We start from the raw sequence: 57,671 nt of genomic DNA, 5'->3' as shown, positions 1-57,671 counted from the left end.
AGATAAAATCGCTAAAGGTAAAGTACAGAAACATTTAGCCAATGTCCAGCGAAAACTTGAAATGGAACCTGAAGATGAAATTATCAGTTATTCTTCTATCCAAGCGAATAAGCAACAACAAGTATGGGATATAATTGCAAAATATATATAGAATGTTGAGAAAACGGTTAAAGCCTATAAATTATGACAACTATTTGAATGTAGATTAGAATATTTCTAATTTACGTGTGCAATATGCTTAACTCAAATGATAATTGTGTTATAATTTAGTTATTGTAATATGTATGGAGGGCGTTATAAATGCATTTAATTGCGATAAGCATTAATCATCGTACAGCAGATGTAGCACTAAGAGAACAAGTTGCTTTTAAAGATGATGCCATACGTTCAGCCAATGTTGATTTATTCGAAACTAAATCTATTTTAGAAAATGTAATATTATCAACTTGTAATCGCACAGAAGTATATGCTGTTGTTGATCAAATTCATACAGGTCGCTATTATATTCAACGTTTTTTAGCGAGAAATTTTGGGTTTGATGTTGAAGAGATTAAAGAAATGACTGAAGTAACTGTGGGGGACGCAGCAGTAAGACATTTATTGCAAGTTACTTCAGGCTTAGATTCTGTAGTGTTAGGAGAAACTCAAATTCTTGGACAAATTAGAGATGCATTCTTTATTGCTCAAGAAGAAGATACAACTGGTACTATATTTAATCATCTGTTTAAACAAGCGATTACTTTTGCGAAAAAAGCGCATAATGAAACGGATATTGCAGATAATGCAGTTAGTGTTTCATATGCAGCAGTTGAACTTAGTAAAAAAGTATTTGGCAAAATTAATAATAAAAGTGCTTTGATTATTGGTGCAGGGGATATGAGCGAGCTATCACTCTTGAATTTGATAGGTTCAGACGTAACTGATGTAACCATTGTTAATAGGACTGTGAGTAAAGCACAGAAATTAGCAACTGCACACAATGTTAAATATGAATCTATAGAGGCACTACCACAACTTTTGGCACATGCGGATATTGTGATTAGTTCAACGAGTTCAGATGAATATATCATTACAAATAGCATGATGGCTACGATTCAATCACAACGGAAAAATGATTCTCTCGTGTTGATAGATATTGCGGTTCCAAGAGATATTGAACCAGGCATAGATACGATTCAAGATGTTTTTAATTATGATGTTGACGATTTGAAAGGTTTAGTAGACGCGAACCTAAAACAACGTCAAAATGCTGCTGATGAAATTTTACAAAGAATTCCAGCAGAAATTGATGCACATAATGAATGGGTTAATATGTTAGGTGTTGTTCCTGTTATTCGCGCGCTTAGAGAAAAAGCGATGGATATTCAAGAAGATACAATGAGTAGTATTGATCGAAAACTCCCTGGATTAACAGAAAGAGAACGTAAAGTGATATCAAAACACACTAAAAGTATCATAAATCAAATGTTAAAAGATCCTATTAAGCAAGCAAAAGAGTTGAGTAGTGACAAAAAAAGTAACGAAAAATTAGAGCTATTTCAAAACATTTTTGACATTGAAGCTGAACAAGCCTATAAACCAAAAGAGAAAAAACGCAATGTAACAACAACAAGTCAAATTTTTAGTTTTGAATAAGTAAATGCAAATGGTGATGATATGCAAGAATTTTCGTTCATTAGATTAAATGAACTTATATTATTAATTTATTTATTTAGCATTGCTTGTTATTTTTATGATTTTTTGAAAAAGCATCATAGAGTTAAAATGATTGGTTTTGTTTCATTGGGGATTGTTTGGATGTTACAAACAATCTCTTTATCTTTATATGTAAATGTAACGAAACAAATTCCATTAGGTAATATATTTGATGTGTTTTTTGCTGTAGCATGGCTTATTATTTCTATTTCCATAGTAATCAATGTGATAAAACAAATAAACTTATCTATATTTTTATTTAATATGATTGGTTTTTTATTTATTGCAATCAATACGTTCCAACCTATGCATTATCAAAGCACTGGTGAAAAACTCAATATTATCAATGAATTGCTTATTGTGCATATAAGTTTGGCGGTAATTAGTTACGCATTATTTACCTTTGCGTTTGTAAATTGTATCTTATATTTAATACAATACAATAATTTGAAGCAAAAACGGTTTGACCAGAAATATTTTAGAATAGGTAGTGTAGCTACGCTTGAACAAGTGGTATTTTACAGTAGTTTAATTGGTTTCATATTCATCATATTAAGTATTGTATTAGGTGCACAATGGGGGTTTAATACATTAGGGGTAAATATCATTGTAGACCCTAAAGTTATTATGTCTTCAATCATAACATTACTATATGGAATTTATTTAATTTTTAGAGTTAAAAAAATGCTAACAAAGCACAAATTAATTTATTTTAATATCATATTGTTTTGTCTTAGTATGATTAATTTATTTTTCGCTTCACATATATCTGATTTTCATCAATGGACAGGTATTTATTGAAGTGTGATTTAGTTGAATGAATAGACTTGTTTCTAGGAGGTTGCGCATGATGCGTAAATTAGTAGTAGGTTCACGAAGAAGTAAGTTAGCTTTAACACAAAGTAGACAATTTATTGATAAATTAAAAATGGTAGATCCAAGTTTAGAAGTGGAAATAAAAGAAATCGTAACGAAAGGCGATCGAATTTTAGATAAACAATTATCTAAAGTGGGCGGAAAAGGTCTATTTGTTAAAGAAATTCAAAATGCCCTATTTAATGGAGAAATTGATATGGCAATTCATTCTTTAAAAGATGTTCCAAGCGTAATTCCAGATGGATTGACTTTAGGATGCATACCTGACAGAGAAAATCCATACGATGCATATATTGCTAAAAATCATGTTCCGCTAGAATCATTGCCAAATCAAAGTATTGTTGGTACCAGTTCGCTAAGACGTGGTGCACAAATACTTGCAAAATATCCACATTTACAAATAAAATGGATTCGCGGTAACATTGACACACGATTGAGTAAATTAAATAATGAAGATTATGATGCCATATTATTAGCTGCAGCAGGGCTAAAACGTATGGGTTGGTCAGATGATATCGTAACATCATATTTAGATGAGCATACTTTGATCCCTGCAATCGGTCAAGGTGCATTGGGTATAGAATGTCGTTCTGATGACAAGGAGCTGCTAGAGCTTCTTGCTAAAGTCCACAATGAGGATGTTGCAGAATGTGTAACTGCCGAACGTACATTTTTAGAACGCATGAATGGAAGTTGCCAAGTGCCTATAGGGGGCTATGCTAGTAAAAATAGTGATGGTACAATAGAATTTACAGGACTAATTATGTCACCTGATGGTAAAGAACGTTACGAACATACCGAGCGCGGGAAGGATCCTGTTGAATTAGGTGAAAAAGTAACAGAAGTCTTAAATACACAAGGTGCGTACGAAATAATAAAAGCACTAAACGAAGAACAATAATCGTTCGAGGTGAAAATAATGAGACCAGTTATAGTTATGACACAAACTTCTAAATTTAAACAAGATGATAAGCATATTTTACACAAGCCGTTTATAGATGTAGAATCTTTATCATTTGATATAAATTTATTAGATGTCGACTATGACTGGCTTATTTTTTCGTCTAAGAACGCAGTGAAGTATTTTCAACCATTTCTATCGCAAGTGAACGTAAAAAATTTTGCTGCAATAGGCGCTAAAACTGCAGAATATTGTAAATCATTGGGATTAGATGTATTATTTTATCCTTCAGATTATTCACAAGAAGGTTTTCTTAAATGTTTTCAAACTGCAAAAAACAGTAAAATATTGATTCCTTCAAGTGCTTATGCACGTCCTTTATTGCAGAGAAGTTTATATCAACAAGGGTATCAAGTTTGTAAAATTGATTTATACCGTCCAGTACCACATACTAAAAATATAGCAGATGTTAAACGTATGATGCGAAATAATGAGCTAGATGTCATTACTTTTGCGAGTTCATCTGCAGTAAAATATTTTTTTGAGCAAAGTGAAACACCGCGATTTAATCATTATTATGTCATAGGTCAACAAACCTTAGACACGGTCAAACAATATGGTTATGATGCAACAACATCAAATATTCAAACGTTAGATTCATTAATAAATAAAGTTGAAGAAAGTTGGGAAAATGATGCAATTTGATAGACATAGAAGATTACGTAGTAGTAAATCTATGAGAGAAATGGTTCGTGAAACACATATACACAAAGAAGATTTAATTTATCCTATTTTTGTGGTAGAACGAGACAATGTTAAAGAAGAAATTAAGTCAATGCCAGGTGTGTATCAACTTAGTTTAAATCTGCTTGATGAAGAAATTAAAGAAGCATATGATTTAGGTATCAGAGGCATCATGTTCTTTGGTGTACCTAATGAAAAAGATGCCATCGGTACAGGCGCTTTTGATCATAATGGTATTGTTCAAGAAGCAACAAGAAAAGCCAAAGCAATGTACAGTGATTTACTCGTTGTTGCAGACACTTGTTTATGTGAGTATACTGACCATGGTCATTGTGGTGTTATTGATGAAAAAACAAATGATGTAGACAATGATAAATCTTTACCATTACTAGTGAAAACTGCTATTTCACAAGTAGAAGCGGGTGCTGATATCATTGCACCAAGTAATATGATGGATGGTTTTGTTGCAGAAATTAGAGCAGGTTTAGATGATGCTGGTTATTATAATATACCAATCATGAGTTACGGTATAAAATATGCTTCTAGCTTTTTCGGTCCATTCCGTGATGCTGCTGAGTCTGCACCTCAATTTGGCGATAGAAAAACGTATCAAATGGATCCAGCAAATAGAAGAGAAGCATTGAGAGAGCTAGACAGTGATTTACATGAAGGTGCAGATATGATGATAGTTAAACCGGCATTAAGCTTTTTAGACATTATTAGAGATGTGCGAAATACGACTAATGTACCAGTAATTGCATACAATGTAAGTGGTGAATATAGCATGACAAAAGCTGCTGCACTTAATGGTTGGATTGATGAAAAACAAGTTGTGATGGAACAGATGATTTCAATGAAACGTGCAGGCGCAGACATGATTATCACATATTTCTCTAAAGATATTTGTAGATATATTGATGAACAATAAGGAGGCAATTTTAAATGGGATATAATAATTCTATAGAAGCAATGAAGACAGCTGAAAACCTAATGCCAGGGGGCGTAAATAGTCCAGTTAGAGCATTTAAATCTGTAGATACACCTGCGATATTTATGGATCATGGAGAAGGTTCAAAAATATACGATATTGATGGCAATGAATATATTGATTATGTTCTAAGTTGGGGACCATTAATCTTAGGTCATAAAAATAAACAAGTTAATGAAAAATTACATGAAGCTGTTGATAATGGAACAAGTTTTGGTGCTTCTACATTAATTGAAAACAAGTTAGCAGAATTAGTTATTGATCGTGTACCTTCCATTGAAAAACTACGTATGGTATCTTCAGGAACAGAAGCAACATTAGATGCATTACGTTTAGCAAGAGGTTATACTGGTAGAAATAAAATAGTGAAATTCACTGGATGTTATCATGGTCATAGCGATTCGCTTTTAATCAAAGCTGGATCTGGCGTTGCAACTTTAGGATTACCAGATTCTCCTGGCGTACCCGAAGGTATTGCTAAAAATACAATATCAGTGCCATATAATGACTTGGCATCATTAAAAGTAGCTTTCGAAGAGTTTGGTGATGACATTGCTGGCGTTATCGTTGAACCAGTAGCAGGCAATATGGGTGTTGTACCACCAGTTGATGGATTCTTACAAGGTTTAAGAGATATCACAAATGAATATGGCTCATTATTAATATTTGATGAAGTTATGACTGGCTTTAGAGTAGGTTATCATTGTGCACAAGGTTACTTTGATGTGATGCCAGATTTAACTTGTCTCGGTAAGGTTATAGGTGGTGGATTACCTGCAGCAGCATTTGGCGGTAAAAAAGAAATCATGGACCATATAGCACCATCAGGTAATATATATCAAGCAGGAACATTATCAGGAAATCCACTAGCTATGACAAGCGGTTATGAAACTTTGAAACAATTAACACCAGAGTCATATGATTATTTCAATAGACTGGGAGATATATTAGAAAGTGGATTAAAAGATATTTTTAAAAAACATAATGTACCCATAACTGTAAATCGTGCAGGTTCTATGATAGGGTATTTCCTGAATGAAGGACCGGTAACTAATTTTGAAGAAGCAAACCAAAGTGATTTAGAAATGTTTAGTCAAATGTATAGAGAAATGGCTAAAGAAGGCGTATTTTTACCACCTTCTCAATTCGAGGGGACTTTCCTTTCTACTGCCCATACAGAAGCGGACATAGAAAAAACATTAGCAGCATTTGATACTGCTTTAAGTCGTATTGTTTAATGTTAGTCATTTAAAAATTTAATGTTGGTATTTACTACTTAGCCAAATTAAACAGTATTTTAAAAGCTTCATTAACAAATATTTAATTGTACTTACTTTTTAGAGTTCTTTTTACCTTAATGGGGCGAGGATTCGAAATCAAATTAAGCATTTTGATTTCTAACTCGCTCCATTGTTTTAGTTAGACATGTATATATAACGATACTAAGGAAAGTTGTGAGCATATGAATAAGCATTTTAAAAATAATATAATCGTATTAATATTAGCGCTTATTTTTAGTTTGGCACTAAATGCTGCCCATGTTTTGCTACCATTTATGTTTGGTCCAATTATTGCTAGTATCGTTTGTATACGCTATTTACATTTAGATATAAAGTGGCCGTTTTGGTTGAGCCAAATCGGGTTAGTGCTTTTAGGTGTTCAAATTGGCTCTACGTTTACTAAAAATGTCATATTTGACATTAAAGATGATTGGCTCACAATTGTTTTAATAACAATTATGTTACTTATTTTAGCACTAATCATTGCTTATTTTTTCAAAAAAATTGCCAATGTAAATACTGAAACGGCAATTTTAAGTGTAATTCCTGGCGCTTTAAGTCAAATGTTAATAATGGCAGAAGAAAATAAAAAAGCGAATATCATGGTTGTTAGTTTAACTCAAACATCAAGAATCATTTTCGTAGTTATATTAGTGCCATTTATTTCGTATTTTTTTCAAAGCCCTGGAAATCATTCAACGTCTGGACAATCTACAGAAGTTTTGACACGGGCTTTAACAATTCCCAATATGGCTTTACTCATTATCGCAATAGTCGCTATTTATTTTGTTATGTCAAAAATAAATTTTCCAACCAAGCAATTACTTGCGCCTATCCTCGTACTGATATGTTGGAACTTAGTTACAGGCGTGACTTTCACATTAGATAATTACATCATTGCTGCAGCACAAATCATATATATGATTCGAATAGGGATACAAATAGCAAAATTACTTGACCAAATGAAAGGAAGAATTGCAATAGCAATAGCATTTCAGAATATTTTATTGATATTATTAGCATTTGTCATGGTCTTGTTTATAGCAACGGTATCTCATCATCAAGTAAATGAACTATTCCTTGGTGCTGCGCCTGGGGGTATGAGTCAAATCGTATTAGTTGCTATTGAAACTGGCGCAGATGTTGCGATGATATCTAGTTATCATATCTTTAGAATTTTCTTTATATTATTTTTAATTGCACCGATGTTAAATTATTTTCTTAAATTTAGAGAAAGTCAACGTGAAAGCAATAAAAATGATTAGAGAAATATAACTTTGTAAATCTTTTATTTTTTTACAATAATTTAATATTTAATATATTGAACAACACATTTCTGTTTGATATTATAGAAGAGAAGTACCTCCAGTACTTCATCCTTTTGACCACTCTTCGGAGTGGTTTTTATAAATTTAAATTTTCATGATTTTATGCATATCATTTATATATTTATGACATCGATTCACTTTTGAAAGATTCCTAGTTGTTTAATCTAAAAACATGAACAAAAGCTCATGCCAGACTAACGACAAAGTCTCTAATGTGCTCCTCCATGTAGACATTTAAAAATAAAAACTATGAGGGAGCATGTCACTTTTTATACCAAAACTAGTTTGATGTTAATGAAAACCCTCACCGTTGTATATATTAGGATTATAAGGACATGATTGTAAGTGAGCGTTATATAGTCCTGCTGCCTCTAAAAATGAGAAGACAGTTACCGGACCTAAAAAACTAAATCCATATTGTTTTAATTTTTTAGAAAGTTCAGTTGCACGTTGATCGACTGTAATCCGTTCACTTGATTGAATATAACCTAAATCGAGTGGTTTATGATCGACATAAGACCATAAAAATTTACTGAAACTGCCGTAATCTTGCTCAATTTTGAAATAACCTTTAGCTTGATTGACAATAGCCTCTAATTTTTTTCTGTTATGAACAATATTAGGAAATGCCATTAACTTATCAATATCTTCTGAAGTCATTTTTACAATTTTAGCTGGATTGAAATTATAAAATGCTTGTTCATACGCTTCTTTTTTCTTTAAAATGGTTAACCAAGATAGACCAGCATGTTGGGATTCTAACGCCATTAATTTAAACAATTTCAAACTATCATATATAGGAGGATGTCCCCAACTTTCATTATGATAATTAATATATACAGGATCTGTAGTGCCGAACGCACATTCATTCATAAATTTCACTCCATTTTATTGACTTATTTTCATATCCATTATACTATAATCAAGTAAAGAAATATTGTCTAATGGGAAGAGTAAATAAGCTGAAATTTAACAGAGAGTACATGGTCGCTGAAAATGTACAGTTTAACTTATTGAAGGTAGCCCTCATTGAACTTTAGCTGAAATTTGTCAAAACAAAGATAATAAAGTAGGTTAAAGCGTGTTTGAGCGTTAATCATAATTTTAAGTGCTTGAAATTATTATGTTAATTTCTTGAATTTAGGTGGTACCACGGTAAACCCGTCCTATTTTATAGGATGGGTTTTTATTTATTTAAGGAGGATTTTAAACATGGAAATGAACCCCAAATATAATCCAAACGAAGTTGAAGCTGGGCGTTATGATCAATGGGTCAGTAATGGCTATTTTAAAGCAGCAGAAGATCATTCAAAAGAAACATATACAATTGTTATCCCACCCCCAAACGTAACAGGTAAATTACATTTAGGTCATGCCTGGGATACAACATTACAAGACATTATAACAAGAATGAAACGTATGCAAGGGTATGACACACTATATTTACCAGGTATGGATCATGCTGGCATCGCGACACAAGCTAAAGTAGAAGCGAAACTCAAAGAAGAAGGTTTATCTCGCCATGACTTAGGTAGAGAAAAATTCCTCGAAAAAGCCTGGGACTGGAAAGAAGAGTATGCTGATTTTATCAGACAACAATGGGCAAAATTAGGTTTAGGTTTAGATTATAGTAGAGAACGCTTTACGTTAGATGAAGGACTTAGTAAAGCGGTAAAAAAAGTATTCGTCGATATGTATAATAAAGGACTCATCTATCGAGGTGAATACATTATCAACTGGGACCCAGTTGCACGTACTGCTTTATCTGATATAGAAGTCATTCATGAAGATGTTCAAGGCAAGTTCTATCATTTCAAATATCCTTACGCAGATGGCAATGGGTATATAGAAATAGCAACTACGCGCCCTGAGACAATGTTAGGTGACACTGCAATCGTGGTGAATCCGAATGATGACCGTTATAAAGATGTGATAGGTAAAACTGTAATCTTGCCTATAATTGGAAGAGAATTACCAATTCTAGCAGATGAATATGTGGATATCGATTTTGGTAGTGGTGCGATGAAAGTTACGCCATCACATGATCCAAATGACTTTGAAATTGGTAACCGTCATGATCTAGAGCGCATTACTGTTATGGATGAGTCTGGTCATATGAATGCACATGCTGGTAAATATCAAGGTATGGATAGATTTGAATGTCGTGAAGCATTAGTAAAAGATTTACAAGAACAGGATTTAGTGATTAAAATTGAAGAACATGAACACTCTGTTGGACATTCTGAACGTTCTGGTGCGGTCGTTGAACCTTATCTATCCACACAATGGTTTGTTAAAATGAAACCATTAGCAGAACAAGCGTTAAATAACCAAAAAACGGATAATAGAATTGATTTTGTACCTCAAAGATTTGAAAAAACATTTAATCGTTGGATGGAAGAAATTAGAGATTGGACGATTTCACGACAATTATGGTGGGGGCATCAAATACCTGCATGGTATCATAATGAAACAGGAGAAATTTACGTCGGTGAAACACCTCCACAAAATTCAGAAGAATGGACGCAAGATGAGGATGTATTAGACACTTGGTTCTCAAGTGCGCTTTGGCCATTTTCAACATTAGGTTGGCCTGATACTGAAAACGAAGATTTTCAACGTTATTATCCAACTAATGTACTTGTAACCGGTTATGATATTATTTTCTTTTGGGTTGCCAGAATGATATTCCAAGGACTTGAGTTTACAGGACAACGACCATTTAATGATGTGTTATTACATGGATTAGTACGTGCTGAAGATGGCCGTAAAATGAGTAAATCTTTAGGCAATGGTGTTGATCCTATGGACGTAATCGATGAGTACGGCGCAGATAGTTTAAGATATTTCTTAGCAACTGGGTCATCTCCTGGTCATGATTTACGTTATTCTACGGAAAAAGTTGAATCAATTTGGAATTTTATTAATAAAATTTGGAATGCTGCTAGATTTAGTCTGATGAATATTGGTGACAATTTCAAAGTTGAAGATGTTGACTTAACTCGTAATTTATCATTAGCAGATAAATGGATTTTAACACGCTTAAATGAAACAATAGATACAGTCACTGATTTAAGTGAACGTTATGAATTTGGAGAAGTTGGCAGAGCTTTATATAACTTTATTTGGGATGAATTCTGCGATTGGTATATAGAAATGAGTAAAATACCTATGAACGGAGAAGATGAAGATCAAAAACAAGTTACACGTTCTGTATTAACATATGTATTAGATAATACGATGAGAATGTTGCACCCATTTATGCCATTTGTAACAGAACAAATCTGGCAAAATTTACCACACGAAGGTGAAACGATTGTCAATGCAGCTTGGCCAAAATCCAATAATGAGTTAGTATTTGATGAAAGTAAAGAAACGATGCAACAACTTGTTGAAATAATTAAATCCGTAAGACAATCACGCTTAGAAGTAGATACGCCATTATCTAAAGCAATTCCAATTTTTATTCAAGCAAAAAATGAAAATATAAAAGAGACTTTATTAAATAATTCAAATTATATTGATAGATTTTGTCATCCAAGTGAGTTGATTATTAAAACTACAATAGATATCCCTGAAAAAGCAATGACATCTATTACTTCTGCTGGTGAAGTCGTATTACCATTAGAAGGCTTGATTGACATGGATAAAGAAATTACGCGCTTAGAAAATGAACTCAAAAAATGGGAAAAAGAGTTAGACCGTGTTAATAAGAAACTAGCAAATGAAAACTTTGTTAATAAAGCACCTGAAAAAATTATTAATGAAGAACGTGAGAAAAAGCAAACATATCAAGAAAAATATGATGGTGTACAAGAACGCATTAATCAATTAAAAGCATAGGAGTCCTTAACATGAATTACCTAGACAGCTTATATTGGATACATGAACGAACTAAATTTGGCATTAAACCAGGTGTTAAACGCATGGAGTGGATGCTAGATAAATTAAACAATCCACAATTTAATATCAATGGTATTCATGTCGGTGGTACAAATGGTAAAGGATCAACAGTTGCCTATTTAAGGTCAGCGCTTGTTGACAATGGATATGAAATTGGGACCTTTACATCTCCTTTTATAGAAACGTTTAATGAACGTATAAGTTTAAATGGTGTACCAATTAGCGATGATGCCATTGTAGAATTAGTTCAAAAGGTAAAACCAGTAAGTGAAGCATTAGAAGCAGAAACAGAACTTGGAACAGCAACAGAATTTGAAATTATTACAACGATGATGTTTCTATATTTTGGAGAAATTCATCCGGTTGACTTTGTAATAGTAGAAGCAGGCTTGGGTATAAAAAATGATTCTACCAATGTATTTAAACCAATACTTAGCATTTTAACGAGTATTGGTTTAGATCATGTTGATATTTTAGGCGACACATATGTAGATATTGCCAAAGATAAAGGTGCAATTGTTAAACCTGAAACACCTGTTATATATGCTGTGAAGAATGAAGATGCACTTAAAGTCATTCGTGATTTTGTAGAACAACAAAATGCAGAAGGTATCGAGTTAGATAGAGATATCAGTGTGATTTCACAAGGTGAGGAATTTACATATCGCTATAAGAATTATGAACTAGAAACGCTTATTTTGGATATGTTTGGTGAACATCAAAAAGAGAATGCAGCATTGGCAATTACAGCATTAATCGAATTAAATGAATCAGGATTAGTGGAATTAGATTTTAACAAGATGATCAATGGGATTGAAGCGGTGCATTGGACAGGAAGAATTGAAAAGGTTAAAGATGATCCATTGATGATTATAGATGGTGCGCATAATTTAGAAAGTATAGAAGCACTCATAAAGACATTAAAAGATTATTATAAAATAGACAATGTGGACGTTTTGTATGCAGCTATTAATGGCAAACCTATCCACGCAATGGTTGATCAATTAAAAACAATTGCTTCTACAATGTATATTACCGATTTTGATTTTCCAAAAGCATGTACAAAAGAAGAAATTTATGATGAAATACGATTCGAGCAAAAAGAAACTGTAGATGATTTTGTTCAATTTATTGAAAACTATGAAGGACAAGGATTAGTCATTACAGGTAGTTTGTATTTCATTAGTGAAGTTAAAGCGAAAGTGAATTTCTAAATATTTTTATTTGAATATCATAAAGCTAGTTACTATTTTACAACTTAACCAAAGGTATTTATTGTTTTTGTTAAATAGTTAACTAGCTTTTTCTACAAATATTTACTATTCTTTAAAAAATGATGTTTTTGTTAAAAAGCTAGGCTCTTGCAGGTATAATAAGCAAGAGGAGGCGATTCATTGCTGTTATTGTTTGTTGTATGTCCTGTATTATTTAGTTTTCTTTACCAGTTATGTTTTGTAGAAACTTTTAAATTAAAGTATTTGGTAAGTAGATCTAAATGTGATTTCTGTAATAAGCAATTGAGGTACAGAGATATCATACCAATATTCAGTTATATTAGACTTTTTGGAAAGGCGTCGTTCTGTAAACAAACGCTTAGTAGATGTTATATCTTAGGTGAAATATTGTCAGTAGTACCAGCACTTTATACACTATTTCATCCAAGTGTACAAGCGTTAAGTACTTTCATATGTTTATATTTATTTCTGCTTGTTTTTGCTCTCTTTGATATACAAACACTTTCTATCCCATTACATATATTTTTAATATTTGCTTTTGTTAGTGCAATAATTTTTGAGGGTCATCTTAATTATTTTGTCATTGTTACATTCTTTCTACACATATTTTATTTCTTGTTCAAACATGCTATTGGATATGGCGATATATTAATTTGTTCACTTTTATCTTACTTAATACCTTATTCCATCTTTATTAACATACTTTTTCTTACTTTCTTACTAGGCAGTGTAATTTCAACGATATTAGTGCTTCAAACAAAAAAACGAAAAATTAAAATACCACTTATCCCATTTATATATCTTGCTTTTTGTATAGAGACAGTTTTATTACATTTAAGAATTTTCGAAGTAGGATTTAGATATTTATGATTAATTCAGGCAACTATAGCGATTAAAAATGCTTAAAAGAGGGTAAAATATAAAAATAATGATTTAAAATCAATTTAAGGTTGATTTGTAACAAAACTCACCTAATATTGAAAGGAAGTTATAAATTGAGTTTAAATAAAAAGTTTCTATTAAATGATGGTACCACATTACCTCATATAGCATTAGGTACAGTTAATATTCAAGGTGGTAAAGGTGTTAAAGAATTAGAAAATGCATTAAATCTAGGTTATAGCGTCATTGATACTTCTACTAACTACAATAATGAAGGGATGGTAGGTGAAGCTATTCGTCGTTCTAGTATTCCTAGAGAAGAAATTTATGTTAGTGCCAAATTACCAGGTTCGGCTCATGAATATGATAAGGCAATTAACTTGATACAAGAATCTCTTTATAGAACAGGTTTAGATTATTTTGATAAATATCTAGTTCATTGGCCTAATCCTAAACAAGGTAAATATGTAGAAGCTTGGCAAGCATTAGTTGATGCTCAAAAATATGGATTAATAAAATCAATAGGTGTATCTAATTTTATGCCTGATCATTTAGATGACATCATTGAGGCAACAGGAGTTACTCCGGTAACTAACCAAATAGAAATTCACCCATACTTTAATAATAGTGAATTAATTGAAGAAAATGATAAGCGTGGTATTTTATCAGAAGCGTGGAGTCCATTGGGTCGTGAGATTAATGATGTGCTAATGAATGATACAATTAAAGAAATTGCTGAAAAATATCATCGTTCTACAGCACAAGTCATTATTAATTGGGTAAACCAAAAACATGTTTTTCCTGTAGTTAAAGCATCACAATATAACCATCAACGTGATAACTTTAAATATCTAGACTTTGAACTATCAGATCAAGATATTGCTAAAATTGATGCATTAGACAAAGGTGAAAATGGTCGTGTTGAAGGACAAAATCCTTATGAATACGAAGAGTTTGTATAATAGAATTTAAAGTTACATTTAAGTACTAAAATCTTTAGAAGCTTAGTATTTTAAAAATCTGTGTTTGCTAACTCCTAAAAGCGGGCAATAGAATTGATTAATTTTAGTCGATTTTATTCTCGCTTTTTAATATATTTAAATAACATAAGTATAAATCTGCTAACAGTATAGCATATGCTATTTTAATATTTAAAAATATGATAATATCAAGAAAAGGGAGGGAACTCATAAAATGGCAGAAAAGAAATTCCCAAAAGATGCAATGCGCGTTTTAAAAGAGACAAGCCGTACGTTTTATATTCCAATTACTTTTTTAGAAAAAGAACTAAAACATTCTGTAGCTTGTGCATATTTAGTTATGCGTGCAATTGATGAAATTGAAGATCATGAAGAAATTAGTAATGATTTAAAGTATCATTTGTTAATGAAAATTAGCGATTTACTTAAAACACCTTTTGATTCAGAAAAATATTTAGAAATCATAAATCCAGTCAAAGATAAATTACCAGAGGTTACAGTAAGATTGGAAGATTGGTTGGATGCTTGCCCTGAACACACACGGTCAATCGTTAGAGAATCTTCTAGTGAAATGGCGTATGGTATGGCAAAATGGGCAAAAGCTAATTGGAGAATTAAATCTCGCGATGATTTAGATGATTATACATATTATGTGGCTGGGCTTGTAGGTGTAATGCTATCTAAACTCTGGGATGTTTGTGCAAACGTTAAAACAGATAGAGATTTAGCGATAGGCTACGGTAGAGGACTCCAGGCTGTCAACATCCTTCGTAACGAGGAAGAAGATCTTGAAGAACGTGACGTAAGCTTTGTTCCAGATGGTTGGACTCGCGCAGATTTATTTGCATATGCTGAAGAAAATTTAGCAAAAGCCGATGAATACATGAAGGCTATAAATAAAAGAACGATATTGTTGTTCTGTCGTTTACCATTAGCGTTCGCACATAAAACATTAAAAGCAATGAAAAATGGACGTGAAAAAATGACACGTGAAGAAGTTGAAAAAACAGTAGAAGAAGTTAAAAAAGAAGAGTAGTTTGATTAAAAGCATAGTTATTTTAATATGTAAGATTTACATGTTGAAATTTACTATGCTTTTTAATTATATATAAAATGTATGATTTTATTTGTCGAATTTTAACGCACTATTATGAGATATCTTTGAACAGACATTAATTTAAGGATGGATTCAGTTATGAATAGAACGACACTATTAAGTTTATTAAATTTTGTATTTTTAATAATATTTGCTTTAGCATTTTTAACTAATATATTTGGGAAACTCACAATATATTTCATCATCATACTTCCTTTAATCATACTTGGATTAGGCATTTTCATTTTAATAGATAGTTTTAGAAAATATCAGCATGATAGTAATTATTTTGATAATCATAAATTTTAATGATGCAACTGTTTCATATTGAATTAAAAATTTTTAGCTAGAAATTAACAATTATTAGATTAATGAGAAAAAAGTCTACATGAGATATTATTCGTAGTAGAATAAATACATCTCACTTTTGAAATCTTCTAAAGAATCTTATTCCAATGACATTACAAATGATTAAGTTTACCAATATTGTAATACATCTAGATTATTTCATAGGAGTTGTTATTTATTGAAAATAAATGAACTTGCAGATCATCAAAAACCAAGAGAACGTATGTTGAGTCAGGGTGCTAGGTATTTATCACATGCTGAATTATTAGCTATTCTAATTAATACAGGTAGAAAAGGTAGTTCAAGTTTAGACATAGCTAATGAATTACTAAAATCAGTAGATAATTTAAAAGAGTTAAAAGCATTATCCATTAACGATTTAAACAAAGTAAAAGGTGTGGGACTGTATAAAGCACTTATATTGAAAGCAGCATTTGAATTAGGAGAGCGCATACATTCTGGAAGCGTCGATGATAAAATTCAAATCACTAGCCCTAAAGATGTGGCGGACTTTATGATGGGTCAGATGGAACACTTAAAACAAGAAAAATTTATTGTACTTTTCTTAAATTCCAAAAATATCGTTATAAAAAAGAAAACAATATTTATAGGTACGTTAAATGCTTCAATCGTACATCCAAGAGAAATATTTAGTGAAGCGATTAAATGTGCCAGTAATGCGATTATCGTTTTACATAACCATCCATCTGGTGATACAACACCTTCAAATGAAGATATTAAAACCACCGAAAGACTTAGAGAATGTGGACAACTTTTAGGTATTGATTTATTAGACCATGTCATTATAGGAGACCATGAATATTTAAGTATGGTAGAAGAAGGATATTTTGATTAAACTGTGTTAGTTTAAATGGAGTTAATATTGCTGATGATATTGAATGGCTCTGTCATTATATACTAAATAGTTATTTTATATCCGAGACATCAAATTAGCTGGTTAAGCAGTAGGCAATATACTTTTAGTTGCGCTATTATTACCTGTGATTTATTAAATGCAAATGATTAAAATGATTATAATGCATTTATATAGTACTATTTTGATTTTGACGGTTGGCGGTATAGTTTCATCAACGCGTCTTAATTTTTGAAAGATTAGGATTATTCATTTTTAGTACGGTCGTCGTTAGATTAATTTGGGCGTTATTATTGTGTGCTTGTTATTAATGTAAGCGTGTAATTGCGAAAACAGTCATATGAATTAAAAAAAAGGCGCTTATTGGACATCAATGTCTATAAGCGCTAAAATTTTAATTTATAAAACCGAAAAATTGATTATAATTTTCCATTAACCAAAGAATGCCTTGGTATCCTAGGTAAATACATAATACAATTATGCCAACATAGATTAAAAATCTTAAAATAGATAAACCTATTCTAAATAATAAGATAACTAAGAGTGCAAGCAGGATTATAGATAAAATACTCATTGTCTATTCACTCCTTTTAATATAGTTTAATATTAATGCATGAAACATACATCGGTCTATAGTTAAAATATAAATACACCTATAGTCTGATGATAAACTTTATTAAACATACTATAATTTTGATGAGTAAAATAGGAGGATGGTTCATGCGTTTCATATTTAGCATTATAAAGAATATTATAGCTATTATTGCCATTATAGTAATTGTATTTTTCGCACTCAAATACGCGCCTTTTTTAAAAGACCAAGATTGGAATCCAATGCACAATGATGAATCATCCTTAAATAATAGCGCAAATAAAGGGCATCTAACAGGTGGACAAAGATATTCAGTGGAAGATAATGATATTTTAAATAACGTTCCACTTAGTCAAACGAAGAATATGTTTAATTGGATTGATAAACGAGAGTTTATGTCAGTAACTGGTATTGAAAGAATGGGATATAACGACTCTTATTTGGCTGGGCAACGTGGCGATGAATTTATTATATATAAATTTGGTTCTGAATCTATGAGAGTTTATAAAACTGAAATAGAGATGAATCAAGACCTTAATCAATTAGGTGAACATATAGAATTAAAGCCAGCATCAAATTATGAGTAATGGATTTGAATTCTTTTAATAAATAAGTTAGCCTTATATAAGTAATAAGAAAAGGTTGGTGTTTATAATGAGTGAAAAATCTAATGAAAAAAAAGCAGACGAACAAGCAAAAGCACAAAATTTATTTGCACGTTGGCGTAAAGAAGAAACGCTTTATAAAGAAGATGAAAAAGAATCTAGTAAGTCTAACGACTCTAAAACATCATCAGATGAAGAAAAAAATTAGATTTATTTTATCAAGTACTAAAAGTTAATCGAATGTGTATGTAAGAGCAGTTTACACTGCTTCTAAGCATTTCTTAGATTTTAAAAAATAAATAGGATAAATAAGCAGGACGAGTTTTAAAGTCGATTTGGATATGATTGATTTTGACTCGTTCTTTTTTTATGCGGTTGGATATTTATTGAAATGAATAATGGGTTACCTTGACGTTATTTTTAGTTGCCTATTATAAAAATTAATTGATGTGTTAAAATCAATACTAAATAATACACTATTCTATATAATTACTGCTATAATACAAGTTATCACAATGTTTGAATATAAAATATAATAAACTTATCTTCATATTTAAATCCGTAAATAAATTTTGTTCTATATTCTTTATGTTCGTGCTTTATTTCGTTTTAGTAGTAATATAAAATGATAAGAAGAAGATAAAATAGTTGGTTAATAGAGGTGTTTAGGTTGTCAAAGTTTTTTAGAAACAACAAATTGATTGTTATATTATGTGCAATCATTGTGTTTATAGCCTTGATTGGTGTGTCATTACGCTCACAATCACAATCACATGTTGAACAATATGTGGGAGATACGGTTGCTTTTGGCCAAAAAGCTGTGAGTTATCCAGTCCACTTTGTTACTGGATCTATCAATAGTATTTTTTCTAATGGCGACTCCAAAAAGCAATCAAGTGAAATAAAACAGTTAGAAGCAGAAAATCAAAGGTTAAAATCAGAAAATAAAAAGTATAAAAAAGAATTAGATATTGAAGATATATCTAAATTTGATCCAATTTCAAGCACAGTTCTTTCAAGAAATCCTGATCAGTGGATGAATACATTAGTGATTAATCAGGGTGCAAAAGATGGCATCAAAAATAATATGGCAGTAATGACTTCTGATGGATTAGTTGGACGTATCTCTAAAGTGAATCAATTCTCTTCACAAGTAGATTTAATATCAACAAATACAAGGGCGAATCGCTTATCTGTCAATATTCAACATGATGACAAAAATGTGTTTGGTCTCATAGACCATTATGATGCTAAAACTGAAGAGCTAGTAATATCTGATATAAACAATAAAGACAGTATTAAAAAAGGAGATAAAGTAGTTACAAGTGGATTAGCTGATCAGCTTCCAACAGGGTTATACATAGGTGAAGTAGCAAAAGTTGAAAATGATGAGTATGGCTTATCTAAAGAAGTTAGAGTGAAAACTGGTACTGATTTAGCTGATTTAAGCCATGTTTATGTTGCTAAAAGAGACCCTAATACGGTGCCTGATACTGAAAGTGGTGATAATTAATGCGTACGTTTTACTACTTTCTTATTGGTATCATTCTTTTTTATATTGATACTGCAATTGCACTAGTGATACCTATGCAAATTTCTGGAAATGAAATCATCTTCGTGCCTCATTTAACGATAATGTACATCTTAATCATGAGTGTCTATAGAGGTTTTGGTGTAGCAATGGTTTTCTCAATTGTCTTAGGATTAATTACCGATTTATATTATGGAAGTTTTTACGGACTATATTTATTTGGTTATATTTTATTAGTTGTCATCATGGATTTTTTCTTCAAAGTATTTTATCGAGATCATTCGATGCTATTTACAATCGTATTGTTGAGTACACTCGTGTTAGAAATTTATGTAGCAATTATATATAGTGCTTTAGGATTAGTTCAATTTAATTTATTTGAATTTGTGATTTTTAGAATGTTACCGACGTTTATACTTAACTTTATTTTATTAATTATTTTGTATCCGCTAATAACAAAATTTCTCAAAAAAATCCAATTGAAGATTGACAGTAAAAGATTGTAATGCTAAAATGCAGTAGTTGAGTAGTTTCTAGCTACATACAACCGCTCAAATTCAGGTTCAAGTACAGTGATGTCACCTGATTTTGGCGTGACTTAAATTATAGGAGGTGCAAAGTATGTTTGCTATTATTGAAACAGGTGGAAAACAAGTAAAAGTTGAAGAAGGACAAGAAATTTTCGTTGAAAGATTAGACGTAAATGAAGGTGATTCTTTCACTTTTGATAAAGTATTATTTGTAGGTGGAGATTCAGTTAAAGTTGGTGCGCCAACAGTTGAAGGTGCAACAGTTACTGCTACTGTAAACAAACAAGGTCGCGGTAAAAAAATTACTGTATTCACTTATAGACGTCGTAAAGACTCTAAACGTAAAAAAGGTCATCGTCAACCATACACTAAATTAACAATCGACAAAATCAACGCATAATTATGATTAAAGTAGATGTTACATTAAATGATTCGGGCCAAGTAACAGACGTTGTCATGGATGGTCATGCCGAACATGGTGAGTATGGTTATGACATTGTATGTGCAGGAGCATCTGCAGTTATTTTCGGTAGTGTTAATGCTATAATGGGATTAACAACCGAGAAACCCGACATTGACTATAGTGATGACGGTGGATACTTCCATGTTAGAAGTGTCGATACACATAACGAAAAAGCGCAATTAATTCTTCAGGCAATGTTAGTCTCTTTGCAGACAATTGAAGAAGAATACAAAGAAAATATTAGATTAAATTATAAGTGAGGTGCAACCAAATGTTAAAATTAAACTTACAGTTCTTCGCATCTAAAAAAGGGGTAAGTTCTACAAAAAACGGACGTGACTCTGAATCAAAACGTTTAGGTGCTAAGCGTGCGGATGGTCAATTCGTTACTGGCGGTTCTATTTTGTTCCGTCAACGTGGTACTAAAATTTATCCTGGTGAAAATGTTGGTCGTGGTGGCGACGATACATTATTCGCTAAAATCGACGGCGTTGTAAAATTCGAACGTAAAGGTCGAGACAAAAAACAAGTATCTGTATACGCAGCTGCTGAGTAATTTTTGTTAATGTTAACACCAGAAGTGATGACTTCTGGTGTTTATTTTTGTCTTTATTTTCTAGTTATCTAGAAAATGCTATAATATACAAGATATGTAAATTAAATTTAGTAAAAAAGAGGTGAAATCATGTTTGTTGATCAAGTTAAAATATCACTTAAAGCTGGTGATGGTGGTAATGGCATAACTGCATACAGAAGAGAAAAATACGTACCATTTGGTGGACCAGCTGGTGGTGATGGTGGTAACGGAGCTTCAATTGTGTTCGAAGTAGATGAAGGTCTAAGAACGTTATTAGATTTCAGATATCAAACACATTTCAAAGCTAAAAGAGGTGAAGGTGGCCAAAGTAGTAATATGCACGGGAAAAACGCTGAGCATTTAGTATTAAAAGTGCCACCAGGTACAATCATTAAAAGTGTTGAAACTGAAGAAGTATTAGCAGATTTAGTAGAGAATGGACAGCGTGCTACAGTTGCTAGAGGCGGTCGTGGTGGTCGTGGGAATTCACGCTTTGCTTCTCCACGAAACCCTGCACCAGATTTTAGTGAAAATGGTGAACCAGGTGAAGAAATTGAGGTTACTTTGGAATTAAAACTACTTGCAGATGTTGGTTTAGTCGGTTTCCCAAGTGTTGGGAAATCTACATTACTATCAACAGTTTCTAAAGCAAAACCAAAGATTGGAGCTTATCATTTTACGACTATTAAACCTAACTTAGGTGTTGTCTCTACCAAAGATCATCGAAGTTTTGTGATGGCGGATTTACCTGGTCTTATACAAGGCGCTTCTGAAGGTATCGGATTAGGTCATCAGTTTTTAAGACACGTTGAGAGAACCAAAGTAATTGTGCATATGATTGATATGAGTGGTTCAGAAGGTCGAGATCCTTACGAAGATTATCAAATTATTAATGAAGAATTAAAAGCTTATGAACATAGATTAGAAGATCGACCACAAATAGTTGTTGCTAATAAAATGGATATCCCCGATGCAGAAGATAATCTAACTATTTTTAAAGAACAATTAAATGATACCAGTGTACGTATTATTCCGTTGTCTACAGTAATGCACGACAATATTGATGAATTATTATATGCTATTGCTGATACACTAGAAGAAGTTAAAGATGTAGATTTTAATAAGGAAGAAGAAGATTTGGGTGTTAATAGAGTTGTCTATAAACACACGCCTAGCCAGGATGCATTTACGATTACAAGAGACGATGATGCTGCTTACGTAGTGAGTGGTAAAGCCATAGAAAGAATGTTCAAAATGACTGACTTTAATAGTGATCCAGCCGTTAGACGTTTTGCGCGTCAAATGCGTTCAATGGGTATTGACGATGCACTACGTGAACGTGGTTGTGAAAATGGAGATATTGTAAGAATACTTGGTGGAGAATTTGAATTTGTTGAATAGGAGTGCTTGATATGGACAAAAATGAAAATAAAAAGTTTTATTTAATTCGTGAAGATGTTTTACCTGAATCAGTGGTTAAAACTTTACAAATCAAAGAAGTTTTGAAAAATGACCCATCATTGTCCATATTCGAAGCAGTGAAGCAATTCGATTTATCCCGCAGTGCGTTTTATAAATATCGAGACACGATATTTCCAGTTGACGAAAAATTAGAGGAAACAAGAGAGTTTACATTGATATTGTATGTAAATGACATCATAGGTATGTTAGCCAAAGTTTTAAATACACTTTCTAAATTAGATTTGTCAGTGCTGACGATTCATCAAAGTATACCGATGGACGGTAGAGCTACCATTACACTATCATTAGATGGTAAAGACACAGATTTAGAAATAGATGAAGTTATAAATTCATTGAAAAAGATTGAACATATTTCTAATGTTGAACTCATTAGTATGACTATATAAGGAAGTGTGACTGTGTACGCATATATTAAAGGAACTTTAACTGTTTTAAATCCTACTCATGTAGTGTTAGAAGCTTCAGGTGTAGGTTATGAGATTCAAACGCCAAACTCATATCGATTTCAAAAATATAAAGATCAAGAGATTTTAATCCATACTTCATTGATTGTAAGAGAAGATGCACAGCTGCTTTATGGCTTTATTAATCAAGAGGAAAAAGACATGTTCTTAAGTTTAATTAAAGTGACAGGCATCGGTCCTAAATCAGCATTAGCAATTTTAGCTAGTAGCTCACCAAATGAAGTGAAAGTTGCAATTGAGAATGAAAATGATGCTTATTTAACAAAATTCCCAGGTATAGGTAAAAAAACAGCGCGTCAAATTGTTTTAGATCTTAAAGGTAAAGTACAAATAACTGAGGAAGATAGCAGTCACTTATTTAATGTAGAACATGATAATCAGCAAAATTCTGCTATTGTTAAAGAAGCGTTACTAGCTTTAGAAGCGCTAGGTTATTCTAAGAGAGAGTTAAATAAAGTTGAAAAAACTTTAAATAAAGAATCTTTTGACTCAATAGACGATGCAGTGAAGCGTGGTTTACAATTGCTCATAGCTTAAGTTTGTTGAAATTTTAAGAAGGGGGAATTACAAATGGATGATAGAATGGTAGATCAATCTATGCATGAAGATGAATCATCATTTGAGTTATCTTTAAGACCAGAAAGATTACGCCAATATATAGGACAGTCAACGATTAAATCAAATTTAGAAGTTTTTATCAAAGCAGCTAAAATTAGGAAAGAACCGTTAGATCATGTGCTATTATTTGGCCCCCCTGGATTAGGCAAGACAACTTTATCCAATATCATCGCGAATGAAATGGAAGTTAATATTAGAACCATATCTGGCCCATCTATTGAAAGACCGGGTGACTTAGCAGCCATTCTGTCTAGTTTACAACCTGGAGACGTGTTGTTTATCGATGAAATACACAGGTTAAGTAGTGTTGTGGAAGAAGTTTTATATCCAGCAATGGAAGATTTCTTTCTTGATATTGTTATAGGTAAGGGAGAAGAAGCGCGAAGTATACGTATAGACTTGCCGCCTTTTACATTGATAGGTGCTACAACCAGAGCAGGAAGCTTAACTGCGCCTTTACGTGATCGATTTGGTGTTCATCTGAGATTAGAATATTATAGAGAAGATGAATTAAAAGAAATTATAATACGCACCGCAGAAGTATTAGGTACGACTATTGATGATGAAAGTGCAATTGAACTTGCGAAAAGAAGTAGAGGTACACCGAGAGTTGCGAACAGACTGTTAAAACGTGTAAGAGATTTTCAACAAGTTAAAGAAGATGAATTGATTAGTATTGATACGACAAAACAATCACTAGCATTGTTACAAGTTGATGATGAAGGATTAGATTATATTGATCATAAGATGATGAACTGCATCCTAGAACAATATAAAGGTGGCCCAGTAGGTTTAGATACAATTGCTGTTTCTATTGGAGAAGAACGTGTCACAATAGAAGATGTTTATGAACCATTTTTAATACAAAAAGGTTTTATTGAACGTACACCAAGAGGGCGTAGAGCGACAGCTTATGCTTATGAACATTTTAGTAAGAATGGAAAGAAGGAATAGTTTTGGATATTGAAGCATTTGATTATCATTTGCCAGAATCATTAATCGCTCAAACGCCTCTAAAAACTAGAGATGAGAGTAGATTGCTTGTGCTTGGTAGAAAAACTGGAAATATTGTGCATAAACACTTTAAAAATATCATTGATTATTTAGAAGCAGGAGATACATTAGTACTTAATGACACAAAAGTCATGCCTGCACGCTTATTTGGTTTGAAAGAAGAAACAGGTGCAAAAGTGGAAATGCTGATGCTAACGCAACTCGAAGATAATGACTGGGAAGTCTTATTGAAACCAGCAAAAAGAATTAAAGTAGGAGACAAATTGTCTTTTGGTGAAGGCAAAATAGTAGCTGAATGTATCGAAACATTAGATCAAGGCGGAAGAATCATGCGTTTAAACTATGAAGGTATATTACAAGAGCGCTTGGATGAATTAGGCGAAATGCCCTTACCTCCTTACATTAAAGAGCGTTTGGATGACCCAGATCGTTATCAAACCGTTTATGCAAAAGCATCCGGATCGGCGGCGGCTCCTACAGCTGGACTTCACTTCACCGATAAACTACTTGAGCAATTGCAAGCTAAAGGTGTTAATATCGCATTCATTACTTTGCATGTTGGATTAGGTACATTTAGACCTGTGAGTGTTGAAAATATAGATGATCACGAAATGCATAGTGAATATTATCAGATGGATCAAGATACGGCAGATTTACTAAACCATACAAAATCAAATGGGCATCGTATTATTTCAGTAGGTACGACTTCTACTAGAACATTGGAAACAATCATGCAATCACGTAACAATTTTGTAGCAGACAGTGGATGGACTGATATTTTTATCTATCCTGGCTTTAAATTTAAAGCGATAGATGGATTAATTACCAACTTTCACTTGCCGAAATCCACATTAGTTATGTTAGTTTCTGCATTTAGTTCAAGAGATTACATACTGAACGCCTATCAACAGGCAGTCAAATTGGAATATAGATTTTTTAGTTTCGGCGATGCAATGTTAATTTTATAGGAATGAAACGAAAGGAGTTTTTGTATGCCAGCTGTAACGTATGAACATATAAAAACATGTAAACAATCTGGAGCAAGATTAGGAATCGTGCATACACCTCATGGATCGTTTGAAACACCAATGTTTATGCCTGTTGGAACCAAAGCCACAGTGAAAACGATGAGCCCTGAAGAATTGCATCAGATGGAAGCAAAAATAATATTAGGAAATACATATCATTTGTGGTTGCAACCAGGAAATGATATTATCAAAAAGAGTGGGGGATTACATCAGTTCATGAACTGGAATGGTCCAATACTGACAGATTCAGGTGGTTTTCAAGTATTTAGTTTAAGTAATTTAAGAAAAATTACTGAAGAAGGTGTTGAATTCCGTCATCATACTAATGGTTCGAAATTATTCTTGAGTCCTGAAAAATCAATGCAGATTCAAAATGACCTTGGTTCAGATATTATGATGGCATTTGATGAATGTCCACCTATGCCAGCTGAATATAAATATGTAAAAGATTCAATCGAAAGAACAAGTAGATGGGCTGATAGATGTTTACAAGCGCATCAAAGACCCGAAGATCAAGCTTTATTTGGTATTATCCAAGGTGGAGAATATAAAGATTTACGTCAACAAAGCGCTGAAGAGTTAGTGGCGTTGGATTTTCCTGGATATGCAATTGGAGGTTTATCTGTTGGAGAACCAAAGCCAGTAATGTATGATATGGTCTCGCATACACAACAATTTATGCCTAAAGACAAACCGCGCTATTTAATGGGTGTGGGTTCGCCAGATGCATTAATAGAATGTAGCATTCGAGGTATGGATATGTTTGATTGTGTATTACCTACGCGTATTGCACGTAATGGTACATGTATGACTTCACATGGCCGTGTTACTATAAAAAATGCTAAATATGCTGAAGATTTAGGTCCACTTGATGATAATTGTGACTGCTATACTTGTAAAAATTATAGTAGAGCATACATAAGGCATTTAATAAAAGCAGAAGAAACTTTTGGTATCCGTCTTACTACTTATCATAATTTACATTTCTTGCTGAAATTAATGGAAAACATCCGACAAGCTATTCGTGATGATCGTTTACTTGATTTTAAAGAAGAATTTTTTGAACAGTATGGACTAAATGTAGAAAACCCAAAAAACTTTTAAAAGGGAGCAATAACTATATGCAATTTACTTCATTGATATTACCGATATTATTATTAGTATTAATGTGGTTCTTCTTAATTAGACCACAACAGAAAAAGGCTAAAGAGCATCGTGAAATGATTAGTCAGATTTCATCTGGACAACACGTTACGACTATAGGTGGCATTAAAGGAACTGTACGTAGCGTTGACGAAACTACAGTTGTATTAACTTTAAATGGCAACGGTACAGAAATTACTCTAGAAAAGCCAGCTATTAAACAAGTTGATCCTTCATAAATCACGTTATAATTACGAACTGATATATACTATCAGTTCGTTTTTTGTTTAACAAAACCTAAAGATATTGGACTTTAAAGATATAGTTGGTGTTATAATGAAAGATAGACAAAAGCAAATATTTTATATAGCTTAAGTAATCATTACAATTGATAACACTTACATTTAAAAAGAAGTTACAAATAAGTTAAGTTTGTTTTTACACTACATGTAATGTGTTAAAATATGTAAGGTTATTGAGAAAAAGTTTAATCGTCGAGTGAATGATAAAGATGGCGATTGAATTCTGAAAAAATTATAACATAAGCTTACAATGAGGTGTTCAAGTGAAGAAGAGTAGTAGAATAGTTGCATTTATATTACTTGTGGTTCTATTGTTAGGCGGGATAGGACTTACATATAAAAATGTAGTTAAAAATGTCAGCCTCGGATTAGATTTACAAGGTGGTTTTGAGGTTTTATATCAAGTTGATCCTTTACAAAAAGGAGATAAAATTGATGATAAAGCTGTCAAAGCCACAGCAAAAACACTTGAAAACCGTGTGAACGTTTTAGGGGTTTCTGAACCTAAAATTCAAGTGGAAGATAAAAATAGAATCCGTGTACAATTAGCAGGTATAAAAAATCAATCTCAAGCTAGAGAAATTTTATCATCACAAGCTAATTTAACGATTCGTGATGCTGATGACAATATCAAACTTACGGGTAAAGATATACAACAGGGTTCAGCGAAACAAGAATTCAAACAAAATACGAATCAGCCCGCGGTTACTTTTAAATTAAAAGATAGTGATAAATTTAAAAAAGTAACAGAAGAAATTTCAAAAAAAGATGAAAATGTCATGGTTGTATGGCTAGATCACGAAAAAGGTGATACTTACCATAAAGAAATGAATAAAAAAGATCCAAAATACGTGTCTGCTGCTTCAGTTGACAAACCTATCAATTCAGATAGTGTGGAAATTTCTGGTGGATTTAAAGGTGAAAAAGGGATTGAAGAAGCAAAACAAATTGCTGATTTATTAAATTCCGGGTCATTACCTGTAGATTTAAATGAAATTTACTCAAATTCAGTAGGTGCACAATTTGGACAAGATGCATTAGATAAAACCATATTTGCTGCGGCAATTGGTATTGCAGTTATTTATTTATTTATGTTAGGTTTCTATCGTTTACCAGGATTAGTAGCTGTTATTGCACTTACTGTTTATATTTACTTAACATTAGTAGCATTTAATTTCATTTCTGGTGTCTTAACGTTACCAGGCCTTGCAGCTTTAGTGTTGGGTGTCGGTATGGCAGTCGATGCGAATATTATCATGTATGAACGGATTAAAGATGAACTGAAAATTGGACGAACACTTAAACAAGCTTACAAAAAAGCGAATAAAAGTTCATTCTTAACCATAGTAGATGCGCAGCTTACAACTGTGATTGCTGCTGCTGTATTGTTCTTCTTTGGTGAAAGTTCTGTTAAAGGTTTCGCAACGATGTTGTTACTTGGCATATTAATGATTTTTGTAACAGCAGTATTTTTATCCAGATGGTTGCTATCATTGCTTGTTTCTTCAAATTTCTTCAAAAAATCATCTTGGTTGTTTGGTGTGAACAAGCATCATATTGCAGATATAAATGAAGGTAAGGAAGTTCATGATTTAAAAACCCCTTATGAGCGTTGGGATTTCATGAAGTTAGCCAAGCCATTGTTGTCACTAAGCGTACTAATTTTAATTGTGGGTGCAGTGATACTGTTTATTTTCAAACTAAACTTAGGTATTGATTTTACAAGTGGTACAAGAGTTGACTTTGAATCAAAAGATAAAATATCTGAAGCGAAAGTGACAAAAACACTTGAAGATCAAGATTTTAAACCTACACAAGTTTCTTTAGGTGAAAATGGTAAAAATGCAACAGTACAATTTAAAAATGATTTATCTAAAGATGAAGTTTCAAAAATTAAGAACACAATTGATAAATCATTTGGCAATGATCCAACAGTAAATACTGTTTCACCAGTTATAGGTCAAGAATTGGCTAAAAATGCGATGATGGCATTATTATATGCTGCCATTGGTATCATTATTTATATCACTTTCAGATTTGAATGGCGTATGGGACTGTCTTCAGTACTAGCATTATTACACGATGCATTTATGATTGTGGCAGTTTTCAGTCTATTTAGATTAGAAGTTGATATTACATTTATTGCAGCCGTGCTAACTATCATTGGTTACTCAATTAATGATACGATTGTAACGTTTGACAGGGTGCGTGAGAACTTGCATAAAATAAAAGTGATTACGAAACCTGAACAAATCGATGATATTGTCAATAGATCGATTCGTCAAACAATGACGCGTTCTATCAATACAGTGCTGACAGTGATTATTGTTGTAGTTGCACTATTAGCATTCGGTGCACCAAGTATTTTCAATTTCTCATTAGCGTTGTTAATTGGTTTAATATCTGGTGTGTTCTCATCAGTATTTATAGCTGTTCCTTTATGGGGAATTATGAAAAAACGTCAGCTTAAAAAATCAGACGACGATAAACTTATTGTATATAAAGAGAAAAAATCAAATGATGAAAAAATATTAGTTTAATTAATATCTAATAGGTACTAACTTAAAAATCAATCATAAATCAGTATGGGAGAAAAAGCCCGTTTCTAAAATAGATGACTAATCCGTGGTAAAAGCGGATTAGTCATTTTTTATATTGAATGTATTGTAATTTTTGACTATGCATGTACTCATAGATAAATGATTTATTTATGTCATAAACTATTCAACTATTAAGAATAGGAGTTTTAAGTTATGGTTGAATTAAAGGTTACTACTTTTTATTTTTTGGATTCTTTTGTATAATTGCTTGTGGAAATGAGGGAGAATAGTATGATTAAATCAAAATATAATTGGGACGTTAAATTACCTGAAGTTGAAATATCAGATCATATTTCAGCAGATTTAAAGCTAACTCCTATTGTAAAAAAAGTTTTGGAAAGTAAAGGTATTACAGATGAAACCGATATTCGTAATCTTTTAGAAGGAGTCCAAATGACACATGATCCTTGGAAGATGAGCGATATGGAAAAAGCTATTGAACGTATCAATGTGGCGATAGATCAAAATCAAAAGATTTTAGTATATGGTGACTATGACGCGGATGGTGTTACTTCAACGACTATATTGGTCACTACATTGAAAGAACTTGGTGCCCATGTAGGTTGGTATATACCAAATCGTTTTTCTGAAGGTTATGGTCCTAATGAATTGGCTTTTAAGAATGCCTATGATGAGGGGATATCTTTAATCATAACCGTAGATAATGGTATTCAAGGACATCATGAAATACAAATGGTTCAAGACTTGGGTGTTGATGTTATTGTCACAGACCACCATGAAATTGGTGAAACGATGCCTAATGCATACGCTATTGTCCATCCAATGCATCCTGAGTTTGAATATCCTTTTAAATATTTATGTGGTGCGGGCGTTGCTTATAAGCTAGCTCAATGTTTATTGGAAGAACCACCTGTTTATTTTTTAGGTTTGGTTGCAATTGGAACAATCGCTGATTTAGTATCTTTAACGGATGAAAATAGAACATTGGTTCAAAACGGTTTAGCATCATTAAATAAATATTGTCCTCCATCAATAAAAGCTATACTTAACCAAGCAGGTTATAATGATGAAATCAACGAGGAGACCGTCGGGTTTATTATAGGGCCTCGATTAAATGCTGTTGGTCGATTAGAAGATGCTGCACTTGCTGCAGAGCTACTAATGACTGAAACAGAAGATGAAGCGATGTTTTTAGCCGAACAAGTTGAATTTTTTAACCAAGAGCGTAAAGACATCGTGTCTCAAATTACCGAAGAAGCACTTGTAATGGCAGAAGAACAAGTACAGCAAGGCTCAAAATTTTTATTGTTAGCCAAAGCAGATTGGCATGAGGGTGTACTTGGTATTGTAGCGTCAAAAATTGTGGAAACATACAGTCTACCAACATTAATTTTAAATATAGATGAAGCTCAAAATCACGCAAAAGGTTCAGCTCGAAGCATCGATCAAGTGTCGATGTTTGAAATTTTAAGTGATTATTCTCAGTTAATTACAAAATTCGGTGGTCACCATATGGCAGCTGGGATCACAATGCCTATAGAAAATATTCAACAACTACAAAACAGTTTAAATGAGTGGATGGCACAATTAGCCAAAACAACTTCACTTGAACCACGTAAAAAAGTTGATGTATTGATTTCAGAAAGTGACATTACGATACAAAACATCAAAGATATTCAGAGATTACGACCATTTGGCACAGATTTCACTAGCCCGTGCTTTGAATTACAAGACGTTCTTGTACAACAAGTTAAAGGCATTGGTCAGGAGAAAAAACATTTGAAACTCGTTATCGGTGAAAGTCAATTACAAGCAATTTTTTGGCAAAATGGTGCTTTAGTAAAAGAATTGGGTGTACAACAGCCTATTAATGTCATTGGCACATTACAAATTAATGAATGGAATGGATTTCAATCGCCTCAATTTATGATTGAAGATTTAGCGAGTCATAATTTACAGATTTTAGACTATAGAAGTAAAAACAAAGTAAATGATTTAAATGCTGATGCTAAGGATGTTGCTTATTTAATTCATCAAAGAAGTGAAAAGTTAGGTGAAAATTATCATTATTATGGTGATGAAATTAGTAATAACTATGAAAAATACGTCTTTAGAGATCTGCCAACGTCTATAAATGATTTAAAAACAACATTAAAAACTGTTGATATATCCCAAATATATCTCGTGTTAAATCATGATAGATCAATATACTTTGAAGGTATGCCAAAAATGGAAACATTTAAACAATGTTTTAAGGCACTTGCTACTAAAAAAGAAACAAATTTAGCTAATGAAGGCGTACAACTATGTAAATTTTTAAATATTCAACCAAACATGCTTAAATTTATCTTGAAAGTTTTCTTGGATTTAGAGTTTATTCAAGTTGAAGATGGTATAATCAAATTAAAAGATGTTTCAACGAAACGTGACATTGCTTCGAGTAAATATTATCAAAGTCGTATTGATAGAATTGAAGTTGAAAAGTTATTGCTTTATGAAGATTTTAATCGCTTAAAGCAATGGATAAAAGATGAATTGGTACAATAATAGGAGGAAGTTTGTATGGATTTAAAACAATATGTATCTGAAGTTTCAGACTGGCCACAACCAGGGGTTAACTTCAAAGATATCACAACAATAATGGACAACGGTGAAGCTTATGGATATGCAACGGATCAAATTGTTAAATATGCAAAACAACGAGATGTTGATGTCGTTGTAGGACCAGAGGCTAGAGGTTTTATCATTGGCTGTCCTGTCGCATATTCAATGGGTATTGGCTTTGCACCAGTGCGAAAAGAAGGCAAACTTCCTAGAGAAGTCATTCGGTATGAGTATAATTTAGAGTATGGCACAAATGTATTAACTATGCACAAAGATGCAATTAAACCAGGGCAACGTGTGTTGATTACGGATGATTTACTAGCTACAGGTGGTACGATTGAAGCGGCAATTAAGTTGGTTGAACAATTAGGTGGTATAGTTGTAGGTATCGCTTTCATTATAGAATTAAAATATTTAAAAGGTATTGAAAAAATTAAAGCGTATGATGTAATGAGTTTAATCTCATATGATGAATAATAATATTTATAATTGACGAAATTTTAAAGCCAAATGAAAACATTTAAGATGATTTCATTTGGCTCTTTATATTTATTAAAATAGTATTTATGATTAATTAACTGAAACATCTTTTATGTGTATTAAAAAAATTAAAATTCAACTACATTTTGCCAATTGTCAAAGGTACGCATTTATTTATTTAATAACATGTAGTATTATATAACTATTATACATAATTTGACCTAATAGCGTAAAAATACGTTACAATCGATATAAAATAATACTGGGTATCTAATCATGATTAATATTTAGTATAGGGGTGTCTTAAGTGAACAATGAATATCCATACAGTGTGGACGAAGTATTATCTAAAGCAAAATCATATTTGTCAAAAGAAGATTATGAATATGTATTGAAAAGTTACCATCTAGCTTATGAGGCACACGAAGGTCAATTTCGTAAAAATGGCTTGCCATATATTATGCATCCTATACAAGTAGCTGGGATTTTAACCGAAATGCATTTAGATGGTCCAACCATTGTTGCAGGTTTTTTACATGACGTGATTGAGGACACACCTTATACGTTTGATGATGTAAAAGGCATGTTTAATGAAGAAATTGCCATAATCGTAGAAGGCGTGACGAAGTTAAAAAAAGTAAAATATCGTTCTAAAGAAGAACAGCAAGCAGAGAACCATCGCAAGCTATTTATTGCTATCGCTAAAGATGTCCGCGTTATTCTTGTTAAATTAGCGGATCGGTTACATAATATGAGAACATTGAAAGCAATGCCACGAGAGAAACAAATAAGGATTTCAAAAGAAACCTTAGAAATCTATGCCCCTTTAGCACATAGATTAGGGATTAATACGATTAAATGGGAATTAGAAGATACAGCACTTAGATATATTGATAGTGTGCAATATTTCAGAATCGTTAATCTCATGAAGAAAAAACGTAGTGAACGAGAAGAATATATACAAAATGCTATCAATCGCATAGATACAGAAATGGGAAAAATGAATATAATCGGCGATATTAATGGTAGACCTAAACATATATATAGTATTTATAGAAAAATGGTTAAACAAAAGAAACAATTTGATCAAATATTTGATTTATTAGCTATTAGAATCATCGTTAATTCAATCAACGATTGCTATGCTGTATTGGGTCTTGTGCATACACTATGGAAACCTATGCCTGGTAGATTTAAAGATTATATTGCTATGCCGAAGCAAAATATGTATCAATCTCTACATACTACGGTCGTTGGACCCAATGGCGATCCTTTAGAAATTCAGATAAGAACTTATGAAATGCATGAAGTTGCAGAACATGGGGTTGCAGCACATTGGGCATATAAAGAAGGTAAAAAAGTTACTGAGAAAACACAAAATTTCAATAAAAAATTAAATTGGATCAAAGAACTTGCTGAAACGGATAGTACTACGACCGATGCAGAAGAGTTTATGGAAACTTTAAAATTTGATTTACAAAGCGATAAAGTATATGCCTTTACACCAGAAAGTGATGTAATAGAGTTACCTTATGGTGCTGTGCCAATCGATTTTGCATATGCTGTACATAGCGAGGTAGGAAATAAGATGATTGGTGCTAAGGTGAATGGGAAAATTGAACCAATAGATTATGTGCTGAAAACCGGTGATATCGTTGAGATTAGAACAAGTAAGCACTCTTACGGTCCAAGTCGTGATTGGCTGAAAATTGTTAAATCTTCTAGTGCCAAAAGTAAGATACGCAGTTTCTTTAAAAAACAAGATCGATCTTCTAATATTGAAAAAGGTAAGTTTATGGTCGAAGCAGAAATAAAAGATCAGGGTTACCGAGTAGATGCAGTCTTAACGGATGACAATATAGAAGTTGTAAAAGATAAATATAATTTTTCTAACGAAGAAGATTTATTTGCTGCAGTAGGATTTGGTGGCGTGACTGCTTTACAAATCGTAAATAAGTTAACTGAAAAACAACGGATTCAAGACAAACAAAAAGCCTTGAATTCAGTACAAGAAGTACAAAAATCTGTGCCCATTAAGGACGACATTACTACAGATAGTGGCGTTTACGTTGAAGGAATTGAAAATGTACTGATTAAATTATCAAAATGTTGTAATCCAATCCCTGGTGATGATATTGTTGGATATATCACTAAAGGTCATGGTATTAAAGTGCATCGAACGGATTGCCCTAATATCAAAAATGAAAAAGACAGATTAATTAGTGTCGAATGGGTACGCTCTAAAGATGCGACACAACGATATCAGGTTGACTTAGAAGTTACAGCTTATGACCGCAATGGTTTATTAAATGAAGTTTTACAAGCCGTTAATTCCACTAAAAGTAACTTAGTTAAAGTTTCTGGTCGTTCAGATATTGATAAAAATGCAATCATTAATATTGGTGTTATGGTAAAAAATGTAAATGAAGTCTATCAAGTTGTTGATAAAATAAAACAGCTTGGTGATGTTTACACAGTAACAAGAGTTTGGAATTAGAGGTGAAACATACATGAAGATTATAGTTCAAAGAGTGAAAGAAGCATCTGTTTCTAATGGTTCAATAGATAATAAAATTAATAAAGGCTATTGTTTGTTTGTTGGAGTAGGTAAATCATCTACAGAAGCTGATATTGATACATTAGTAAGAAAAATCGTGAATGCCCGATTGTTTGAAGATGATAATGGCAAACTTAATTTGAATTTGCAACAAGTACAAGGCGAGATTCTTTCTATCTCACAGTTCACACTATATGCAGATGTAAGAAAAGGCAATAGACCTGGGTTTACCAATTCAATGCCGCCTGATAAAGCTAATGAACTTTATGAAAAATTTAATGATGCTTTACGCGATTATCACATAAATGTATTAACAGGTGAATTTGGTACAGATATGCTTGTAAATATTGCTAACGATGGACCAGTGACGATTATTTATGAAAGTCAGGATGGCAAAATCGTATGAAAACAATCAATACTTGGCTAGATAAACATAATTTTAAAAATTTTCCAACGCTAATTGTTGCGTTAGCATTTGTCATATTTATTTTTATGCTCATCGCTTTTCTAAATCATAATGATGAAGATTCGAATACGATATATATCACTGAAGATACTGATTTGAGAACAGGTCCTAATGCTGTATATCCAACTATTAAGCCGGCAAACCAAGGTCAAAGTTATAATAAAATTGGTAAGTCTGGTAAATGGATAGAAGTTGAGTCAAGTAATCATAAAGATAAAGGATGGGTGGCTGGTTGGCATACAAATCTAAATATTCAGGCAGATGCGAACGCAAACGAGAAACCACTAAAAGATAAAACAATTGTACTTGATCCTGGTCATGGAGGAAGTGACCAGGGTGCTTCAAGTAATACAAAAAAGAAAAGTACTGAAAAAGTTTACACACTGAAGACAGCTAAAGAAATGAAAAAAATGCTTGAAAAAGAAGGTGCTACCGTAAATATGACGAGAAGTTCAGATAGTTATGTGAGCTTGGACGATCGTAATATTAAAGGTGACGCTTTTATCAGTATACATAACGATTCACTCAAATCTTCTAAAGCTAATGGAACGACAGTTTATTGGCTTAAAAACAACCAAGAGGCACTTGCAGAAACATTAAATATGTACATACAAAAGAAAGCCTTACTGACAAATAAAGGCGCTAGACAAGAAAACTTCCAAGTATTGAGACAGACGAATGTACCCGCTGTTTTATTAGAGTTAGGTTATATTAGCAACCCAACCGATGAAAATATGATAACAAATCAATTACATCGCCATATTGTTGAACAAGCAGTTGTCGATGGTTTACGTGCATATTTTTCAGAATAAAAAGGTTGCATATTAATCAATAACTCGTTATTATTAAATATGAATTCTATATTAAAACCGTTATTATTCTTGACTATGCTAAATGAAACGTCAACATTTTTAAATGTGTAGAGACATAATTCGTGGCTGGAAAATTATGCTTAGTAGTTTAGTTATAAAAACACAAGAAGAGGTGCTTTATGAAATTAAAGCCGTGTGACGAACGTTATCCGTATGAAGTGGGTTAGAAAAAATTCATTGATGACTTTTTCTAATCAATTAGGGTGGCAACACGGATATTCGTCCCTTGTATAACTGAATAGTTATGCAAGGGACTTTTTATTGTATAAAAGGAGAGGTTTTATGATAAATATTCCTAGAGGAACACAAGATATTTTACCAAGTGAAACAAAAAAATGGCGATATATTGAAGCAAAATTAGATGAATTGATGGAATTATATAATTATGAAGAAATCCGTACACCGATATTTGAAAGTACTGAATTATTTGCACGTGGTGTTGGTGATTCAACGGATGTCGTACAAAAAGAAATGTATACATTCAAAGATAAAGGTGATCGCAGTATCACTCTGAGACCTGAAGGTACTGCTGCAGTCGTACGTTCATATATTGAAAATAAAATGCAAGGGTTACCTAATCAACCAATAAAATTGTACTACAATGGGCCAATGTTCCGGTATGAACGAAAACAAAAAGGTCGTTATCGTCAATTTACACAATTTGGTGTAGAAGCCATAGGTGCAGAAAATCCAAGTATCGATGCTGAAATTTTGGCAATGGTCATGCATATCTATCAGTCATTTGGTCTTAAACATTTAAAATTAGTCATTAATAGTATTGGAGATATTGATTCTCGTAAAGAATATAATGAAGCTTTGGTTAAACATTTTGAACCAGTAATTGGCGATTTTTGTAAAGATTGCCAAGCACGCCTGCACACGAATCCAATGAGAATTTTAGATTGTAAGATTGATAAAGATAAAGAATCAGTTAAAACCGCACCACGAATTACGGAATATTTAAATGCTAATTCAAAGACTTATTTTGAGGAAGTAAAACAACATTTAAATGATTTAGACATTGAATATGAAGAAGATCCTAACTTAGTAAGAGGTCTAGATTATTATACACACACAGCATTTGAACTTATGATTGATAATCCGAATTATGAAGGTGCAATTACGACATTATGTGGGGGTGGCCGTTATAATGGTTTACTTGAATTGTTAGATGGTCCAAGTCAAACTGGTATTGGTTTTGCACTTAGTATTGAGAGATTATTAATGGCCTTAGAAGAAGAAGGCATTGAATTAGACGTAGACCACGACTTTGATTTATTTATCGTTACGATGGGTCAAGAAGCAGACCGTTATGCAGTAAAATTATTAAATGATTTACGTCAAAATGGTGTGAAAGCGGACAAAGATTATATGGAGCGTAAAGTGAAAGGGCAAATGAAACAAGCTGATAGATTAAATGCCAAGTATACTGTTGTGATTGGCGATCAAGAGTTAGCAGAAAAAAATATTAATGTAAAAAATATGGAGACCGGGGAATCAGAACGTATTGATTTGAACGAACTTGTTAACTATTTTAGAAATTAAGGAGAAGATATCATGAGTAAGCGTACAACATATTGTGGTTTAGTGACTGAATCACTATTAGAACAAGAAGTTATATTAAAAGGTTGGGTACACAATCGTAGAGATTTAGGTGGACTGATCTTTGTAGATTTACGTGACCGCGAAGGTTATGTACAAATTGTGTTTAATCCAGATTTTTCTGAAGAAGCATTACGTATAGCTGAAACAATTAGATCTGAGTATGTAGTTGAAGTAAAAGGTATTGTAAAAAAACGTGACCCAGAAACAGTAAATCCCAAAATTGCTACAGGTCAAGTTGAAGTACAAGTATCAGATATTGAGATTATTAATAAAGCTGAAACACCACCTTTTGCCTTAAATGAGGATAATCAAAATGTGGATGAAAATATAAGACTAAAATATAGATATTTAGATTTAAGACGTCAAGAATTAGCACAAACGTTTAAGATGAGACATCAAACGACACGTTCAATTAGACAATATTTAGATGGTGAAGGTTTTTATGATATTGAAACACCAGTGTTAACTAAGTCAACACCAGAAGGTGCGCGAGATTATTTGGTACCATCTCGTGTTCATGAAGGTGAATTTTATGCATTACCTCAATCACCACAAATATTTAAACAATTGTTAATGATTAGTGGTTTTGATAAATATTATCAAATTGTTAAATGTTTCCGTGATGAAGATTTACGTGCAGACCGTCAACCAGAATTTACGCAAGTTGATATTGAAATGAGCTTTGTTGATCAAGAAGATGTCATGGACATGGGTGAAGAAATGTTACAAAAAGTTGTAAAAGATGTAAAAGAAGTGGAAGTGCCTCGTCCATTCCCAAGAATAACTTATGATGAAGCAATGGCGCGTTTTGGTTCTGATAAACCAGATACACGATTTGGTATGGAATTAATGAATGTTTCAGAACTTGGTGAAATCATGGACTTTAAAGTCTTCAAAGATGCAGTAAATAACGATGGACAAGTGAAGGCAATTGTAGCTAAAGGTGCGTCTGATAATTATACTAGAAAAGATATTGATGCTTTAACTGAATTTGTTAATATATATGGTGCCAAAGGTTTGGCATGGGTTAAAGTAGTTGATGAAGGTTTAAATGGCCCTATAGCTAAATTCTTTGAAGCAGACCATGTTGAAAAATTAAAAGCCTTGACTGGTGCGCAATCTGGAGATTTAGTCTTATTTGTAGCTGACAAGCCTAATGTTGTAGCTCAAAGCTTAGGTGCACTTAGATTAAAATTGGCTAAAGAACTAGATTTAATCGACGAAAGTAAGTTGAATTTCTTGTGGGTAACAGATTGGCCATTACTTGAATACGATGAAGAGTTAAAACGTTATACTGCTGCACACCATCCATTTACAGCACCGAAACAAGAAGATATTAGCAAATTAGATACTGAACCTGAAAATGCTCAAGCTAATGCATATGATATTGTTTTAAATGGTTATGAACTTGGTGGCGGTTCAATTAGAATTCACAATGAAGATTTACAATCAAAAATGTTTGAAGTATTAGGATTTACTGAAGAACAAGCTAGAGAACAGTTTGGTTTCTTATTAGATGCATTTAAATATGGTGCGCCACCACATGGCGGTATTGCTTTAGGCTTAGACCGCTTAGTTATGTTGTTAACTGGACGTACAAACTTACGTGACACAATTGCATTCCCTAAAACTGCATCTGCAACTTGTTTATTAACAAATGCACCTAGTGAAGTATCAGAAAATCAATTGGAAGAACTCTCATTAAGAATTAGACATTAATTTTTATTAAGTCTTTATTCTTGCTAAATTCTAATAATGTGTTATTATACTTGCATAAGGTAGTCATCTGTAGTGTTCGTAAGTTTGCTTCATATTTGGGCCTAACACTCTTTGATCCGGGAGCCCAATAGGTTTTCTTGCAGCGCACACGCCTCTTAAGGAGGACTTGCAAAACAAGAAACAGGGCACCCACCTGTTAATAGCAGGCCGAATGATCAAGCAATTTATAACTACGGCACGCACGGACTCTATCGGTACGCAAGACTTCGGTCTTGCGTATTTTTTTTATCGTTATAATTTATTGTTTTACAATTAATCGGATCGTAAAAATGTTATGATTATAGTATTCGCTAAATAAGGAGTTTAAAAATGAAACATCAATTTTCAAGAAATGAATTGGCATACGGCAAAGAGGGTTTAGAATTATTAAAACAAAAAACCGTTGTTGTTTTAGGGGTAGGAGGCGTTGGCTCATTTGCAGCTGAAGCATTAGCGCGTACGAATATAGGTCATATTATATTAATAGACAAAGACGATGTTGATATAACGAACGTCAATCGACAGTTACATGCTTTAACATCTACAATAGGTCAAAGTAAAGTCACATTAATGGAAGAGCGCATCAAATTAATCAATCCTGAATGTGAAGTTACATCACTCCATATGTTTTATACAGAAGAAACATACGAAGCCTTGTTTAATAACTATGATATCGATTATTTTATAGATGCAAGTGATACACTGATATATAAAGTTCATCTTATGAAAGAATGTCTTGAAAGAGGTATTTCTGTAATTTCGAGTATGGGTGCCGCAAATAAAACAGATCCGACACGTTTCCAAATTGCAGATATTTCTAAAACTTATATGGATCCAATGGCTAAATTGATACGTCGTAAATTGAAAAAATTAGGTATATACAAAGGGATACCTGTAGTATTTTCAGATGAAAGTCCAATCGTTATAAGAGAAGATGTCAAAGAAACAGTTGGCGATGCAAATGCACCAACTAGGAAAGGGCAAATGCCACCCTCATCAAATGCATTTGTACCCAGTGTTGTGGGGTTGATATGTGCAAGCTATGTGGTTAATGACATACTCAAAGATATACCTGTAACAAGAATCAAAGATAAATAAAGATATCAACGAACCGCGTTAACACAGGAAGTCATTTCAAATGTGTTAACGCGGTTGTTTGATATAACCTTAAACTAATGATTATTTTGTTGTGCCTTGTTGATATTGTCAAAAATAGATTTAAGCTGTTGTTCTGTTTTTGATGTTGTTTTAGGTGTATAGTAAATTTTGTTTTTTAATTTATCAGGCAAATATTGTTGTGCGATAAATCCATTATCATAATTATGAGGATACTTATAACCTATTGCTCTACCCAAAGCTTTGGCACCTGAGTAATGACCATCTTTTAAATGGTCGGGAATTTGTCCTACATGACCTTTTCGAATATCTGACAGTGCTGCGTCGATAGCAGTGATTCCAGAATTAGATTTAGGAGACAGACACAATTCAATTACCGCTTGACTCAAAGGAATTCTTGCTTCTGGAAATCCTAGTCTTTCAGCAGATTCAATTGCTGCTAAAGTTCGTTGGCCTGCACCAGGTGAAGCTAAACCTATGTCTTCATAACTAATCACTAATAATCTTCTGACAATGGTGGGTAGGTCTCCAGCTTCTATTAAACGTGCTAAATAATGCAATGCTGCATTTACATCACTTCCTCGAATTGACTTTTGAAATGCACTCATCACATCGTAATGCATATCACCATCCTTATCACTGACAAAAGCACCTTTTTGCAAGCAATCTTTAGCATCTTCTAATGTAATATGTCTTTGATTTTCTTTAACTTCAGCACTGAGCACAGCTAATTCTAAAGCATTCAGTGCACTTCTAACGTCACCTTGGCTTTGTGTAGTGAAATAATTCATCGCATCTTCATCAATGACTGGATTGTATGAAGCTAATCCACGTGATTCATCGTGGAGAGCCCTTTCTAAAGAAATTTTTATATCATTATCATCTAATGGATATAATTCGAAAATTTGCGCTCTTGATCGAATTGCAGGATTAATTGCGTGATATGGATTTGATGTTGTAGCACCAATCAACACAATTTTTCCACTTTCGAGATGCGGTAGTAAAAAATCTTGTTTAGCTTTATCTAAACGGTGTATCTCATCTAATAATAAAATGACTTGTCCAGACATTTTTGCTTCTTCAACAATGAGTTGCATATCTTTTTTAGTATTTGTAACAGCATTTAGCTGACGGAATTTAAATTGAGTACTACCTGAAATTGCTTTAGCAATACTCGTTTTACCAATTCCAGGTGGACCATAAAAAATCATGGATGATAGTCGTTTGGTATTGACCATTCTACGTATAATACCTTTATCACCAACTAAGTGATCTTGTGAAATAATTTCATCAATATTATTTGGTCGCATTCTTGAAGCGAGTGGTTCGTTCGTCACAATCTTTCACACCTTTCTAATATTATCTTAACGTAAAAAATGATAGAATGTTAATATATAGTATTCGAATTAAGTGAGGTTATATAATGAAAATATCAACAAAAGGCAGATATGGCTTAACACTAATGATATCTTTAGCCAAAAAGCAAGGGCAAGGATGTGTTTCGTTAAAATCTATAGCTGAAGAAAATAATTTAAGTGATCTTTATCTAGAACAACTCGTAGGTCCATTAAGAAATGCTGGTTTAATCCGAAGTGTTCGTGGAGCAAAAGGTGGTTATCAATTGAGAGTATCAGCTGAAGAAATTACTGCTGGTGACATTATTCGTTTGTTAGAAGGACCAATTACATTTGTAGAAAGTATTGATTCTGAACCTCCTGCGCAAAAACAACTTTGGATTAGAATGAGAGATGCAGTTAGAGAAGTATTAGATAATACAACTTTAAAATATTTAGCAGATTATAATGAAACTAATAATTTAGATGGATATATGTTCTATATATAAGATGTAAAATTGTTATTTATTAAAACGTTTCTTTGTCATTAACTGAAAATATTTAAAAAAATTTGTTTTAAATGTTTACGTCTTAAGTATTGTGGTATTTAATAAATACATTGCTAAGGAGGTATTATTTATGGCAGATGAAAATAAATTCGAACAAGCAAAAGGAAACGTTAAAGAAACAGTTGGTAATGTTGCCGACAATAAAGACTTAGAAAAAGAAGGCAAAGAAGATAAAACTTCTGGTAAAGCCAAAGAAGTAGTAGAAAATGCAAAAGATAAAGCAAATGAAGTTATCGATAAATTTAAAAAATAATAATCGGTAACTAATACTAAAAAGGTGGTTTTATTATGTCTGATTTCTTGAATAAAGCAAAAGAAACTGCAAAAAATGTTTCTGATAAATTAAAAGATACGGATAACGAAAAAGCAAAGCAAGCATCTGAACAAATCGATAATTTCACTGGTGGCAGTGACGATAAAAAAGATGACAAAGATAAAAAAGACGACAAAAAATAAAATTGTCTTTAAAGTTTAAGTTTATTCGCTTAAATATAGAAAAGCCCAGGTTTCTAACTAGAAACTGGGCTTTTCTATATTTAATTAAAAAGTTGAAATAATATTTTTAAGTTTACGATACGATTCAAGTTGTGCTTCTTGATCATAGATGTAACTAATTGCCATTAATTCATCTATTTCACCATATTCATCAATAAATGATTGTAATTTTTGTTTAACCGTTTCTTCAGAACCGATGAGTGAACTTTGCATACGTTGTTTGGCAATTTCATATTCAGTAGGCGTGAGTAGTCCCTTTAAATCGTCAGTTGGTGGTTGTACAGGTTGCATTCTTCCTCTAGTAATGCTTACCATTACCTGAGCCTGTGTTGTTGCCAGATATTCTGCTTGTGTATCTGTATCAGCAACGATGGCATTTAAGCAAACAATCACATATGGCTTGCTTAATACCTCTGAAGGTTCAAATAGTTCTTTATAAATTTCAATTGCTTCTTTCATTTGTTGTGGTGCAAAATGACCTGCAAAGACATAAGGTAATCCTTTGCGTGCAGCCAAGTGTGCAGAATCAGTTGAAGAACCCAATATATAAAGAGGTACATTTTTACCAACGGCTGGATATGCACGGACATACGTTTGTTGATTACCTGGACCAAAATAAGTTGCAAGTTGTTCTACTTCTTCAGGGAATTCATAAACGCCATTGTGTTGATCTCTACGTAACGCACTTGCAGTCATCATATCAGTACCTGGCGCACGCCCTAAACCTAAATCAACGCGATTTGGAAATACAGTTTCCATTGTCCCAAATTGTTCTGCAACAATGAGAGGTGCATGATTAGGTAACATGATGCCACCAGAGCCTACCCTTATTTTAGAAGTATGTTCTAATGTATGTTGTATTAATAACGCAGTGGCTGAACTGACAAGGTTAGGTGCGTTATGATGTTCTGCAATCCAATATCTTTCATAATCCAGTTCTTCTAAATTTTGTGCTAATTTAACCATATCACTAATTGCATCTTGGTCGGATTGACCTTCTCTAATTGGAACTAGATTAAGTGCAGATAATTTAATATCGCTCATTTCACTATGTCCTCCTTAAATATATTAATATATTGCAGTATAACAGTCTAAATAAAACTTGCGTAAGAAATTGCTCACTGTTATACTATATGAAATTAAAAAGTTAGGTGGCCTTATTAAGACAATGGATAAATCTCATGAAAACAAACAATATCAATTATTTAATCAAAAAAGTAATATATGGGATAAGACCATGTCTTAATGCAAAATCATCACTCAAGTACCTAACATAAATAATGTTCGGATTGTTAAGGCATGTCGTATCCCTTAAGAAAGAGGGAATTGGTATGTCTTTTTATTTTGTTCAAAAACCATTTGAAAAATTTGGTAAAAATTTAATTAACTCTGTAGAAATTCAAATTGATAAAGGCGAACATATTGCAATGATAGGTAACAATGGCGTAGGCAAAACGACTTTGTTAGAAGCGATAAAATCGAAATATAAAGATGAAACTTATTTAATGTACCAAAATATGTTAGCTTATGAACACTTAACAGGGTTAGATTATGTAATGGAAATAAACCCCGAAATATTGCAGATAAAGCAAAAACTTGAAGACAATTATGAATATATTGCAGACTATAGTGCATTAAATGGTTACGAATTTGAACAGAGTATTATTACGCAAGCGAATCAAATGAATTTAACAGAAAAAGATTTAGAAAAACAAATTCAAGATTTAAGTGGTGGTCAACAAACACGACTGGCGTTATTAAAAGCATTCATGTCAAACAAACCACTGATCTTACTGGATGAACCCACGAATCATTTAGATTTAGAAATGTTGGAACAACTGATTAGAAAAATTCAAAAATCAAAACGTACGATTGTTTATGTATCACACCAGCGTGATTTTATCGATCAAACAGCGACTCATGTCATTGAAGTAACATCTGAAAAAACGAATAAATATAATGGTAATTATTCCAAGTACCGTGAAATTAAAGATTTAACGTTACAAACACAACAAAATATGTACGAAAAGCAACAAAAAGAAATAGCAGAACTTAATCGCACGATACAACGAATCCAAACATGGCATCATTCAGCACGACAAAAAGCAAGTGTTCGTAGCCCTATTGAGCAGAAGAAGCTTAGTAAGTTAGCTCAAAAGGCTAAAGTAAAAGAAAAACAAATGACCGAAAAATTAAATGAGAAGACCATAAACCAGCCAGATAACGAACAAAAACATTATCATTTTAATCATGAAGCCCAATTACGTAAGCGTTTTTTAATTCATTTTGAAGACTTCAATGTTGTTATAAGTGAACATCATGTATTTGAACATGCGCATTTCGAAATGAAACAAAAAGAAAACGTATTAATAACGGGACCAAATGGAAGCGGAAAATCTCTTTTAATTGCGATGATCAGACAAAAGATATTTGCTAATCAAGCACATTTAAAAATCACACCTTCACTAAAAATTGGATATTTCGATCAGACGAACAAAAATTTGAATGAAGCAGAATCTCCACTGATGATGCTATTAAGTACGAATAAAATATCAAGAAGCGAAGCGCAAACTATATTAGCTTCATTTGGTTTTAAAGAGGAAAAAATTAATGCACCAATTGGTCAATTATCTATGGGAGAGAAAAGTAGATTTCAATTTGTACTGCTATATTGCTCTGGTGCCAATTTATTAATTTTAGATGAGCCAACTAATTATTTTGATATTTCAACACAGGACTTAATTTTAAATATGATAAAAAGTTTTAACGGTCAAGTATTAGTTGTGAGCCATGATGAGTATTTTCAAGCTAGGTTTAAAGCGACACACTGGGAAATTAGAAATAAAAAATTATATAACTTAACCCAAAATAAAAAGACAAAATCAAATGTAAACGAAACATTAACATTGTTAGATGAATATGAAATGATAGATGAAAATGGTCATTTTGAAACAGACAACTAGAAAAATTAATTAGATGGTGCTATCATTGGAACATTGATAAATTTGTAAGGAGTGTCAAACATGGAAGTATATGCAGATTATGCTGCTACAACGCCTGTTAAACAACAAGTAATAGATAAAATGATGGAAATCTATACAACACATTACGGTAATCCGTCTTCTATACATAGTATAGGTAGAGATGCACGTAAATATTTAGATGAGTCTCGTCGTTTTGTAGCTAAACAACTCAATGCGAAGCCTAGTGAAGTAATTTTTACTAGTGGCGCAACAGAATCTAATAATACAGCGATTAAAGGTATTGCGTATGCAAACCAAGATAAGGGTAAGCATATTATAACAACTAAAATAGAACATCATTCTGTACTCCATGTTTTTGAACAATTAGCAAAAGAAGGTTTTGATGTAACATACCTTGATGTAGATGAAGAAGGTCTGATATCGTTAGAACAATTGAAAAGTGCAATGACTGATGAGACAATCCTTGTTTCAATCATGTTTGTTAATAACGAAATTGGCACAGTGCAACCAATGTACGATATTGATGAAATTGTTAGTCATTCAAATGCTTTATTTCACGTAGATGCTGTACAAGCTATAGGGCACTTAGACATAGATTTTCATGAATTTGATATCGATGCAATGAGTATTACGGCACATAAATTTGGTGGACCAAAGGGTGTCGGTGTATTACTAATAAAATCAGGTACAAACATTAAGTTTCCACAATTAGGTGGAGAACAAGAAGTGAAAAGAAGAGCAGGTACAGAAAACGTACCTCAAATTGTCGGATTGGCTGAAGCTTTAAAACTAGCAAACCAATATAGAGATGAAAACAATGTCCATTTGATGAATTTAAAAAACCAATTTCTTGTATCTTTACAAGAACGTTCAGTGCCTTTTGAATTAAATGGTTCAATGACTGATACTACTGGTCATATTGTTAATTTGTATTTTCCATTTATTGATGTGGAAACTATGTTAACATTGTTAGATTTAGCTAATATATATGTAGCTTCTGGTTCAGCATGTACTGCAGGTTCTACATCACCTTCACATGTTTTAGTAGCAATGTATGATGACGATACAAGAGCGAATCATTCTGTGCGATTTAGTTTTAATGAACAAACGACCGAACAAGAAATTAAATATTTAGTTACCGAAATTCACAAAATTTATCATAAATTCAAGGAGGAAGTTTAGTTGTCAAATAAAGATACACGTGTTGTAGTAGGCATGTCAGGTGGCGTAGACAGTTCCGTAACAGCACATATATTAAAAGAGCAAGGTTATGATGTCATTGGTATTTTTATGAAAAATTGGGATGATACGGATGAAAATGGTGTTTGTACAGCTACAGAAGATTATAATGATGTTATAGCTGTATGTAATCAAATAGGTATACCATATTATGCAGTTAATTTTGAAAAAGAATATTGGGATAAAGTGTTTACTTATTTCTTAGATGAATATAAAAAAGGCCGTACACCAAATCCTGATGTGATGTGTAATAAAGAGATTAAATTCAAAGCATTTTTAGAGCATGCGCTTAAGTTAGGTGCAGATTATGTAGCAACTGGACATTATGCTCGTGTACGACGTCATGAAGATGGACATGTTGAAATGTTGAGGGGCGTTGACAATAATAAAGATCAAACTTATTTCTTAAATCAATTATCACAATCACAATTATCTAGAGTGATGTTCCCAATTGGCGATATTGATAAAAAAGAAGTGCGTAGAATTGCAGAAGCAGAAGATTTAGCTACAGCTAAGAAAAAAGATTCAACTGGTATTTGTTTTATCGGTGAACGTAACTTCAAAACATTTTTATCTCAATATCTACCCGCACAGTCAGGTGAAATGAAAACTTTAACTGGTAAGAAAATAGGTACACATGCAGGATTAATGTACTATACTATCGGTCAACGTCACGGTCTAGGTATAGGTGGAGATGGAGACCCTTGGTTTGTAGTAGGCAAAAATTTAAATGATAATGTCTTATATGTAGAACAAGGTTTTCATCATGAAGCGCTTTACAGTGACTATTTGATTGCTTCAGATATTTCATTTGTTAACCCTGTTGATTTAGAAAATGGATTTGAATGTACAGCGAAATTTAGATATCGTCAAAAAGATACTAAAGTTTTTGTTCAAAAAGAGCATGATAATGCAATTCGAGTAACATTTGACGAACCTGTTCGCGCAATTACGCCAGGTCAATCAGTCGTTTTATATGATGGCGATGTTTGTCTAGGTGGCGCTACTATAGATGATGTATATAAAACATCAGGTCAATTAAGTTATGTTGTTTAAACAAATTAATTAAATGCTTCGTAATGATTAAAATAGCAAAATGACATTGCTATATTGTTAATTAAATATAAAGTTTCATAGTTTAATCGTATTTTGAGGAGTAAGCATACAATATCAAATTTTAAATTTTTGATTTGTGACTTACTCCTTTTTACTGTTTTTTCATTCTTAAATGTTATAATAAGATGTTGAGAGAGAGGGATAGCATGAATCAAGAACAAATTTATACATTGATTAAACAAGGTAATTTTGAGCAAGCTTTAACAGCATTATTCGAAAATATAGAAGCAAACCCGAATGAAGTCGAAAATTATATCAATGCAGGTATATTAATCGCTGAAGCGGGTGAAATAGATAAAGCGGAAAAGTTTTTCCAAAAAGCACTAACCATTGACCCAAAAAATGGGGCTGTTTATTACAATTTAGCTAATGTTTATTATAATGAAGGGCGATATAAAGAAGCGGTTAAATTATACCAACAAGCATTACAATATAAAGTTGACGAAATCGACACCAATTATATGATAGGTATGTCGTTTAACCAGTTAGAAGCATTTACAGAAGCACTTCCCTTTTTAATGACTGCTGCTGAAAAAGATAATCGTAAGGATGTAGAGGTACAATTTCAATATGGATTGGTATTATGTCACTTAGAAATGTACGAACAGGCTGTTTCACAATTACAGTATGTAGTCTCATTAGATGACAAACATACAGACGCTTTATATAACTTAGGTCTAGCAACTTATATGTTAACAGAGGATACTGAATGTGCTATCGAATATTTTGAACGTGCAGTTGCTATCAACCCAGAACATTTGATGAGTCAACATGCCATCAAAACGTTTAAATCCATCGCAGAGGAGGAGTAATTAAATGGACAACCCTACATTATTCAATAATTCAATGATTAAAGGTACTGTAGATGCTATCTTGTTTCAAAACAAAGACAATTTTTATACTGTTTTAAAAGTAGATACGATAGAATCTAATGAAGATTTTGATTCTATGCCTACAGTTGTAGGGTTCTTTCCAGAAATTGCTGAAGGCGATGTTTATACTTTTAAAGGTCAAGTCGTTTCACATCCTAAATATGGTAAACAGTTAAAAGCTGAAACGTTTGAAAAAGAGTTGCCTCAAACCAAAGAGGCTATTATTAGCTATTTATCTAGTGATTTATTTAAAGGAATAGGTAAAAAAACAGCTCAAAATATTGTGAATACACTTGGAGAAAATGCTATTTCAGACATTTTAAATGACCCATCTGTTTTAGAAAAAGTACCTAGTTTACCTGGGAAAAAACAAAAGCAAATTGCTGAACAAATTGCGAGTAATCAAGAAACAGAACAAATTATTATTCGATTACATGATTTAGGATTTGGACCTAAACTCGCTATGGCAATCTATCAGGTTTATTTAGGTGATACACTTAATATTGTAGAAAATAAACCCTATCAATTAGTTTACGACGTGAAAGGAATCGGTTTTAACAAAGCGGATACTTTAGCACGAAATGTGGGTATTCAATTTAATGATGATGAGCGTTTAAAAGCGGGTTTATTATATGTATTAGAAGAAGAATGTATTAAGCAAGGGCATACATACTTACCAACACAAAATGTATTAGAAATGACACAAGATATGTTATCACAATCACCAAATGAAGTGATTGAACTTCAACAATTAGAAAATATGATTCAAATCTTAGTTGAAGATACCAAATTAGTAAAACAGGAACACGAATTAGCAATTCCTAGTTTATACTATTCGGAACTTAAAAGTGTTCAAAACTTATATCGTAATTACACCTATACGAATAAATTAAAAGAAATTGAGCAGTCTGAATTATTATTAGAAATTGGTGAAATCGAACAACGCAATCAAGTCACTTATGCTAATTCCCAAAGAGATGCGCTACAGACTGCAATCAATAGTAAAGTTATGCTGCTAACTGGCGGGCCAGGAACAGGAAAAACTACTGTGATTAAAGGTATTGTCGAATTATATGCAGAAATACATGGTTTATCTTTAGATTATGATGATTATCAAAACGATGATTATCCAGTTGTATTAGCAGCACCTACAGGTAGAGCTTCAAAACGATTGGCTGAATCTACAGGGTTGGAAGCTATGACTATACATCGATTGATAGGTTGGAATCAAGACACACAGCCAGAAGATATTTTAGATAATGAGATTTCAGCTAAACTAATCATTATTGATGAAATGTCAATGGTCGACACCTGGCTGATTCATCAATTTCTTAGCGCGGTACCTATTGATGCCCAAGTGATATTAGTAGGTGATGAAGATCAGTTGCCTTCCGTAGGCCCAGGACAAGTGTTTAAAGATCTCATTGATTCTAAAGTTATACCTAGAGTGAATCTGACTGAAGTTTACCGACAACAAGATGGGTCTAGTATCATAGAATTGGCGCATAGAATGAAATTGGGAGAACCGATTGATATCACACAAAGATTTCATGATCGTAACTTTATTAATTGTTCAACTGAACAAATACCTTCAGTTGTTGAAAAGGTTGTTTCAGGTGCTGTTAAAAAAGGTTATGATATGAGTGATATACAAGTATTAGCCCCTATGTATAAAGGTTCTGCAGGTATAAAAAAATTAAATGCTGTATTGCAAACAATCTTAAACCCTAAAGAAAAGGATACGCGTGAAATTGAATTCGGTGATGTTGTCTTTAGAAAAGGGGATAAGGTGCTACAGCTAGTAAATAGGCCGAGTGATAATATATTTAATGGCGATATTGGTGTGATTGTTGGCATATTTTGGGCAAAAGAAAATGCCTTAAATAAAGATGTATTGGTCGTTGATTTTGACGGAAATGAAATTACTTTTGTAAGACAAGATTTGTTAGAATTAACACATGCATATTGTACGTCTATTCACAAATCGCAAGGTTCTGAATTTCCAATTGTAATTATGCCTATGGTTAAGCAATATTTTAGAATGTTACAAAAACCTATATTATATACAGGATTAACAAGAGCTAAGCAATCACTAGTATTTCTGGGTGATCCACAAGCTTTTGAAATCGGTTTAAATACACATGGTCAAGTGAGAATGACTCAGCTCTGTTCATTCTTAAAAACGTATTTTAATAATGATGATCGTAAAGATGAGGTTGCAGTTGAAGATACGTTTGATGGCACGACTATTTTAACAGAAAAAAATATATATAAAATTAATCCTATGATTAATATGGGAGATATTTCGCCATATGATTTTGTTGAACATTGACAACGTAGGTTAAAGTAAATACAATATAATTGATTGTGCATAAAGATGAGTAAATTATGGTAGTCGACAAGAGATGTACTGGCTGGTGAAAAGTACAGATAGCATAGTTGAAAGCTACTTTATGTTAAATAATAAATATACTTATTTTAAGTGATAAGCGGAATTATTAATTATGATTAATGCTTATAACTAGGGTGGTACCGCGAAACGTTCGTCCCTTTTGATAGGATGGACGTTTTTTATTTTCATTTTTATCAAATAACTGATATAACTTGAGTTGAGATGGAGGAATTTTAAGTATGAAAAACTTAAAAGCAAGTGAAATTAGACAGAATTTTATTGATTACTTTGTTGAGCAAGGACATATGGTTGAACCTTCTGCACCTTTAGTACCTATAGATGATGATTCTTTACTATGGATTAACTCTGGTGTTGCGACATTGAAAAAATATTTTGATGGCAGAGAAACACCGAAAAAGCCTCGTATTGTCAATTCTCAAAAAGCCATAAGAACAAATGATATTGAGAATGTTGGCTTTACAGCTAGACATCATACTTTTTTTGAAATGTTAGGTAACTTTTCAATTGGTGATTATTTCAAAAAAGAAGCCATTGAATTTGCGTGGACATTTTTAACGAATGAAAAATGGATGGCTATGGATCCAAAACGATTGTATGTAACCATACATCCTGAGGATACAGAAGCTTATAAAATATGGAATGAAGACATAGGCTTAGAAGAGAGTAGGATTATTCGTATAGAAGGTAATTTCTGGGATATCGGTGAGGGACCATCAGGCCCTAATACAGAGATATTCTATGATCGAGGGGATCAATTTGGACAAGATGATCCTGCAGAAGAAATGTATCCAGGCGGTGAAAATGAAAGATTTTTAGAAGTTTGGAATTTAGTATTTAGTGAATTTAATCATAATAAAGACCATACGTACACACCATTACCAAATAAAAATATTGATACTGGAATGGGTCTCGAAAGAATGGCATCTATCGCACAAAATGTTCGTACAAACTACGAAACGGATTTGTTCATGCCTATCATTAATGAAGTTGAAAATGTTTCGGGTAAAAAATATCTTGAAACAGATTCTTATGATGTCGCATTTAAAGTTATCGCTGACCATATTCGCACAATTTCATTTGCAATTGCTGATGGCGCGTTACCTGCAAATGAAGGAAGAGGTTATGTGCTACGCAGACTTTTACGTCGTGCTGTAAGATTTAGCCAATCCTTAGACATTAATGAGCCGTTTATGTATAAATTAGTTGATATTGTTGCAGGTATAATGGAACCATACTATCCAAACGTTAAAGAAAAATCAGATTTCATCAAACGTGTGATTAAATCTGAAGAAGAACGTTTCCATGAAACATTAGAAGAAGGCCTAGCGATATTAAATAATTTAATTACAAAAGCAAAGTCGACGACAAATGAAATTAGTGGTAAAGATGCATTTAAATTATATGACACATATGGCTTTCCAGTTGAACTTACTGAAGAAATTGCAACTCAAGAAAATCTTACCGTTGATATGAATACTTTTGAAGAAGAAATGCAAAAACAACGTGACAGAGCTAGACAAGCACGTCAAAACTCACAATCTATGCAAGTACAAAGTGACATATTAAAAAAAATAACAACAGATAGTCAATTTGTAGGTTATGATGTCATGGACCAAAAAACGATTATTACGGACATCATATATAATGGTGAATTAGTAAATGAAGCTGAATCAGGAGAAACTATTTACTTTATTTTAAAAGAAACACCATTTTATGCAGTAAGTGGTGGACAAGTTGCAGACGAAGGTACTATAAGTAATGAACAGTTCGAAATCAATGTTACTGAAGTTACCAAAGCGCCCAATGGACAAAACTTACACAAAGGTGAAATTCAATTTGGCACTGTTAAAAAGAATGACGAAGTGTTTGCTAGTGTAAACCACATTGAACGTAGAGATATTAAAAAGAATCACAGCGCTACACATTTATTACATGCAGCATTAAAAGAAGTGCTTGGAGACCATGTCAATCAAGCAGGCTCACTTGTTGAAGCAGAGAGGTTAAGATTTGATTTCACGCACTTTGGACCTTTAAATCAAGCAGAAATTGATCAAGTTGAACGAAGAGTTAATGAAGAAATTTGGAATAGTATAGATGTGGATATTCAAGAAATGCCTATTGCTGAAGCTAAAAAGTTAGGCGCGATGGCATTGTTTGGTGAAAAGTATGGTGAGGTTGTTCGAGTAGTGAATATGTCTCCTTTCTCTATTGAATTATGTGGAGGTATCCATGTTAATAATACTTCTGAAATAGGTTTGTTTAAAATAGTAAGTGAATCAGGTACTGGTGCTGGTGTGAGACGTATAGAAGCATTTACCGGAAAATCAGCATTCCTATATTTAGAAACAATTCAAGAACAATTTAATGCAGTGAAAGCACAAATTAAAGTGAAATCAGATGATCAAGTTTTGGATAAAGTCATCCAAATGCAAGCGGATGAAAAAGAATTAACTAAACAACTTGAGCAAAAAAATAAAGAAATCACTACACTAAAAATGGGTGATATTACAAATCAAGTGGAACAAATTAATGGATTTAAAGTCCTTGCAACTGAGGTTGAAGTCGCAAATGCAAAAGCGATTCGTGAGACAATGGATGACTTTAAATCTAAATTGCAAGATGCTATTATAATTTTAATTAGTAATATAGATGGTAAAGTGTCATTAGTAGCAACAGTGCCAAAAGCTTTAACAGACAGTGTAAAAGCTGGTGATATTATTAAAAACATGGCACCTATTGTAGGTGGTAAAGGTGGTGGCCGTCCAGACATGGCTCAAGGTGGAGGCACTCAACCTGAAAACATAACAGAATCATTACGTTTCATTAAAGATTACATTAAATCTCTATAAGTTCTAACTATTGTCATGTAGAATTAACAATAAGTACTTTTTACTCGATATGAAGGAGTGTTACAAAATGGAAAACTTTGATAAAACAATGAAATTTAATTATGATGAAATTCCAAAAGAAGATGTCAAAACAGTACTTCAAAATGTCTATAACACATTGAAAGAACGTGGCTATAATCCTGTTAATCAAATCGTTGGTTACTTATTATCAGGAGATCCTGCGTATATTCCACGTAATAATGAAGCTAGAAACCAAATTCGTCGTATTGATCGTGACGATATCATGGAAGAATTAGTTTCAAATTATTTACAAGAGAATTCAAAGTAATTAATGCTAAAACATAAAATTTTAGGTTTAGATGTAGGAAGTAAAACTGTTGGCATTGCTATAAGCGATCTCATGGGTTGGACAGCCCAGGGATTAGATACACTCCATATAAACGAAGATAAGAATGAACTAGGTATAGACAGACTAGTAACAATCATAGAGAAAGAAAAAGTTGGTACTGTTGTCATTGGTTTGCCAAAGAATATGAATAATTCTATTGGATTTCGAGGCGAAGCTTCGTTACAATACAAGGAGCAACTTCAAGAAGCATTGCCATCTGTAGAGATAATCATGTGGGATGAGCGTTTAAGTACCATGGCTGCAGAACGTTCTTTACTTGAAGCAGATGTTTCTAGACAAAAACGAAAAAAAGTAATAGATAAAATGGCTGCAGTATTTATATTACAAGGCTATTTAGATTCTATACAATAAAAAGGAGCGTTTTATAATGACTGAACACAACCATGAATCTGAATTAGAAATTAATAATCAAGAGGAACTATTAACTTTATATGATGAAGATGGAAACGAAGTACTTTACCGTAAAGTATTAGAATTTTTCCATCCTGAATTTAAAAAAGAATATGTGATTCTTGCTGAAGAAGGTGCAGAATCAGATGATGATGATTTAATCGAATTAGTACCAATGATTAATGAGCCTGATGAAGATGGTGAAGGCGGAAAATTCTTACCGGTTGAAACAGATGAAGAATGGGATATGATTGAAGAAGTCGTTAACACTGAAATGGACGATCATGATCATAACCATGAATAACCTCTAATCTGAACAACTCAAATAATTTGCACCACTAATTAAAACGTGAACGTGGACGACACATTGATTTAATAATGTTTATGTTTTTCTTTGGTGACAAAGCTTGTTAGTCAAATCTTGTACAATCGTTAAGGGATAAAATATGAGATACAAAGTGCTTATTTCAAATTATCAAGCCGAGACTTAAAAGTCTCAACTCAGACTGTCAACAAAGTTTCCAGCTTTGTTGACAGTCTTTTTTTGTTTGAATTCTACTGGCGCTAATTTACTCCGTCTCTACCGGCTTTTATTTTATTACAGATGCCAGTTTAGTTTTCATATTCGAATAAGTCGAAGAAAAATATCGATTTAATAATGTCAAACTATTTTTAGATTCTGTTGTTTTAAAAAAAGTATCGTTTATTTTGAACATTTTTAATATCAAATCAAAAAGAAATTTTTCAAAAATACACACAAATGTAGCTTATCGTAACTGAGACTTTTAAGTCCCAATTTTTATATTTAAGAATAAAAGTACTCAATCAGCTACAGTTATATTAACTAGTTAATTATCACAATTTACACTTATAAAATATATGGGTTTGTGGTAAAATATATAAAGTTAAATTTTAAATTTATGAGATATTTTCAAAGAATTATATAAAGTAGTTCGAAAATAACAACTTATAGACGTCATTATTAACCATAATACAATCAGTCACGATTATTGGCTGATTTATTTTATTTGTCAAAAATGCTTTGAAATATCTACATTGAAGGAAGTTTTAAAATGGAAAATAATCAATCATATTTATTAGAATTGCACAAAGAGAATGATATTGCTATTGAACAACTTAGACCGTATGCGTTGGAACACCATGTTCCAATCGTTGATAGACTAACATTAGATATGATTAAACAACTGATCAGAATACATAAACCCAAGCGCATTTTAGAAATAGGTACAGCGATTGGTTATAGCAGTATGCAATTTGCTTCTGTTTCTGATGAAATAAAAGTGGTTACCATCGAGCGTGATGATGATATGCAATTAAAAGCCAAAGAAAATTTTGCGAAATTTGGATTTGAAACTCAAATTGAGTTAATTGAAAAGGATGCGTTAGAAGCTTTAGAAAATATCAAACATGAATCTTTTGATATGATATTTATTGATGCTGCAAAGGCACAATCAAAAAAGTTTTTTTCTTTGTACGCCCCTT

At 32.5% G+C, this 57,671-nt stretch carries 55 protein-coding genes, 1 other RNA gene and 2 other annotated features (2 of these 58 only partly in view); of the genes, 52 read left to right on the top strand and 4 right to left on the bottom strand.

All coding sequences use genetic code 11. The features are described from left to right. From yihA to AB1J10_RS03335, 8 genes are all read left to right on the top strand, one after another. On the top strand, nt 1-151 hold the 3' end of the coding sequence (gene yihA, locus AB1J10_RS03370; RefSeq protein WP_046207659.1) for a ribosome biogenesis GTP-binding protein YihA/YsxC. Its footprint begins 437 nt before the window's first position; 151 of the gene's 588 nt are visible here — the last part of the coding sequence; the start codon falls outside the window, past its left edge; it ends in the stop codon at nt 149-151. Between the two features lie 149 nt (nt 152-300). Beyond that, the gene (gene hemA / locus AB1J10_RS03365; protein ID WP_046207658.1) at nt 301-1,635 is read left to right on the top strand and encodes a glutamyl-tRNA reductase; all 1,335 of its coding nucleotides are present in this window, start codon (nt 301-303) and stop codon (nt 1,633-1,635) included. A 21-nt stretch (nt 1,636-1,656) separates the two neighbouring features. After that, nucleotides 1,657-2,496: a cytochrome C assembly family protein gene (locus AB1J10_RS03360; protein WP_107365348.1), complete on the top strand. Its 840-nt coding sequence runs from the start codon at nt 1,657-1,659 to the stop codon at nt 2,494-2,496. A 49-nt stretch (nt 2,497-2,545) separates the two neighbouring features. Then, nucleotides 2,546-3,472, top strand: coding sequence for a hydroxymethylbilane synthase (gene hemC, locus AB1J10_RS03355; RefSeq protein ID WP_070039339.1), 927 nt, complete (start codon nt 2,546-2,548; stop codon nt 3,470-3,472). 18 nt (nt 3,473-3,490) lie between these two features. Then, nucleotides 3,491-4,177 carry a uroporphyrinogen-III synthase gene (locus AB1J10_RS03350; RefSeq protein WP_107365349.1) on the top strand — a complete coding sequence of 229 codons (687 nt, stop codon included), beginning with the start codon at nt 3,491-3,493 and terminating at the stop codon, nt 4,175-4,177. After that, nucleotides 4,167-5,144, top strand: a complete 978-nt coding sequence (hemB, locus tag AB1J10_RS03345) for a porphobilinogen synthase (protein ID WP_046207655.1) — start codon at nt 4,167-4,169, stop codon at nt 5,142-5,144. Before AB1J10_RS03350 ends, hemB begins: the two co-directional genes overlap by 11 nt. Before the next feature lie 14 nt (nt 5,145-5,158). Continuing rightward, nucleotides 5,159-6,442 (top strand): glutamate-1-semialdehyde 2,1-aminomutase, encoded by a 1,284-nt coding sequence (gene hemL, locus AB1J10_RS03340; RefSeq protein WP_046207654.1) that lies wholly within the window; start codon nt 5,159-5,161, stop codon nt 6,440-6,442. 224 nt (nt 6,443-6,666) lie between these two features. Beyond that, nucleotides 6,667-7,749 carry an AbrB family transcriptional regulator gene (locus tag AB1J10_RS03335; RefSeq protein ID WP_064208863.1) on the top strand — a complete coding sequence of 361 codons (1,083 nt, stop codon included), beginning with the start codon at nt 6,667-6,669 and terminating at the stop codon, nt 7,747-7,749. Nucleotides 7,750-8,103: 354 nt separating this feature from the next. On the opposite strand, the gene AB1J10_RS03330 is transcribed toward AB1J10_RS03335, so the two are convergent. Continuing rightward, on the bottom strand, nt 8,104-8,685 hold the full coding sequence (locus AB1J10_RS03330; protein ID WP_369003003.1) for a DNA-3-methyladenine glycosylase I: 582 nt from the start codon (nt 8,683-8,685) through the stop codon (nt 8,104-8,106). A gap of 58 nt (nt 8,686-8,743) precedes the next feature. Continuing rightward, nucleotides 8,744-8,984: a binding site (T-box leader), on the top strand. 40 nt (nt 8,985-9,024) lie between these two features. Here AB1J10_RS03330 and AB1J10_RS03325 point away from each other — a divergent pair. The 7 genes from AB1J10_RS03325 (at nt 9,025) to radC (ending at nt 17,112) form a co-directional block, all read left to right on the top strand. Then, nucleotides 9,025-11,655 carry a valine--tRNA ligase gene (locus AB1J10_RS03325; RefSeq protein WP_064208864.1) on the top strand — a complete coding sequence of 877 codons (2,631 nt, stop codon included), beginning with the start codon at nt 9,025-9,027 and terminating at the stop codon, nt 11,653-11,655. Between the two features lie 11 nt (nt 11,656-11,666). Next, nucleotides 11,667-12,929 carry a bifunctional folylpolyglutamate synthase/dihydrofolate synthase gene (locus AB1J10_RS03320; RefSeq protein WP_064208865.1) on the top strand — a complete coding sequence of 421 codons (1,263 nt, stop codon included), beginning with the start codon at nt 11,667-11,669 and terminating at the stop codon, nt 12,927-12,929. A 180-nt stretch (nt 12,930-13,109) separates the two neighbouring features. Then, nucleotides 13,110-13,820: a prepilin peptidase gene (locus tag AB1J10_RS03315; protein ID WP_369003002.1), complete on the top strand. Its 711-nt coding sequence runs from the start codon at nt 13,110-13,112 to the stop codon at nt 13,818-13,820. A 125-nt stretch (nt 13,821-13,945) separates the two neighbouring features. Next, nucleotides 13,946-14,794, top strand: coding sequence for an aldo/keto reductase (locus tag AB1J10_RS03310; RefSeq protein WP_107365351.1), 849 nt, complete (start codon nt 13,946-13,948; stop codon nt 14,792-14,794). A gap of 232 nt (nt 14,795-15,026) precedes the next feature. Continuing rightward, on the top strand, nt 15,027-15,848 hold the full coding sequence (locus tag AB1J10_RS03305; RefSeq protein ID WP_369003001.1) for a squalene/phytoene synthase family protein: 822 nt from the start codon (nt 15,027-15,029) through the stop codon (nt 15,846-15,848). Between the two features lie 159 nt (nt 15,849-16,007). Then, nucleotides 16,008-16,217 carry a hypothetical protein gene (locus tag AB1J10_RS03300; protein ID WP_133170628.1) on the top strand — a complete coding sequence of 70 codons (210 nt, stop codon included), beginning with the start codon at nt 16,008-16,010 and terminating at the stop codon, nt 16,215-16,217. A 217-nt stretch (nt 16,218-16,434) separates the two neighbouring features. Beyond that, nucleotides 16,435-17,112: a RadC family protein gene (radC, locus tag AB1J10_RS03295; RefSeq protein WP_107365353.1), complete on the top strand. Its 678-nt coding sequence runs from the start codon at nt 16,435-16,437 to the stop codon at nt 17,110-17,112. Nucleotides 17,113-17,524: 412 nt separating this feature from the next. Here the strand turns inward: radC and AB1J10_RS03290 are convergent, their stop codons facing one another. Continuing rightward, on the bottom strand, nt 17,525-17,704 hold the full coding sequence (locus AB1J10_RS03290; protein ID WP_107365354.1) for a hypothetical protein: 180 nt from the start codon (nt 17,702-17,704) through the stop codon (nt 17,525-17,527). Between the two features lie 146 nt (nt 17,705-17,850). On the opposite strand from AB1J10_RS03290, the gene AB1J10_RS03285 reads away from it, so the two are divergent. The 24 genes from AB1J10_RS03285 to AB1J10_RS03170 all read left to right on the top strand — a co-directional run bounded on the left by AB1J10_RS03285 (nt 17,851) and on the right by AB1J10_RS03170 (nt 41,480). After that, entirely contained in the window at nt 17,851-18,309 is a 459-nt protein-coding gene (locus AB1J10_RS03285) for a DUF4930 family protein (protein ID WP_046207927.1), read from the top strand. Between the two features lie 67 nt (nt 18,310-18,376). After that, nucleotides 18,377-18,535, top strand: a complete 159-nt coding sequence (locus AB1J10_RS03280) for a hypothetical protein (RefSeq protein WP_164987239.1) — start codon at nt 18,377-18,379, stop codon at nt 18,533-18,535. Nucleotides 18,536-18,997: 462 nt separating this feature from the next. After that, nucleotides 18,998-19,840, top strand: coding sequence for a rod shape-determining protein MreC (gene mreC / locus AB1J10_RS03275; protein WP_046207926.1), 843 nt, complete (start codon nt 18,998-19,000; stop codon nt 19,838-19,840). After that, a complete protein-coding gene (mreD, locus tag AB1J10_RS03270) occupies nt 19,840-20,364 on the top strand; it encodes a rod shape-determining protein MreD (protein ID WP_046207925.1) in 525 nt (174 codons plus the stop codon). The genes mreC and mreD overlap by 1 nt, the downstream gene beginning before the upstream one ends. A gap of 29 nt (nt 20,365-20,393) precedes the next feature. Beyond that, nucleotides 20,394-20,467 (top strand) — a sequence feature (ribosomal protein L21 leader region). Between the two features lie 12 nt (nt 20,468-20,479). Then, the gene (gene rplU / locus AB1J10_RS03265) at nt 20,480-20,788 is read left to right on the top strand and encodes a 50S ribosomal protein L21 (RefSeq protein ID WP_046207924.1); all 309 of its coding nucleotides are present in this window, start codon (nt 20,480-20,482) and stop codon (nt 20,786-20,788) included. 2 nt (nt 20,789-20,790) lie between these two features. Then, a complete protein-coding gene (locus tag AB1J10_RS03260) occupies nt 20,791-21,111 on the top strand; it encodes a ribosomal-processing cysteine protease Prp (protein ID WP_064208869.1) in 321 nt (106 codons plus the stop codon). Nucleotides 21,112-21,122: 11 nt separating this feature from the next. Then, a complete protein-coding gene (gene rpmA / locus AB1J10_RS03255) occupies nt 21,123-21,407 on the top strand; it encodes a 50S ribosomal protein L27 (protein ID WP_019468507.1) in 285 nt (94 codons plus the stop codon). Nucleotides 21,408-21,536: 129 nt separating this feature from the next. Then, nucleotides 21,537-22,829 carry a GTPase ObgE gene (gene obgE, locus AB1J10_RS03250; protein ID WP_064208870.1) on the top strand — a complete coding sequence of 431 codons (1,293 nt, stop codon included), beginning with the start codon at nt 21,537-21,539 and terminating at the stop codon, nt 22,827-22,829. An 11-nt stretch (nt 22,830-22,840) separates the two neighbouring features. Continuing rightward, on the top strand, nt 22,841-23,296 hold the full coding sequence (locus tag AB1J10_RS03245; RefSeq protein WP_046207921.1) for an ACT domain-containing protein: 456 nt from the start codon (nt 22,841-22,843) through the stop codon (nt 23,294-23,296). A 12-nt stretch (nt 23,297-23,308) separates the two neighbouring features. Further along, nucleotides 23,309-23,911, top strand: a complete 603-nt coding sequence (gene ruvA / locus AB1J10_RS03240) for a Holliday junction branch migration protein RuvA (RefSeq protein ID WP_070039353.1) — start codon at nt 23,309-23,311, stop codon at nt 23,909-23,911. A gap of 33 nt (nt 23,912-23,944) precedes the next feature. Then, nucleotides 23,945-24,946 carry a Holliday junction branch migration DNA helicase RuvB gene (ruvB, locus tag AB1J10_RS03235; RefSeq protein WP_046207919.1) on the top strand — a complete coding sequence of 334 codons (1,002 nt, stop codon included), beginning with the start codon at nt 23,945-23,947 and terminating at the stop codon, nt 24,944-24,946. Nucleotides 24,947-24,948: 2 nt separating this feature from the next. Beyond that, nucleotides 24,949-25,974: a tRNA preQ1(34) S-adenosylmethionine ribosyltransferase-isomerase QueA gene (queA, locus tag AB1J10_RS03230; RefSeq protein ID WP_070039355.1), complete on the top strand. Its 1,026-nt coding sequence runs from the start codon at nt 24,949-24,951 to the stop codon at nt 25,972-25,974. 24 nt (nt 25,975-25,998) lie between these two features. Continuing rightward, nucleotides 25,999-27,138 carry a tRNA guanosine(34) transglycosylase Tgt gene (gene tgt, locus AB1J10_RS03225; protein WP_107365818.1) on the top strand — a complete coding sequence of 380 codons (1,140 nt, stop codon included), beginning with the start codon at nt 25,999-26,001 and terminating at the stop codon, nt 27,136-27,138. Nucleotides 27,139-27,155: 17 nt separating this feature from the next. Continuing rightward, nucleotides 27,156-27,416, top strand: a complete 261-nt coding sequence (gene yajC, locus AB1J10_RS03220) for a preprotein translocase subunit YajC (protein WP_019468514.1) — start codon at nt 27,156-27,158, stop codon at nt 27,414-27,416. 326 nt (nt 27,417-27,742) lie between these two features. After that, the gene (gene secDF / locus AB1J10_RS03215; protein WP_107365967.1) at nt 27,743-30,019 is read left to right on the top strand and encodes a protein translocase subunit SecDF; all 2,277 of its coding nucleotides are present in this window, start codon (nt 27,743-27,745) and stop codon (nt 30,017-30,019) included. A gap of 291 nt (nt 30,020-30,310) precedes the next feature. Further along, nucleotides 30,311-32,587 carry a single-stranded-DNA-specific exonuclease RecJ gene (gene recJ, locus AB1J10_RS03210; protein ID WP_107365671.1) on the top strand — a complete coding sequence of 759 codons (2,277 nt, stop codon included), beginning with the start codon at nt 30,311-30,313 and terminating at the stop codon, nt 32,585-32,587. 15 nt (nt 32,588-32,602) lie between these two features. Continuing rightward, nucleotides 32,603-33,121: an adenine phosphoribosyltransferase gene (locus AB1J10_RS03205; RefSeq protein ID WP_046208094.1), complete on the top strand. Its 519-nt coding sequence runs from the start codon at nt 32,603-32,605 to the stop codon at nt 33,119-33,121. 310 nt (nt 33,122-33,431) lie between these two features. Next, on the top strand, nt 33,432-35,621 hold the full coding sequence (locus AB1J10_RS03200) for a RelA/SpoT family protein (protein WP_107365669.1): 2,190 nt from the start codon (nt 33,432-33,434) through the stop codon (nt 35,619-35,621). A 13-nt stretch (nt 35,622-35,634) separates the two neighbouring features. Continuing rightward, nucleotides 35,635-36,087: a D-aminoacyl-tRNA deacylase gene (gene dtd, locus AB1J10_RS03195; protein ID WP_046208096.1), complete on the top strand. Its 453-nt coding sequence runs from the start codon at nt 35,635-35,637 to the stop codon at nt 36,085-36,087. After that, nucleotides 36,084-36,959, top strand: coding sequence for an N-acetylmuramoyl-L-alanine amidase (locus AB1J10_RS03190; protein ID WP_064208877.1), 876 nt, complete (start codon nt 36,084-36,086; stop codon nt 36,957-36,959). Before dtd ends, AB1J10_RS03190 begins: the two co-directional genes overlap by 4 nt. A gap of 342 nt (nt 36,960-37,301) precedes the next feature. Then, entirely contained in the window at nt 37,302-38,564 is a 1,263-nt protein-coding gene (hisS, locus tag AB1J10_RS03185) for a histidine--tRNA ligase (RefSeq protein ID WP_046208098.1), read from the top strand. A 12-nt stretch (nt 38,565-38,576) separates the two neighbouring features. After that, entirely contained in the window at nt 38,577-40,343 is a 1,767-nt protein-coding gene (gene aspS, locus AB1J10_RS03180) for an aspartate--tRNA ligase (protein ID WP_107365667.1), read from the top strand. A 61-nt stretch (nt 40,344-40,404) separates the two neighbouring features. Beyond that, a non-coding RNA gene (gene ssrS, locus AB1J10_RS03175) (6S RNA) lies at nt 40,405-40,595 on the top strand. Nucleotides 40,596-40,712: 117 nt separating this feature from the next. Next, the gene (locus tag AB1J10_RS03170) at nt 40,713-41,480 is read left to right on the top strand and encodes a tRNA threonylcarbamoyladenosine dehydratase (protein ID WP_046208100.1); all 768 of its coding nucleotides are present in this window, start codon (nt 40,713-40,715) and stop codon (nt 41,478-41,480) included. Between the two features lie 74 nt (nt 41,481-41,554). On the opposite strand, the gene AB1J10_RS03165 is transcribed toward AB1J10_RS03170, so the two are convergent. Then, entirely contained in the window at nt 41,555-42,835 is a 1,281-nt protein-coding gene (locus AB1J10_RS03165) for a replication-associated recombination protein A (RefSeq protein ID WP_046208101.1), read from the bottom strand. 86 nt (nt 42,836-42,921) lie between these two features. Here AB1J10_RS03165 and cymR point away from each other — a divergent pair, with 86 nt between their 5' ends. From cymR to AB1J10_RS03150, 3 genes are all read left to right on the top strand, one after another. Continuing rightward, nucleotides 42,922-43,341: a cysteine metabolism transcriptional regulator CymR gene (cymR, locus tag AB1J10_RS03160; protein WP_019469423.1), complete on the top strand. Its 420-nt coding sequence runs from the start codon at nt 42,922-42,924 to the stop codon at nt 43,339-43,341. Nucleotides 43,342-43,471: 130 nt separating this feature from the next. Further along, entirely contained in the window at nt 43,472-43,654 is a 183-nt protein-coding gene (locus AB1J10_RS03155) for a CsbD family protein (protein ID WP_046208102.1), read from the top strand. A gap of 35 nt (nt 43,655-43,689) precedes the next feature. After that, nucleotides 43,690-43,857, top strand: a complete 168-nt coding sequence (locus AB1J10_RS03150) for a hypothetical protein (protein ID WP_157947928.1) — start codon at nt 43,690-43,692, stop codon at nt 43,855-43,857. An 84-nt stretch (nt 43,858-43,941) separates the two neighbouring features. On the opposite strand, the gene AB1J10_RS03145 is transcribed toward AB1J10_RS03150, so the two are convergent. Continuing rightward, nucleotides 43,942-44,940, bottom strand: a complete 999-nt coding sequence (locus AB1J10_RS03145) for an LLM class flavin-dependent oxidoreductase (protein ID WP_064208878.1) — start codon at nt 44,938-44,940, stop codon at nt 43,942-43,944. A 287-nt stretch (nt 44,941-45,227) separates the two neighbouring features. On the opposite strand from AB1J10_RS03145, the gene sal reads away from it, so the two are divergent. The 10 genes from sal to AB1J10_RS03095 form a co-directional block, all read left to right on the top strand. Then, nucleotides 45,228-46,859 (top strand): Sal family ABC-F type ribosomal protection protein, encoded by a 1,632-nt coding sequence (gene sal / locus AB1J10_RS03140; RefSeq protein ID WP_075100079.1) that lies wholly within the window; start codon nt 45,228-45,230, stop codon nt 46,857-46,859. A gap of 60 nt (nt 46,860-46,919) precedes the next feature. Beyond that, complete coding sequence (locus AB1J10_RS03135; RefSeq protein ID WP_046208104.1) at nt 46,920-48,062, top strand: cysteine desulfurase family protein; 1,143 nt, start codon at nt 46,920-46,922, stop codon at nt 48,060-48,062. After that, a complete protein-coding gene (mnmA, locus tag AB1J10_RS03130; RefSeq protein WP_107365397.1) occupies nt 48,063-49,175 on the top strand; it encodes a tRNA 2-thiouridine(34) synthase MnmA in 1,113 nt (370 codons plus the stop codon). It begins immediately after the preceding gene. Between the two features lie 185 nt (nt 49,176-49,360). Then, the gene (locus AB1J10_RS03125) at nt 49,361-50,047 is read left to right on the top strand and encodes a tetratricopeptide repeat protein (protein WP_336606217.1); all 687 of its coding nucleotides are present in this window, start codon (nt 49,361-49,363) and stop codon (nt 50,045-50,047) included. A 4-nt stretch (nt 50,048-50,051) separates the two neighbouring features. Continuing rightward, nucleotides 50,052-52,439: an SF1B family DNA helicase RecD2 gene (gene recD2 / locus AB1J10_RS03120; RefSeq protein WP_107365396.1), complete on the top strand. Its 2,388-nt coding sequence runs from the start codon at nt 50,052-50,054 to the stop codon at nt 52,437-52,439. Nucleotides 52,440-52,738: 299 nt separating this feature from the next. After that, nucleotides 52,739-55,369, top strand: a complete 2,631-nt coding sequence (alaS, locus tag AB1J10_RS03115; protein WP_107365395.1) for an alanine--tRNA ligase — start codon at nt 52,739-52,741, stop codon at nt 55,367-55,369. A 67-nt stretch (nt 55,370-55,436) separates the two neighbouring features. Continuing rightward, on the top strand, nt 55,437-55,697 hold the full coding sequence (locus AB1J10_RS03110; protein WP_046208109.1) for an IreB family regulatory phosphoprotein: 261 nt from the start codon (nt 55,437-55,439) through the stop codon (nt 55,695-55,697). A gap of 3 nt (nt 55,698-55,700) precedes the next feature. Next, on the top strand, nt 55,701-56,129 hold the full coding sequence (gene ruvX, locus AB1J10_RS03105) for a Holliday junction resolvase RuvX (protein ID WP_019469412.1): 429 nt from the start codon (nt 55,701-55,703) through the stop codon (nt 56,127-56,129). 16 nt (nt 56,130-56,145) lie between these two features. Next, a complete protein-coding gene (locus AB1J10_RS03100) occupies nt 56,146-56,472 on the top strand; it encodes a DUF1292 domain-containing protein (RefSeq protein WP_046208110.1) in 327 nt (108 codons plus the stop codon). A 769-nt stretch (nt 56,473-57,241) separates the two neighbouring features. Then, a protein-coding gene (locus AB1J10_RS03095) for an O-methyltransferase (RefSeq protein WP_046208111.1) crosses the window boundary here: on the top strand, nt 57,242-57,671 show its 5' portion. The gene runs 212 nt beyond the window's last position; the window shows 430 of its 642 coding nt (coding positions 1-430); the start codon lies at nt 57,242-57,244; its stop codon lies beyond the right edge, outside the window.

The organism is Staphylococcus cohnii species complex 1663, assembly GCF_041008415.1.
GTDB lineage: Bacteria > Bacillota > Bacilli > Staphylococcales > Staphylococcaceae > Staphylococcus > Staphylococcus ureilyticus.
Note: the sequence above shows the minus strand (reverse complement) of the source record. Positions and strands in the feature narration are given on the sequence as shown.

Coding starts and splice junctions, on each gene's coding strand:
- AB1J10_RS03135 (WP_046208104.1), top strand. CDS start 46,920: ATGGAAGTATATGCAGATTATGCTGCTACAACGCCTGTTAAACAACAA.
- hemA (WP_046207658.1), top strand. CDS start 301: ATGCATTTAATTGCGATAAGCATTAATCATCGTACAGCAGATGTAGCA.
- ruvX (WP_019469412.1), top strand. CDS start 55,701: ATGCTAAAACATAAAATTTTAGGTTTAGATGTAGGAAGTAAAACTGTT.
- AB1J10_RS03290 (WP_107365354.1), bottom strand. CDS start 17,704: ATGAGTATTTTATCTATAATCCTGCTTGCACTCTTAGTTATCTTATTA.
- AB1J10_RS03260 (WP_064208869.1), top strand. CDS start 20,791: ATGATTAAAGTAGATGTTACATTAAATGATTCGGGCCAAGTAACAGAC.
- recD2 (WP_107365396.1), top strand. CDS start 50,052: ATGGACAACCCTACATTATTCAATAATTCAATGATTAAAGGTACTGTA.
- yajC (WP_019468514.1), top strand. CDS start 27,156: ATGCAATTTACTTCATTGATATTACCGATATTATTATTAGTATTAATG.
- AB1J10_RS03285 (WP_046207927.1), top strand. CDS start 17,851: ATGCGTTTCATATTTAGCATTATAAAGAATATTATAGCTATTATTGCC.
- AB1J10_RS03110 (WP_046208109.1), top strand. CDS start 55,437: ATGGAAAACTTTGATAAAACAATGAAATTTAATTATGATGAAATTCCA.
- recJ (WP_107365671.1), top strand. CDS start 30,311: ATGATTAAATCAAAATATAATTGGGACGTTAAATTACCTGAAGTTGAA.
- AB1J10_RS03245 (WP_046207921.1), top strand. CDS start 22,841: ATGGACAAAAATGAAAATAAAAAGTTTTATTTAATTCGTGAAGATGTT.
- cymR (WP_019469423.1), top strand. CDS start 42,922: ATGAAAATATCAACAAAAGGCAGATATGGCTTAACACTAATGATATCT.
- AB1J10_RS03155 (WP_046208102.1), top strand. CDS start 43,472: ATGGCAGATGAAAATAAATTCGAACAAGCAAAAGGAAACGTTAAAGAA.
- AB1J10_RS03205 (WP_046208094.1), top strand. CDS start 32,603: ATGGATTTAAAACAATATGTATCTGAAGTTTCAGACTGGCCACAACCA.
- AB1J10_RS03320 (WP_064208865.1), top strand. CDS start 11,667: ATGAATTACCTAGACAGCTTATATTGGATACATGAACGAACTAAATTT.
- ruvB (WP_046207919.1), top strand. CDS start 23,945: ATGGATGATAGAATGGTAGATCAATCTATGCATGAAGATGAATCATCA.
- AB1J10_RS03190 (WP_064208877.1), top strand. CDS start 36,084: ATGAAAACAATCAATACTTGGCTAGATAAACATAATTTTAAAAATTTT.
- AB1J10_RS03330 (WP_369003003.1), bottom strand. CDS start 8,685: ATGAATGAATGTGCGTTCGGCACTACAGATCCTGTATATATTAATTAT.
- rplU (WP_046207924.1), top strand. CDS start 20,480: ATGTTTGCTATTATTGAAACAGGTGGAAAACAAGTAAAAGTTGAAGAA.
- hemC (WP_070039339.1), top strand. CDS start 2,546: ATGCGTAAATTAGTAGTAGGTTCACGAAGAAGTAAGTTAGCTTTAACA.
- AB1J10_RS03125 (WP_336606217.1), top strand. CDS start 49,361: ATGTTGAGAGAGAGGGATAGCATGAATCAAGAACAAATTTATACATTG.
- sal (WP_075100079.1), top strand. CDS start 45,228: ATGTCTTTTTATTTTGTTCAAAAACCATTTGAAAAATTTGGTAAAAAT.
- tgt (WP_107365818.1), top strand. CDS start 25,999: ATGCCAGCTGTAACGTATGAACATATAAAAACATGTAAACAATCTGGA.
- AB1J10_RS03360 (WP_107365348.1), top strand. CDS start 1,657: ATGCAAGAATTTTCGTTCATTAGATTAAATGAACTTATATTATTAATT.
- dtd (WP_046208096.1), top strand. CDS start 35,635: ATGAAGATTATAGTTCAAAGAGTGAAAGAAGCATCTGTTTCTAATGGT.
- AB1J10_RS03335 (WP_064208863.1), top strand. CDS start 6,667: ATGAATAAGCATTTTAAAAATAATATAATCGTATTAATATTAGCGCTT.
- AB1J10_RS03150 (WP_157947928.1), top strand. CDS start 43,690: ATGTCTGATTTCTTGAATAAAGCAAAAGAAACTGCAAAAAATGTTTCT.
- hemL (WP_046207654.1), top strand. CDS start 5,159: ATGGGATATAATAATTCTATAGAAGCAATGAAGACAGCTGAAAACCTA.
- aspS (WP_107365667.1), top strand. CDS start 38,577: ATGAGTAAGCGTACAACATATTGTGGTTTAGTGACTGAATCACTATTA.
- hemB (WP_046207655.1), top strand. CDS start 4,167: ATGCAATTTGATAGACATAGAAGATTACGTAGTAGTAAATCTATGAGA.
- rpmA (WP_019468507.1), top strand. CDS start 21,123: ATGTTAAAATTAAACTTACAGTTCTTCGCATCTAAAAAAGGGGTAAGT.
- alaS (WP_107365395.1), top strand. CDS start 52,739: ATGAAAAACTTAAAAGCAAGTGAAATTAGACAGAATTTTATTGATTAC.
- obgE (WP_064208870.1), top strand. CDS start 21,537: ATGTTTGTTGATCAAGTTAAAATATCACTTAAAGCTGGTGATGGTGGT.
- AB1J10_RS03280 (WP_164987239.1), top strand. CDS start 18,377: ATGAGTGAAAAATCTAATGAAAAAAAAGCAGACGAACAAGCAAAAGCA.
- AB1J10_RS03170 (WP_046208100.1), top strand. CDS start 40,713: ATGAAACATCAATTTTCAAGAAATGAATTGGCATACGGCAAAGAGGGT.
- mreD (WP_046207925.1), top strand. CDS start 19,840: ATGCGTACGTTTTACTACTTTCTTATTGGTATCATTCTTTTTTATATT.
- AB1J10_RS03325 (WP_064208864.1), top strand. CDS start 9,025: ATGGAAATGAACCCCAAATATAATCCAAACGAAGTTGAAGCTGGGCGT.
- hisS (WP_046208098.1), top strand. CDS start 37,302: ATGATAAATATTCCTAGAGGAACACAAGATATTTTACCAAGTGAAACA.
- AB1J10_RS03100 (WP_046208110.1), top strand. CDS start 56,146: ATGACTGAACACAACCATGAATCTGAATTAGAAATTAATAATCAAGAG.
- AB1J10_RS03305 (WP_369003001.1), top strand. CDS start 15,027: ATGGCAGAAAAGAAATTCCCAAAAGATGCAATGCGCGTTTTAAAAGAG.
- AB1J10_RS03300 (WP_133170628.1), top strand. CDS start 16,008: ATGAATAGAACGACACTATTAAGTTTATTAAATTTTGTATTTTTAATA.
- AB1J10_RS03350 (WP_107365349.1), top strand. CDS start 3,491: ATGAGACCAGTTATAGTTATGACACAAACTTCTAAATTTAAACAAGAT.
- AB1J10_RS03145 (WP_064208878.1), bottom strand. CDS start 44,940: ATGAGCGATATTAAATTATCTGCACTTAATCTAGTTCCAATTAGAGAA.